This window comes from Streptosporangium sp. NPDC023963 (genome assembly GCF_040639135.1).
Classification (GTDB): Bacteria; Actinomycetota; Actinomycetes; order Streptosporangiales; family Streptosporangiaceae; genus Streptosporangium.
In genome coordinates this window covers 1-57,671 of sequence record NZ_JBEZZK010000014.1, presented here as the reverse complement: position 1 = coordinate 57,671, position 57,671 = coordinate 1, and the positions used below count along the sequence as shown (strand labels likewise).

General features: G+C 71.0%; 45 protein-coding genes. 21 read left to right on the top strand and 24 right to left on the bottom strand.

From position 1 onward, the window contains the following. Positions 1-412: 412 nt before the first annotated feature. A complete protein-coding gene (locus tag AB0F88_RS32525; protein WP_362692855.1) occupies positions 413-1,864 on the top strand; it encodes an LCP family protein in 1,452 nt (483 codons plus the stop codon). Positions 1,865-1,978: 114 nt separating this feature from the next. Here AB0F88_RS32525 and AB0F88_RS32520 read toward each other — a convergent pair whose 3' ends face one another. From AB0F88_RS32520 to AB0F88_RS32510, 3 genes are all read right to left on the bottom strand, one after another. Beyond that, positions 1,979-2,992: an enolase C-terminal domain-like protein gene (locus AB0F88_RS32520; protein WP_362692852.1), complete on the bottom strand. Its 1,014-nt coding sequence runs from the start codon at positions 2,990-2,992 to the stop codon at positions 1,979-1,981. A gap of 269 nt (positions 2,993-3,261) precedes the next feature. Beyond that, on the bottom strand, positions 3,262-4,779 hold the full coding sequence (locus tag AB0F88_RS32515) for an MFS transporter (RefSeq protein ID WP_362692849.1): 1,518 nt from the start codon (positions 4,777-4,779) through the stop codon (positions 3,262-3,264). A 49-nt stretch (positions 4,780-4,828) separates the two neighbouring features. Further along, positions 4,829-5,566 (bottom strand): TetR/AcrR family transcriptional regulator, encoded by a 738-nt coding sequence (locus AB0F88_RS32510; RefSeq protein WP_362692846.1) that lies wholly within the window; start codon positions 5,564-5,566, stop codon positions 4,829-4,831. Between the two features lie 172 nt (positions 5,567-5,738). Between AB0F88_RS32510 and AB0F88_RS32505 the strand changes: the two genes are divergently transcribed. Further along, positions 5,739-7,196 (top strand): MFS transporter, encoded by a 1,458-nt coding sequence (locus AB0F88_RS32505; protein ID WP_362692843.1) that lies wholly within the window; start codon positions 5,739-5,741, stop codon positions 7,194-7,196. 495 nt (positions 7,197-7,691) lie between these two features. On the opposite strand, the gene AB0F88_RS32500 is transcribed toward AB0F88_RS32505, so the two are convergent. Next, positions 7,692-8,993 carry an MFS transporter gene (locus tag AB0F88_RS32500; protein WP_362692840.1) on the bottom strand — a complete coding sequence of 434 codons (1,302 nt, stop codon included), beginning with the start codon at positions 8,991-8,993 and terminating at the stop codon, positions 7,692-7,694. 208 nt (positions 8,994-9,201) lie between these two features. Between AB0F88_RS32500 and AB0F88_RS32495 the strand changes: the two genes are divergently transcribed. Further along, positions 9,202-10,089, top strand: a complete 888-nt coding sequence (locus AB0F88_RS32495; RefSeq protein WP_362692837.1) for a helix-turn-helix transcriptional regulator — start codon at positions 9,202-9,204, stop codon at positions 10,087-10,089. Positions 10,090-10,334: 245 nt separating this feature from the next. On the opposite strand, the gene AB0F88_RS32490 is transcribed toward AB0F88_RS32495, so the two are convergent. The 6 genes from AB0F88_RS32490 to AB0F88_RS32465 all read right to left on the bottom strand — a co-directional run bounded on the left by AB0F88_RS32490 (position 10,335) and on the right by AB0F88_RS32465 (position 19,554). After that, positions 10,335-11,321, bottom strand: coding sequence for an aldo/keto reductase (locus AB0F88_RS32490; RefSeq protein WP_362692835.1), 987 nt, complete (start codon positions 11,319-11,321; stop codon positions 10,335-10,337). A gap of 119 nt (positions 11,322-11,440) precedes the next feature. Continuing rightward, positions 11,441-12,601 carry a VWA domain-containing protein gene (locus tag AB0F88_RS32485; RefSeq protein WP_362692832.1) on the bottom strand — a complete coding sequence of 387 codons (1,161 nt, stop codon included), beginning with the start codon at positions 12,599-12,601 and terminating at the stop codon, positions 11,441-11,443. Next, entirely contained in the window at positions 12,594-15,284 is a 2,691-nt protein-coding gene (locus AB0F88_RS32480) for a DUF5682 family protein (protein WP_362692829.1), read from the bottom strand. Before AB0F88_RS32480 ends, AB0F88_RS32485 begins: the two co-directional genes overlap by 8 nt. Positions 15,285-15,479: 195 nt before the next feature. Then, the gene (locus AB0F88_RS32475; RefSeq protein WP_362692826.1) at positions 15,480-16,547 is read right to left on the bottom strand and encodes an AAA family ATPase; all 1,068 of its coding nucleotides are present in this window, start codon (positions 16,545-16,547) and stop codon (positions 15,480-15,482) included. Further along, positions 16,547-17,965, bottom strand: coding sequence for a DUF5691 domain-containing protein (locus AB0F88_RS32470; protein WP_362692823.1), 1,419 nt, complete (start codon positions 17,963-17,965; stop codon positions 16,547-16,549). Before AB0F88_RS32470 ends, AB0F88_RS32475 begins: the two co-directional genes overlap by 1 nt. After that, on the bottom strand, positions 17,962-19,554 hold the full coding sequence (locus AB0F88_RS32465) for an SWIM zinc finger family protein (RefSeq protein WP_362692820.1): 1,593 nt from the start codon (positions 19,552-19,554) through the stop codon (positions 17,962-17,964). The genes AB0F88_RS32470 and AB0F88_RS32465 overlap by 4 nt, the downstream gene beginning before the upstream one ends. A 97-nt stretch (positions 19,555-19,651) precedes the next feature. On the opposite strand from AB0F88_RS32465, the gene AB0F88_RS32460 reads away from it, so the two are divergent. The 3 genes from AB0F88_RS32460 to AB0F88_RS32450 all read left to right on the top strand — a co-directional run bounded on the left by AB0F88_RS32460 (position 19,652) and on the right by AB0F88_RS32450 (position 22,848). Then, positions 19,652-20,083: a cupin domain-containing protein gene (locus AB0F88_RS32460; protein ID WP_362692817.1), complete on the top strand. Its 432-nt coding sequence runs from the start codon at positions 19,652-19,654 to the stop codon at positions 20,081-20,083. 187 nt (positions 20,084-20,270) lie between these two features. Beyond that, complete coding sequence (locus AB0F88_RS32455; protein ID WP_362692814.1) at positions 20,271-21,806, top strand: aldehyde dehydrogenase family protein; 1,536 nt, start codon at positions 20,271-20,273, stop codon at positions 21,804-21,806. A gap of 232 nt (positions 21,807-22,038) precedes the next feature. Then, positions 22,039-22,848: a methyltransferase domain-containing protein gene (locus AB0F88_RS32450; RefSeq protein ID WP_362692811.1), complete on the top strand. Its 810-nt coding sequence runs from the start codon at positions 22,039-22,041 to the stop codon at positions 22,846-22,848. Between the two features lie 193 nt (positions 22,849-23,041). On the opposite strand, the gene AB0F88_RS32445 is transcribed toward AB0F88_RS32450, so the two are convergent. Further along, positions 23,042-24,871, bottom strand: coding sequence for a M14 family zinc carboxypeptidase (locus AB0F88_RS32445; protein ID WP_362692808.1), 1,830 nt, complete (start codon positions 24,869-24,871; stop codon positions 23,042-23,044). Between the two features lie 153 nt (positions 24,872-25,024). Beyond that, on the bottom strand, positions 25,025-25,432 hold the full coding sequence (locus AB0F88_RS32440; RefSeq protein WP_362692805.1) for an ATP-binding protein: 408 nt from the start codon (positions 25,430-25,432) through the stop codon (positions 25,025-25,027). Between the two features lie 192 nt (positions 25,433-25,624). Here AB0F88_RS32440 and AB0F88_RS32435 point away from each other — a divergent pair, with 192 nt between their 5' ends. Beyond that, entirely contained in the window at positions 25,625-26,449 is an 825-nt protein-coding gene (locus AB0F88_RS32435) for a helix-turn-helix transcriptional regulator (protein ID WP_362692802.1), read from the top strand. A 33-nt stretch (positions 26,450-26,482) separates the two neighbouring features. Further along, positions 26,483-26,713: a DUF397 domain-containing protein gene (locus tag AB0F88_RS32430; protein WP_362693278.1), complete on the top strand. Its 231-nt coding sequence runs from the start codon at positions 26,483-26,485 to the stop codon at positions 26,711-26,713. 218 nt (positions 26,714-26,931) lie between these two features. On the opposite strand, the gene AB0F88_RS32425 is transcribed toward AB0F88_RS32430, so the two are convergent. Both AB0F88_RS32425 and AB0F88_RS32420 read right to left on the bottom strand, forming a co-directional pair. Further along, the gene (locus AB0F88_RS32425) at positions 26,932-29,898 is read right to left on the bottom strand and encodes an AAA family ATPase (protein ID WP_362692799.1); all 2,967 of its coding nucleotides are present in this window, start codon (positions 29,896-29,898) and stop codon (positions 26,932-26,934) included. Between the two features lie 14 nt (positions 29,899-29,912). Then, positions 29,913-30,605, bottom strand: coding sequence for a hypothetical protein (locus AB0F88_RS32420; RefSeq protein WP_362692796.1), 693 nt, complete (start codon positions 30,603-30,605; stop codon positions 29,913-29,915). Positions 30,606-31,655: 1,050 nt separating this feature from the next. On the opposite strand from AB0F88_RS32420, the gene AB0F88_RS32415 reads away from it, so the two are divergent. The 10 genes from AB0F88_RS32415 (at position 31,656) to AB0F88_RS32370 (ending at position 37,636) form a co-directional block, all read left to right on the top strand. Further along, positions 31,656-32,366 carry a hypothetical protein gene (locus AB0F88_RS32415; protein ID WP_362692793.1) on the top strand — a complete coding sequence of 237 codons (711 nt, stop codon included), beginning with the start codon at positions 31,656-31,658 and terminating at the stop codon, positions 32,364-32,366. A gap of 5 nt (positions 32,367-32,371) precedes the next feature. Beyond that, positions 32,372-33,601 (top strand): SRPBCC family protein, encoded by a 1,230-nt coding sequence (locus tag AB0F88_RS32410; RefSeq protein ID WP_362692790.1) that lies wholly within the window; start codon positions 32,372-32,374, stop codon positions 33,599-33,601. Positions 33,602-33,637: 36 nt separating this feature from the next. Next, on the top strand, positions 33,638-34,078 hold the full coding sequence (gene gvpJ / locus AB0F88_RS32405) for a gas vesicle protein GvpJ (protein WP_362692787.1): 441 nt from the start codon (positions 33,638-33,640) through the stop codon (positions 34,076-34,078). Then, on the top strand, positions 34,038-34,967 hold the full coding sequence (locus AB0F88_RS32400) for a GvpL/GvpF family gas vesicle protein (protein WP_362692784.1): 930 nt from the start codon (positions 34,038-34,040) through the stop codon (positions 34,965-34,967). The genes gvpJ and AB0F88_RS32400 overlap by 41 nt, the downstream gene beginning before the upstream one ends. Positions 34,968-34,997: 30 nt before the next feature. Next, complete coding sequence (locus AB0F88_RS32395) at positions 34,998-35,219, top strand: gas vesicle protein GvpG (protein ID WP_362692780.1); 222 nt, start codon at positions 34,998-35,000, stop codon at positions 35,217-35,219. Positions 35,220-35,264: 45 nt separating this feature from the next. Next, complete coding sequence (gene gvpO / locus AB0F88_RS32390) at positions 35,265-35,717, top strand: gas vesicle protein GvpO (protein WP_362692777.1); 453 nt, start codon at positions 35,265-35,267, stop codon at positions 35,715-35,717. Positions 35,718-35,811: 94 nt separating this feature from the next. Further along, the gene (locus AB0F88_RS32385) at positions 35,812-36,153 is read left to right on the top strand and encodes a gas vesicle protein (RefSeq protein WP_362693275.1); all 342 of its coding nucleotides are present in this window, start codon (positions 35,812-35,814) and stop codon (positions 36,151-36,153) included. Beyond that, positions 36,146-36,940 (top strand): GvpL/GvpF family gas vesicle protein, encoded by a 795-nt coding sequence (locus AB0F88_RS32380; RefSeq protein ID WP_362692774.1) that lies wholly within the window; start codon positions 36,146-36,148, stop codon positions 36,938-36,940. Before AB0F88_RS32385 ends, AB0F88_RS32380 begins: the two co-directional genes overlap by 8 nt. After that, positions 36,930-37,205, top strand: a complete 276-nt coding sequence (locus tag AB0F88_RS32375) for a gas vesicle protein (protein ID WP_362692771.1) — start codon at positions 36,930-36,932, stop codon at positions 37,203-37,205. Before AB0F88_RS32380 ends, AB0F88_RS32375 begins: the two co-directional genes overlap by 11 nt. Positions 37,206-37,372: 167 nt before the next feature. Beyond that, on the top strand, positions 37,373-37,636 hold the full coding sequence (locus tag AB0F88_RS32370; RefSeq protein WP_362692768.1) for a gas vesicle protein K: 264 nt from the start codon (positions 37,373-37,375) through the stop codon (positions 37,634-37,636). A 144-nt stretch (positions 37,637-37,780) separates the two neighbouring features. Here the strand turns inward: AB0F88_RS32370 and AB0F88_RS32365 are convergent, their stop codons facing one another. From AB0F88_RS32365 to AB0F88_RS32355, 3 genes are all read right to left on the bottom strand, one after another. Beyond that, the gene (locus tag AB0F88_RS32365) at positions 37,781-40,444 is read right to left on the bottom strand and encodes an exo 1,3/1,4-beta-D-glucan glucohydrolase (RefSeq protein ID WP_362692765.1); all 2,664 of its coding nucleotides are present in this window, start codon (positions 40,442-40,444) and stop codon (positions 37,781-37,783) included. A 367-nt stretch (positions 40,445-40,811) separates the two neighbouring features. After that, positions 40,812-42,356 (bottom strand): MFS transporter, encoded by a 1,545-nt coding sequence (locus AB0F88_RS32360; RefSeq protein ID WP_362692762.1) that lies wholly within the window; start codon positions 42,354-42,356, stop codon positions 40,812-40,814. Between the two features lie 76 nt (positions 42,357-42,432). After that, positions 42,433-45,807 carry a BTAD domain-containing putative transcriptional regulator gene (locus tag AB0F88_RS32355; RefSeq protein WP_362692759.1) on the bottom strand — a complete coding sequence of 1,125 codons (3,375 nt, stop codon included), beginning with the start codon at positions 45,805-45,807 and terminating at the stop codon, positions 42,433-42,435. 236 nt (positions 45,808-46,043) lie between these two features. Here AB0F88_RS32355 and AB0F88_RS32350 point away from each other — a divergent pair, with 236 nt between their 5' ends. Continuing rightward, positions 46,044-46,370 carry a carboxymuconolactone decarboxylase family protein gene (locus AB0F88_RS32350; RefSeq protein ID WP_362692756.1) on the top strand — a complete coding sequence of 109 codons (327 nt, stop codon included), beginning with the start codon at positions 46,044-46,046 and terminating at the stop codon, positions 46,368-46,370. A gap of 139 nt (positions 46,371-46,509) precedes the next feature. Here AB0F88_RS32350 and AB0F88_RS32345 read toward each other — a convergent pair whose 3' ends face one another. After that, positions 46,510-47,769, bottom strand: a complete 1,260-nt coding sequence (locus AB0F88_RS32345) for a nucleotide sugar dehydrogenase (RefSeq protein WP_362692753.1) — start codon at positions 47,767-47,769, stop codon at positions 46,510-46,512. Between the two features lie 647 nt (positions 47,770-48,416). Between AB0F88_RS32345 and AB0F88_RS32340 the strand changes: the two genes are divergently transcribed. Further along, entirely contained in the window at positions 48,417-50,525 is a 2,109-nt protein-coding gene (locus tag AB0F88_RS32340; protein WP_362692750.1) for a DUF4082 domain-containing protein, read from the top strand. Between the two features lie 43 nt (positions 50,526-50,568). Here the strand turns inward: AB0F88_RS32340 and rfbB are convergent, their stop codons facing one another. The 3 genes from rfbB to AB0F88_RS32325 form a co-directional block, all read right to left on the bottom strand. After that, positions 50,569-51,546, bottom strand: a complete 978-nt coding sequence (gene rfbB, locus AB0F88_RS32335; protein WP_362692748.1) for a dTDP-glucose 4,6-dehydratase — start codon at positions 51,544-51,546, stop codon at positions 50,569-50,571. Continuing rightward, positions 51,543-52,610: a glucose-1-phosphate thymidylyltransferase gene (locus AB0F88_RS32330; protein ID WP_362692745.1), complete on the bottom strand. Its 1,068-nt coding sequence runs from the start codon at positions 52,608-52,610 to the stop codon at positions 51,543-51,545. Before AB0F88_RS32330 ends, rfbB begins: the two co-directional genes overlap by 4 nt. Positions 52,611-52,743: 133 nt before the next feature. Then, the gene (locus AB0F88_RS32325; RefSeq protein ID WP_362692742.1) at positions 52,744-53,208 is read right to left on the bottom strand and encodes a GtrA family protein; all 465 of its coding nucleotides are present in this window, start codon (positions 53,206-53,208) and stop codon (positions 52,744-52,746) included. Between the two features lie 35 nt (positions 53,209-53,243). On the opposite strand from AB0F88_RS32325, the gene AB0F88_RS32320 reads away from it, so the two are divergent. After that, positions 53,244-54,293, top strand: a complete 1,050-nt coding sequence (locus AB0F88_RS32320; protein ID WP_362692739.1) for a glycosyltransferase family 2 protein — start codon at positions 53,244-53,246, stop codon at positions 54,291-54,293. Here AB0F88_RS32320 and AB0F88_RS32315 read toward each other — a convergent pair. The 3 genes from AB0F88_RS32315 to AB0F88_RS32305 form a co-directional block, all read right to left on the bottom strand. Next, entirely contained in the window at positions 54,211-55,035 is an 825-nt protein-coding gene (locus AB0F88_RS32315; RefSeq protein ID WP_362692736.1) for a GNAT family N-acetyltransferase, read from the bottom strand. The genes AB0F88_RS32320 and AB0F88_RS32315 overlap by 83 nt on opposite strands. Then, a complete protein-coding gene (gene rffA / locus AB0F88_RS32310; RefSeq protein WP_362692733.1) occupies positions 55,035-56,189 on the bottom strand; it encodes a dTDP-4-amino-4,6-dideoxygalactose transaminase in 1,155 nt (384 codons plus the stop codon). Before rffA ends, AB0F88_RS32315 begins: the two co-directional genes overlap by 1 nt. A gap of 79 nt (positions 56,190-56,268) precedes the next feature. Next, positions 56,269-57,671, bottom strand: a 1,403-nt coding sequence (locus AB0F88_RS32305; RefSeq protein ID WP_362692730.1) for a hypothetical protein, incomplete at its 5' end; no start/stop codon positions are given.

Below are 57,671 nucleotides of genomic sequence, written 5' to 3'. Positions count from 1 at the left end.
ACGAATTGTCCGCTCATCAGGGGGATCGCGCGAGGAGGACCGGAGTACCTGGCGGAGAAGGCCACGGGTGTGTGCCTCCGGAGAGACCGTGACGGCTCCGCCGGGGTCGAGCCGGTGCGGGTGGCCGAGGACCCCGAGGACCCCGAGGAACCCGAGGAACCCGAGGAACCCGAGAATCCCCAAGGACCATGAGGATCCCGGGGACTCCGGGGATCCCGAGGACCCCGAGGATCACCGCGGCGACGCCGTGATTCGATCTCGGCGAAAACCATGATCGATTCTTATTGCTGTAGAAATGACGCGATATAGGAGCATTAGCTTCCCGAGTTGTTCACCGACTTGTCGCCCGCGACCTGGTTTCGCCCCCCTACCATCTCCCTGCGGCGGTCAAGCGCGAGGAAACGGGGAGCAGTTGCGGGACAGATCAAAGCCGCCCGGAGTCGGCGCGGTCATCGGCTGGACGGCACTGGCCGCCATCGTCCCGGGCGCCGCGCACCTGCGCGCCGGATGGCGCAGGACGGGACTGGCGATCCTGTGCACGTACACGGCGCTGCTGCTGGCCCTGCTCTGGGTGGCGCTCACCTCCGACCTCGGCGGGATCGCCGGGCGGCTGGCCGCCTCCTCCGCGCTGACCAACGTCACCGTGGTCGTCTCCCTGGCGCTCGGCGCCGCCTGGTTCGCGCTGGTCGTGCACTCGTTCGTCGTGATGAACCCCGGCACGCTGCCCAGTGTGGGACAGGCGATCGCCGGAGGCGTGGCGGGAACGCTCGCGGTGGCCGTACTCCTGCCGTTCGGCCTGGTCGGGCAGTACACGGCGGTCTCGCAGTCGGCACTGGACGACGTCTTCAACGCCCCGTCCACGCCGCGCCCCGCGAGCGACGGGGGCGGGGGCGACGAGGACGACCCGTGGGCGGGCCGCAACCGGGTGAACATCCTGCTGCTCGGCGGCGACGCCGACACCCACCGGGTGGGCGTGCGGACCGACAGCATCAACGTGGCCAGCGTGGACGTCAAGACCGGCAACACCGTGCTGCTCAGCCTGCCGCGCAACCTGGAGAACGTCCGCTTCGTCCCCGGCTCCCCCATGGCGAAGCGCTTCCCCGAGGGCTTCCGGCTCCCGGCCAACCCCGACGGCTCGCGCGAGGACCTGCTCTTCGCGGTCTGGGAGTACGCCGACTCCCACCCGGAGATCTTCGGGGGCCGCAAGGGCCAGGGCACCAAGACGCTCATCGACACGGTCGGCTACACGCTGGGCCTGAAGATCGACTGGTACGCCCTCGTCAACATGTGGGGCTTCGCCCGGCTGATCGACGCCATCGGCGGCGTGACGCTGACGGTTCCCCAGGACGTGGTCTTCGGCAAGTACAACGAGGGCCTGGTCAAGGCCGGAACCCGCAAGCTGCGCGGCGCCGACGCGATGTGGTTCGCCCGCTCGCGCACCAACAGCGACGACTACACACGGATGGGACGCCAGCGCTGCGTGCTGGGCGCCCTGCTCTCCCAGTCGGACCCGGCGACCGTGCTGTCCCGCTTCAACCAGGTCGCGCTGGCCACCAAGGAACTGCTGCGCACCGACATCCCGCGCCCGATGCTGGAGCACCTGGTCCCGCTGGCGCTGAAGGTCAAGAACGCGAAGGTGACCAGCGTCCAGTTCGTCCCGCCACTGATCAACACCGGCTACCCCGACTGGAGCAAGATCCGCACGGTCACCGCCAAGGCCCTGCGCGCCTCGGCCGTCACCCGGCGCCCCCTCACCGCCACCGCGGCCCCCACCGCCACCCCGAAGAGCACACCGAAGGCCACCGCCGGTCCTCGGCCGCCGGCCCCCGACGCGCCCAAGGGCATCACGGACGGCTGCGGCTGACCCCCGGGGCCGCGCACCCCCGCGGCCCCGCGGCCTCATCGGCCTCAGCGATCTCAGCGGCCGGTGTCCCCCGTACCGTCGCGACCGGATCGGTGAGGGTGCCGAGCGGTCCCGCTAGACCGAGTACGACTCCTTGGACAGGCGGCGGACCCGGTCCTCGTCGATGCGGTGGCCAAGACCCGCCTGGGTGAGCGGCACCGCCACCACGCCGCCCGAGGCGCCGACCGGCGGGTCGACGATCTGCGCGCTGCGCGGCGGCTCGGCCACGTCACAGGGCAGGCCGCAGCCGGGCAGGCTGGCCGCGGCGACGGTGGCCGCGCGGGCCAGCCCGGTGCCCTTGCCCCCGGCGCAGGCGATCTCCCACCCGGCGCGTACCGCGCGGTCGTGCACCCGCCGCACCTCGCGCAGGGAGCCCAGGGTCGCGGGACGGAGCAGCAGCGCCCGGCCCGCCCTCGCGGTGATCGCCTCGTCCAGTTCGGCGGCCGAGGCGACCTCGAGCAGCACCGGGGCGGCGACGCGCTCCTGCAGGTCGGCGTGGTCGCCGAGACTCGCGAGACCGGTGAAGGGGCGTTCGATGACGGAGAGCGTGTAGGCGTCCAGCGCCTCGAGGGCGTCGACGTCGGTGTAGGCGCCGCGGGCGTCCACGCCGATGCCCAGCGCGGGGTACGCCCGGCGGACGGCGCGCAGCGGCTCGATGTCCCAGCCGGGGTGGACGTCCAGGGTGACGTGGGCGTACCCGGCGCAGACGTGCCGGTTCACCCTCGCGACCAGGCTCTCCAGGTTGCGGTCGGCACCGATCCTGACGGTGGCCATGAGGGAGGTGCGGGTGCCGCCGAGCGCGTGGGCCAGCGGCACCCCGCGCATCTTCGTCCACAGGTCCCAGCAGGCCATGTCGGCGGCGGACCCCCCGGGGACGGCTCCCAGTTCGTCGGGATGCTCCCAGTCGACGCCGATCAGCGCCTGGGCGAGCCCCTCCTCCAGCGCGACCCAGGTCTTGGGGTCGGCGTCGACGACCTCTCCCCACCCGGTCATGCCGCCGTAGTCGGTGAGCCGGACGAGGATGCTCTCCGGCCGCCTGCCGTACGGCAGGACCAGCCGGAACACCTCAAGCTCACGGACGCGCGGCATGGACCCCCCTGGACCTCTCCGAGCCCGGACGACTCCGGGCTCCGACGACTTCCCAGGCTCGGAGGACCCGGGCTCTGGAAACGCGAATCCCGCCCGAAGGCGGGACTCCCCCCTCAACACCGCGAAGAACGGTGTTCTTCCCATGGTGCCACGGTGGTCCGGGAACACCTCCGGCGCGGAGGGGGGAATCCGGTCCGGTGCTTCCGCCCTTTCCGGCTCGGAGGGTCCGGGGGCCCGGAGGGCTTGAGGAGTGGAGGGACGGGGGGAACTCAGCTCCGGGGGAGGACGCGTCCGGCGACCAGGGCTCCGGTGGCCGCCATCAGCGCCGTCAGCCCGAAGCAGAGCACGTATACGGCGGCGGAGGCGCCCAGGGCCGCGAGGAGCGCTCCGGTGATCGCTACCGCGACGACCGTGTAGACCGACTCGGCGACACCGAGCGACGCGCTGTTCTCCCCCTCCTCGCCCGGGGGCGACAGCTCCAGGATGAGGACCGACAGGGTCGGGTACACGATGCCCATGCCGAGTCCCAGGGCCATCTCGCCGACGAAGGCGGTGGCCACCGGGACGGCGCCGAAGACCGTCAGGCCCATCAGCGCGAGGCCCACGGCGATCAGCACCGAGCCCGAGCGCAGCACCAGGACCCGGTCGAACCGCCATCGGCCCACCACCCATGAGGCGAACGACCAGCTCAGCGCGCCGCCGGTCAGGGTGAGCCCGGCCATGGTCAGCGACAGGCCGCGCTCCTCGTTGAGCATCAGCGGCAGGAACGCCTCACCGCCGATGGCCGCGCCCGCCGCGATCCCGCGCAGGGAGATCACCGAGGGCAGGCCGCGGGCCGCGCGCAGGGTCCCCGGGGGAAGCAGCCGGGGCAGCGCCGCGACCAGCATGGCCAGACCGGCGGCGAGCAGGACGAACCCCGTGGCGGACGCCATGCCACCCGACGCCATGCCACCTGACGCCATGCCATCCGACGCCGTGCCACCGGAGTGCGTGCCCCCGGACTGCGTGAGCGCCGACGCGCCGTACTGCATGAGCGCCGCCCCGGCCGCGACGAGCAGCGCCCAGCCCAGCCGGCGCGCGATCGAGGAACGGGCGCCGGGCGACCGCTCCGGCCCCTGCACAGGCGTCACCCCCGGAACCGCCCCCGACTCCGACTCAGGCACCGGCTCCGGCTCCGGCTCCGGCTTTGTCATCGGCGCGGAGGCCAGCCCGCGCCAGAGCAGCAGGGCCGCCGGGAGGAGGATCGCCGTCACTCCGATGAAGACCCAGCGCCAGCCCGCGTTCTCCACCACGACGCCGGTGATCGCGGGCCCCACCATGGAGGGCACCACCCAGGCGGTCGCGAAGATCGAGAACACCCGGGGGTGAAGATCCGCCGGGTAGGACCGCGAGACCAGCACGTACATCGAGACCTGCAACATGCCCGCGCCGAAGCCCTGGACGAACCGGCCCGCGACGAACACGTCCATCGTCGGCGCCACCCCGGCGACGACCAGCCCGGCGGCGAAGACCGCCACCCCGGTCCAGAGCGGCGCGACCGGCCCCCCGCGGTCGCCCCACCACCCGCCCAGCACCGTCGCGATCACCCCGGCCGCGAGCGCCCCGCTGAACGCCAGCCCGTACAGCGCGTGACCGTCCAGCTCGTCGGCCACGACCGGCATGGCGGTGGCCACCGCGAGGTACTCGAAGGCGGCCAGGGAGATGAGGGCCACCATCCCGACCGTCAGGGCGCGGTGACTCCGGGCGAATATCCCGGCAGGAGGCTCGTCGGTCATCACGGTAGTCATGAGATCGACGGTACGACCGGCGCGCGGTGGCACGCATCAGGCTTTCGGATCAGCCCTTGGTCGTAGGACCGGCGTCCTGGACGTGGGAGACCAGGCCCCGCAGGAGCAGGTCGAGCCCGAACTCGAACCGCTCGGTGCCGTTGGCGGCCATCAAAGTGTCGACCTGGGCGACGATGTTGGGAAACCGGTCGACGGGCAGGCTGCGGTAGAACGCGGCGATCTGACCGAAGAACTCACCCAGGAAGCTCGCCAGGTCCTTGCCGCTGCCGCGCTGCCGGTTGACGTAGAGCGACCCCTCGTAGGCGTCCGAGCAGACGTACAGACCGAGGCGGTCGATCATCAGGGCGGCGGCCCTGGGCGGCACACCGCCCGCGAGCATGACGGCCAGCTGCCCCTCGGCCACCCGCAGCGCGTTGGGCCCGGTCGGGATGCCGGCCAGGCCGACCCTGGCGATGTCGGCGTGGGCGCTGAACACCCGGAAGGCGTCGAGGACCATCTCCCTGAGCTGCTCCAGCCAGCGCTCCGGCTCCGGCTCGGGCACGTGGATCTCGCCCACGACCTCGTCGTACATCAGGTCGAGCAGCTCATCCTTGTTCGCCACGTGGGCGTAGAGCGAGGCGGGACCGGTGCCGAGCTCCTGGGCGACACGGCGCATGCTCAGCGCCTCCAGCCCTTCGGCGTCGACGACGCGCAGCCCGGTGGCGACGATGAGATCCCTGCTCAGGACGGTTCGCGGAGCGCTCACCTTGCGGGTCTTGCGCCACGGCGGGACGGGGATCTCGGTCACGCGCCGATCCTATACCGCGGCGGATCACGGTCGCGAACACCGTACTTTCTACGAACATCGTTCGTCTATTGCGAACGATGTACTTGACGCAAACGTCGTTCGTTTATAAAACAGTGTTCGCATCCAACGAACACCGTTCATCGGTCATCGAAGTCTCCAGATCGGATCCCCCATGACGCACACGGTCGAGACCGGCTCCTCACCCACCGGCGCGGCGCCGTACCGATGGCGCTGGCCCGCCCTCTTCGTGGTTCTCGCCGCGGAGGTGATGGACCTGATGGACGCCATGATCACGATCATCGCGGCGCCGTCCATCCAGAAGGAGCTGGGCGGCTCGTCGAGCATGATCCAGTGGCTCAGCGCCGGATACACCATGGCGATGGCCGTCGGTCTCGTCACCGGGGGCCGCCTCGGCGACCTCTACGGGCGCAGGCGCATGTTCGTGGCCGGCGCCGTCGGCTTCACCCTGTTCTCGCTGCTGTGCGGCCTGGCCACCTCCCCCGAGATGCTGATCGGCGCGCGGGTGCTGCAGGGCCTGGCCGGGGCGGTGATGGTGCCGCAGGGCCTGGGCATCATCAAGGAGGTCTTCCCGCCCAGGGAGCTGGCCGCCGCGTTCGGCGCGTTCGGACCGGTCATGGCGCTGTCCACGGTGGCGGGCCCCGTCCTCGCGGGCTGGCTCGTCGACGGCGACTTCTTCGGCACCGGATGGCGCATGATCTTCCTGATCAACCTGCCGGTCGGCCTGATCGCCATCCTCGGCGCGCTCCGCTACCTGCCCGCGTCGAGGACCTCGCACGCCTCGCGCCTGGATCTGACCGGCACCGGGCTCATCTCGGCCGCCTCCTTCCTGCTGATCTTCCCCCTGGTCCAGGGCCGCGACCTCGACTGGCCCGCGTGGACCTTCGTCCTGATGGCCGCCTCGATCCCGGTCTTCGCGCTCTTCTGCCTGCACCAGTCCCGCAAGGAGCGCGCGGGCGGCGATCCGCTGGTGGTGATGAGCCTGTTCCGCAAGCGATCCTTCACCGGTGGCCTGCTCACCGGCCTCGTCTTCTTCGCCGGGATGGTCGGGTTCTCCCTGGTGTTCGGGCTCTACACCCAGATCGCCCTGGGCTACGACCCGCTGAAGGCGGGGCTCGCGGGCCTGCCGAACGCCGTCGGCACCCTGGTCGGCTTCGCCCTCGTCAACGCCTCGGGACTGGCACGGAAGGTGGGGCGCAGGCTGATCCACATCGGCGCGGTCGTGATGGCCGGGGGCGTCACGGGGGTCGCCCTCACCCTGAACATCGCCGGCATGGGCGTCACCCCGTGGCAGCTCGCCCCCGCCCTGCTGCTCACCGGCGCCGGGATGAGCCTGATCATGGCGCCGTTCTTCGACATCGTGCTGGCCGGGGTGGAGCCCCACGAGTCCGGTTCGGCCTCCGGCACCCTGACCGCCGTCCAGCAGCTCGGCGGCGCCCTGGGTACGGCGGCGATCGGGACGCTCTTCTTCGGCCTGGTCAAGCAGGGTCGCAGCCTCGAGGACGCGATGCTGCTGACGATCTGGGTCGAGGTGGGCCTGCTCGTCGTCACCTTCGTGACCGCCTTCCTGCTCCCCCGGCGGGCACGGGCCGAGCAGGAGGTCGCGCACTGACACTCACCGCCGAGCGGGCGGGCTCCCGAGAGCCCGCCCGTTCGCGGCGCCCCGAGTACCGCGGCCCCTGAAGGTGACCCGGCCCTCCGGCCCGTAGGAAAAACCGGGGCCCGCGAAAGAACCAGACCGCGCGAGAGAGCAACGTCGCACGAAAGAACCAGTCCGCACGAGAGAACCAGACCCCGCGGAAGACCCGGGTAGCGCGAAAGAACCATGTCGCACGAGAGCCGGGTCGTGCGATGCCCGGGTCGCGCGAGAACAACATTAACGACCGATCGTTCATATTGTTTGCTGGAGTTTCCAGACATGATTGGTTTCCAGACATGATTGACGGACGGCTTGTGGCTCCCGGTGATAACTGTCACCAGCCGCAGGGCCTATGGTGACAACTTGGTGGCGGACAGCACGGATACCCCGGTATCTGGCCAGGGTGCCGCCTCATGCCGGTTGAGTTCCTTACCGGGCCCCGCGCCGGACATCCCCGTCACCGTCCCGTCAGCCACGGCCGCGCGGCAGCGTGAGGGCCGCGGCCGTGGTGGCCACCAGCATCACAGCCGCGACGCACAAGGCGACCCGCAGGCCCACAACGAACTCACCCCGGTCCGCGATCAGGGCTCCTGAGACGGCCACGGCGAGCGCGCCGCCCGTCTGCCGGAAGGAGTTCAGGATCCCGGCGGCCATTCCGGCCCGGTCCGCGGCGATGTCGTTCAGCAGGATGGCGGTCAGGGAAGGTACGGCGAGACCCAGGCCGAGGCCGACCGGGACGAGCATCGCCGCGATCACCGGTCTGCTGGTTGCCTCGTCCATCCAGAGCAGGCCGAACATCGCCAGCGCGAGGATCGCTTGTCCCACGGCGATCGGCATCCGCGGCCCAAAGCGTGCCGCGGCCCTGGCCGAGGCCAGGTTGGCTCCGGCGATCACGGCCATCATCGGCAGGAACATCAGCCCCGCGGCCATGATGGACAGGTTCAGAACGTCCTGGAAGAACAGGCTCAACACGAACACCAGCCCGTAGAACGCGGCATTGACGACGAAGCCGATCACGACCGCGACCGTCACCGTGCGCGAACGGAAGAGGTCGAGCGGGATCATCGGCGCGGCGGTACGTGCCTCGGTCATGACGAACGCGGCCGCCGCCACCGCGGCGAGCCCCAGGCAGCCCAGCACCACGGGCTCGCCGAAGCCGTTCTCCCCTCCGTCGATCACCCCGAAGGTGAGCGCCGCGAGTGCGAAGATCGCCGTGAGCTGGCCGTACGGATCAAGCGGCGCGGCGCGGCGCGGCGAGCGCTCCGCGCGGGTCGACACCGCGAGGGTGGCGATGCCGACGGGCAGGTTGACGACGAAGATCGCCCGCCAGCCCAGGGTGCTGGACAGCACCCCGCCGACCACCGGGCCGGCGGCGATCGCGACGGCTCCGCCGGCGGTCCACAGCGCGATGGCCCGTGCCCGTGCGCCCGCGTCCGGGAAGGCCTGCCGGACGAGGGCCAGCGAGGAGGGCAGCATGATCGCCGCCGCGCTCCCCTGGACCAGGCGGGCGGCGATCAGCTCGCCCATTCCCGGCGCCAGTGCGCAGGCCGCCGAGGCGAGCGTGAAGAGCGCGACGCCGGCACCGAACGCGCGGCTCGCCCCGATGCGATCGGAAAGCGTGCCCGCGGAAAGCAGGAGCGCGGCAAACATCAACGTGTAGGCGTCCACGATCCATTGCAGTCCCGCCGTGCCGCCGCCGAGGGCCCGCCCGATCCCGGGCAGCGCCACGTTCATCGCCATGGCGTCGAGGTTGAGCAGAAAGATGCCCATGAACGTGGCCGCCAGGATCAGTTTCGGTGCGGCCGTGCGTTGCCGGGCATCCTGTGACGCGCGGGATGGCGCAGGAGAGGTCATCCGTCCAGGCTGGTGACGCCCGCGAGGGCGGGGCAGACCGTGATCTTCCGGGGTGCGCCACAGGGGGTGCGACAGGGCCTGGCTCCAGGCCGGACCCGTGACCACCCGCTGACAAAATGATGATATGACCGAGTTCGGGAAGTTTCTGCAGGCTCGCCGTGGCGGCATACGCCCGGCAGACGTCGGGCTGCCCGCCGGAACCGGCACGCGCCGTACGCCGGGTCTGCGCCGGGAGGAGCTGGCGGCGTTGTCCGGCGTGAGCATCGACTACTACATACGGCTGGAACGCGGCAAGGAGACTCATCCGAGCCCCTCCGTTGTCGAGGCGCTGGCCGGCGCGCTCCGCCTCGACGAGGAAGAGCGCGGCTTCCTGCGCGAGCTGGCGGCGCGGGCGGCGCGGCGTGCGCCCGAGCCCCGTCCCCTGCCGTCGCGGCGGGTCCGTCCGACCGTCACGCGGCTTCTGGAGACGCTCCGGCCCAACCCGGCGTACGTCGTGAGCCGTACCAACGACCTGCTGGCGGCCAATCCCGGCGGGCTGCGGCTGCTCCACGGCATCGCCGACTGGCCGGAGCGACAGCGGAACACCGTCCGGTACACCTTCCTGCACCCGGCTGCCCGCGAGCTGTGGGTGGACTGGGAACAGAAGGCCAAGGGATGCGTCGCCCAGTTGCGGGCGATCGCCGGCACCGATCCGGATGCCCCGGATCTCGCCTCACTCGTAGGTGAGCTGATCGTCAAGAGCCCCGACTTCAACCGGCTCTGGGAGCGGTACGAGGTGCACACGATCGGCGACGGCGAGAAGACGCTCCGGCACCCGGAGGTCGGCACGATGACGCTCTCGCACGAGGGGCTGTCCCTGAACCGCGCACAAGGCCAGCGCCTCGTCGTCTACATCGCGCCGCTCGGCAGCCCGGATCACGACGCGATGACGCTTCTCGACCTTGCCGCCTCCGGCTCGTCCGGCGGTTCCGGCGAGACGGCGCCCGTCTCACCTTCCCGGGGGCAGGGCTAGCCGGCCAATCCCATTTCCCGACTCCCATGAGGATCTTGGTGACAGATATCGCCGACAAGTGACGACTATCACTGGGAGTCACACGGCTCCAGCGCGGGGAGCGCACTCGTCAGGCGGTGCTCGACGCCCGACGCCGCTCACGGACTCGGCGTCCGGCATCGGTTGCGGGCTCGACGCCCGACGCCGGTCACGAATTCAGCGTCCGGCATCGGTCGCGGGCTCGACGCCCGACGCCGCTCACGGACTCAGCGTCCGACGAGGTTCATGTGCGCCTCGCCGTACCGGTCACCGGCCACGCCCACCCTGGCGGCCAGGTCGTCCAGGTCTGCCCGCTCGTCCGCGGACAGCCCCACCGCTGTCGCCTCCGCGTTCTCTCGCAGACGTGACAGGCGGCGGGTTCCCGGGATCGGGACGATCCACGGCCGCTGCGCGAGCAGCCATGCCAGGGCGATCTGTCCCGGCGTCGCGCCCTTGGCCTCGGCCAGCAGACGGACATGATCCACCAGAGGCTGGTTGGCGGGCAGGTGCTCAGCGTCGAAGCGCGGGATCGTGGCCCGGATGTCGCCTTCGGAGAAGGACGCCCCGGGGTCCACGGTGCCGGTCAGGAATCCCTTTCCCAACGGGCTGAACGGCACGAACCCAACCCCCAGCTCCGCGCACGCGGGGAGCACCTCGGGCTCGGGGTCACGGGTCCACAGCGAGTACTCCGACTGCACCGCGGTGACCGGATGCGTGGCGTGAGCCTTGCGGAGCGTGGCGGCCCCGACCTCGGACAGGCCGAAGTGCCGGACCTTGCCCGCCCGCACCAGCTCGCCGACCGTACCGGCGACGTCCTCGATCGGCACGTCCGGATCCACCCGGTGCTGGTAGAACAGGTCGATCACCTCCACGCCCAAGCGCCGCAGGGAGGCGTCGGCGACCTTCCTGATCTGCTCGGGCCGGGAGTTCAAACCGACGGACCTGCCGTTCCGGATGTCCCAGCCGAACTTGGTGGCGACCTGCACCTGGTCACGGATCGGGCCGATGGCCTCGCCGACGAGCTCCTCGTTGACGTGGGGGCCGTAGACCTCCGCGGTGTCGAAGAACGTCACCCCGGCGTCCGCGGCAGACCGGATCACCTCGATCATGTCCTCGCGGGTGCCCGGGTTCGGGCCGTAGCTCTGCGACATGCCCATGCAGCCCAGCCCCAGGGCCGACACCCGCATACCCTGTCCCAACGTCCTGATGTGCACCGCCACCTCCGTGACACGCGGCCGATCCCCGACAGTATCGGCGAGCACCCGAGAACGCGATCACCGGCGTCCCGGCGAGGGCAGGCCCCCGTGGCCCTGCCGCCCTCGCCGGGACGGGATCAGGTGACGGCGCGCTCCAGCCGGCGCTCGGCCCACTGGCCGATGTCGCGGCGCTCGATCGCCGCGGCCATCAGGTCGGGGAAGGCGTCGGGAGTGCAGGCGAAGGCGGGCACCCCCATGGCCGCGAGCGCCGCGGCGTTGTCGTGGTCGTAGAAGGGCGCGCCCTCGTCGGAGAGCGCGAGCAGCACGATCACCTGGACACCGGCCGCGGTCATCTGGGCGACCCTGCGGAGCATCTCCTCCCGCACGCCACCCTCGTAGAGGTCGCTGATCAGGATGAAGATCGAGTCGTTGGGGCGGGTGATGAGACCCTGGCCGTAGGCGATGGCCCGGTTGATGTCGGTGCCGCCGCCGAGCTGGGTGCCGAACAGCAGCTCCACCGGGTCGTGGAGCTGGTCGGTGAGATCGACGACCGCCGTGTCGAAGACGACCAGCGAGGTCCTCAGCGAGCTCATCGAGGCGAGCACCGCGCCGAAGACGCTCGAATAGACGACGGAGGCGGCCATCGACCCGCTCTGGTCGATGCAGAGCACGACCTCGCGCTGGACGGCCCGCTGCCGCCTGCCGTATCCGACCAGCCTCGACGGGATCACGGTGTTGCGCTCGGGCAGGTAGTTCTTCAGATTGGCCCGGATCGTACGGTCCCAGTCGATGTCGGCGGCCCGCTTGGGCCGGTGGGTCCTGGCCGAGCGGTCCAGGGCACCGGTCACGGCGGCCTTCGTCTTCTGCACGAGTTTGCGCTCCAGCTCGGAGACGACCTTGCGCACCAGCGCCCTGGCCGACTCGCGTGCCTTCTCGGGCATCACCCGGTTGAGCGACAAAAGCGTGCCGACCATGTGGACGTCCGGCTCGACCGCGTCCAGCATCTCCGGCTCCATCAGCAACCGGGTCAGGTTCAGCCGGTCGACGGCGTCCTTCTGCATGACCTGGACGACGGTCGAGGGGAAATAGGAGCGGATGTCGCCCAGCCAGCGCGCCACCCTGGGCGCGGAGGCGCCCAGGCCCCCGCTCCGCTCGGCTGAGCCCTCGCCGCCCTCGCCGCCGTTGTACAGCGCGGCCAGCGCGGCGTCCATCTGGGCGTCGGTCCCGGACAGCGAGCACCCGGTGCCGTCGGCGTCCCCGCCCAGGACCATCCGCCATCGGCGGAGCCTCTCATCCATCGGCGCTGCCCGTCCTTCCCGCAATCGCCGGGCCCGCGGTCGCCGGTCCCAGAATCGTCAGCACGGTCCGCACGGCCGCCGCCGCGCGCTCCTCGTCGAAGTCCTCCGCGTCCGGCGCCGGGCCGCCGGCGCCCGCCTCCAGGGAACGGACGCGCGAGCCGATCGAGCGCCGCTCCGGGGCGGCGAAGGCTCCGAACGTCCTGCGGAGCAGGGGCAGCACGTCGACGAAGGTCTCCGGGGCGAGCCCGGTGAGCCACTCGTCGACCAGCCCGAGCAACCGGGAGTCGTGTACGAGCAGCAGCCCGCCCCCGGACAGGAACCCCTCGATCCAGGCGGCCGCCCTGGCCGGTGGGTGTCCTGCCGACATCGCCCGCGACATCCGCCGTCCCACCTCGTCCGTGTCGAGGTCGGCGGCGTCCAGCAGGATCCTGGTGAGCCGTCCCTCGATGAGCCCGTGCAGGTCGGCGCGGCCGGAGGCACCGCGCAGCGCCACCAGCCACCGGTCCTGCGGCGTCTCCTCCCCGGAACCGGCCGGACCTCCCGGGACTCGCGAGCCGCCCGCGCCCGCTCCCTCGGACACGTCCCCTTCCCCGGAACCGTCGATTTCCCCGGGACCACCGAGGGCACGGGAACCGGCCGGGCGGGCGGGTCCGGTGTCGAGGAGGGCGACGGCGGCGTGGACGGCGTCGATGTGGCGGATCAGGTCGCGGGCGGCGTCGTCGTCGAGACCGGTGACGGCCCCGCCGAGGCCGACGCAGATCCTGGTGAGCATGGCCTCGACGATGGTGACCAGGCCGGTGGCGGGGGTGCCGCGCACGTCGCCGTAGCGCTGGGCGCGGACCATCGCGGGGAGCGCGGCCATCAGGTGCGTGACGTCACCGTCGAGCGCGGCCCGCGCCGACAGTGCGTCGAGCACGTGCGGCAGCGCCTCCGGCAGGTCGGCGAGCAGGCAGCGCTCCACCAGGCCGGTGAGCCCGGCCAGCGTGGCGCCGCCGGACGTGCCGCCGGGCCCTCCACGTCCGGCCGGCCCGCTCCCTCCAGGACCGCTCCCTCCAGGACCGGCCGCCCCCGGACCGCCTCCTCCCGGACCGGACGTCCCGCCGGGCGCCCGGCTCCGGGTGGCCGGGCCGGACGTCCCTCCCCCGTCGGCGAGGTCGCGGACGCGGGCGGCGGCCGCGGCGGGGACGGTCGTGCCCCAGGCGCCCGCCTCGATCAGGTCGATGTCGAACTCGGGCCGCCAGGCGAGCGACCACGACTCACGGAAGGTGCCCTTGCTCCTGCTCTCGCGGGGCGTGCCCCAGTCGACGCCGAGCAGGCGCAGCCGGTGCAGCAGCCTGCTGCGCTCCAGGTCGAGAGGTTTGCGCAGGTCGAGGTCGTACTCCCGGTCGAGCGCCTCGGGTTTGAGTTTCACCCGCCGCTGCTCCTCGCGCAGGTGGCGCTGGAGAGGGACCATCGGGGTGGCGTCGGGCACCTGGCCGAGCCGCTCCCCCACCACCATGCGCCGCTGGATCAGCTCCACCGGCAGGTCGTCGCCCTCGCACAGCACCGCCCTGACCGCCTCGGTGACCTCCGCCAGCCCGGCCAGCGGCCGCCCCCTGAGCACGGCCAGGCTCTCCGCGAGCCGTACCGCCTCGATGACGTGCGCGGAGGAGACCGGCAGGTCCTCCTCGCGGAGCACCCCGGCCGCCCCGGTCAGCCACCGCTCGACCGGCCGGTCGGGGGAGGCGAACAGGTGGTGGTACCAGCCCGGGGAGGTCACCCCCGCGCCGTACCCGCTCCAGGCGGCCAGCCGCCCGTACGTCCACGGCACCCAGGTCATCTCGGCCCTGACCTTGGGCAGACCCCTGAGCAGCGCGTCGTCGGCCTTCACGGTGGGCAGCCCGGCCCCCCACGGCGCGCCCTCACGCGCCGTGCCGGCCAGCGCGGGGACGTGCCAGGCCCCGCAGACCACGACGATCCGCTCGAACCCGTCCTTGACCGCCCTGCGGATCGTGCGACGCATGAAGGCCTCGCGCCGCGCCTCGTACTCGTCGGCGACGTGCCCCTCGCGGACGGCCTCCATGGCCTGGGCGATCATGTGGAACGGGGTGTCGCCACGGTGCTCGACCGCGTCCTCCCACCACCGCTCCGGGTCGTCGTACCCGGCGGCGCGGGCGAGGGCCCCGATCGGGTCGATCCGTACGGCCTCCGGGGCGGCGTCGTCCGTGTCGCCCTCTTTCTCACCATCGGTGGCCTCATCCTGAGAGCCGGGGGCCTTCGCGTCCGGTCCCCGCTCCCCGGCACCCTCCGGCGCCTCCCCCTCGGGGTGCGCCGCAGGTCCGTCGTTCGTCTCTCCCGGCTCGGGGTGACCGCTCGCGCCGGGACGGGAGGCGAGGCTGTGCACGGCCGGCAGGTCGCAGAACCGGACCGGGACGCCCGCCGCGACGGCGTGACGGATCGCCTGCCACTCGGGCGAGAACACCGCGAACGGCCAGAACGCGGCCGTGGACGGCTCCCCCGGCACGTGGGCGAGCAACGCGACCGGCGGCTGGAGGTCGGGGTCATGAGCCAGCGCGACCAGCTCGTCGGCCTCGGGCGGGCCCTCGATGAGCACGACGTCCGGCTTGAGACGTTCGAGCTCGTCGCGCAGGGACCTCGCCGACCCCGGGCCGTGGTGCCGGATGCCCAGCACGGAGACGCTCATCCGCGTCCCCCTCCCGCCCGGGGAACCATCGTCACCGGCGGCACCGGCGACACCGGCGCCGAGAACGTGGACGCCGAGATCGCGGGGATCGGGAAAGCGGGGGCCGAAATTGCAAGGGCCGGAAACACAGAGGCCGGAAACACAGAGGCCGGGAGCGCAGGGACCGGGAGCGCGCCCGTCCCGGGGGCCGCCGCCTCAGCCCGCGTCACGGCAGGCCCGGTAGAAGTCGCGCCAGTCCTGGCGCTCGCGCACCACGGTCTCCAGGTATTCGCGCCAGACGACGCGGTCGGAGACCGGGTCCTGGATCACGGCGCCGACGATGCCGGCCGCCACGTCGGAGGGGCGGAGCACCCCGTCCCCGAAGTGCGCGGCCAGGGCGATGCCGTTGGTGAGGACGGAGATGGCCTCGGCGGTGCTGAGCGTCCCGCTGGGGGACTTGACCTTGGTACGGCCGTCCTCGGTGACGCCGGTGCGCAGTTCCCTGAAGACCGTGACGACGCGGCGGATCTCCTCCAGGCCGGTGAGGGTCTCGGGCAGCTCCAGGGAGCGGCCGAGCTGGCCGACCCGCCGGGAGACGATGTCCACCTCCTCCTCCGCGGTGGCGGGAACCGGCAGTACGACGGTGTTGAACCGGCGGCGCAGCGCGCTCGACAGGTCGTTGACGCCGCGATCCCGGTCGTTGGCGGTGGCGATGATGTTGAAACCGCGTGAGGCCTGGACCTCCCGGTTGAGCTCGGGGATCGGCAGCGTCTTCTCCGACAGCACGGTGATCAGCGCGTCCTGGACGTCGGAGGGCATGCGGGTCAGCTCCTCCACGCGGGCGAGCCGCCCCTCGGCCATCGCCCGCATCACCGGGCTCGGCGTGAGCGCCTCCATGGACGGGCCCTCGGCCAGCAGCCTGGCGTAGTTCCAGCCGTAGCGGACGGCCTCCTCCGCGGTGCCCGCCGTGCCCTGCACCAGGAGGGTGGAGTCACCGCTGATCGCGGCGGCCAGGTGCTCGGACAACCAGGTCTTGGCGGTGCCGGGCACGCCGAGCAGCAGCAGCGCGCGGTCGGTGGCGAGCGTCGCCACGGCCACCTCGACGATGCGCCGCGGCCCGATGTACTTGGGGGTGATCTGGTCCCCGTCGCCGAGGACGTAGGCGGTCACCGCCCAGGGAGACAGCTTCCACCCGGGCGGGCGGGGGCGATCGTCGCCCTTGGCCAGGATCGCCAGCTCCTCGGCGTACTGGTCTTCGGCATGGGCCCGCAGAACCGTTGTCACTACGTGAGCTCCTTCAGCATGTCGTCACGGAAACGCAGGAGGGCGGCGACCTCCTGGATGGGCGGCTCCGGCGAGAGCCGTCCGGCCAGGCCGTGCAGGGTGGGGTCGATGCGTTCGCCGGCGAGCTTGACCAGCTCCCCGAGGTTCCACGGCTGGGTGCCGGAGACATCGATGATCTTCTGGAGGACGGCCCTGGCCAGGGTGGGCCCCCACGGGGCCGCGGCCCCGCCGAGAACCATGATCAGCTGACCGTCCAGGCCGTGCCACCGGACGAAGTCGGCGGCGACGACCTCCTGCTTTTCGGGGGGCAGCGCGGCCAGCAGGTCGGCGAGCGGATCCCAGGTGAAGAGCTCCAGCGCCCACTCAGGATCGCCCTGGAGGACCGAGGCCCTGACCCAGCCGGCCATGACCTCGCGACCCCAGTCGACGATCTTCAATCGGACGAGCTCGCCGGGCGGCCGTCCGAGCAGCGAGGGCCAGACCCCGAGCGGGGTGCGGGCCACGGTCTGCTGCAGCCACCAGCTCCGTTCGCCGATCCCCCGGGGCGCCTTGGCCCGGACGCCGTCGCGCTCCAGGGCGCTGTCGCAGGCCACCGGCGGGTCGACGTGGATCTCGTCGCCGACGACGGTGACGTACCGGGCGGCCCGCTCGGCCATCCGCAGGGCCAGGCATGATCCGGGCAGCCGGGTGAGCAGGTCGGCGGCCCGGTGGCGGACCTCGCGGCGGCGGTCGTCGAGGGCGGCCTCCAGGAACGGCTCGTCGTCGGGTGAGAGCCCGGTGACGAGGACCTCCAGGAACGCCGCCCGGTCGTCGGGTGTCTCCTTCTCCCAGGTGGCGGCGAGCAGCTCCCTGGCCCCGGCCGGGTCGGCCGCCCGCAGCGCTCCCAGGTGGACGCGGCGGTCACCGGAGGTGCCGAACTCCCAGACCTGGGAGGCCCCGCCGGAGCCGGAGCCGGTGCCGGCGACCCCGGTGACCTCCTCCAGCAGGAAGCCCCACGCCGGGTTCAGTCCCGCCAGCCAGCGTCCCCGGTTTCCGGCCAGGACCCCGAGGTGCGGGCGGATCGACCGGTCCTTGGCCGCGTGGTCGAGGAGCTCGGGCAGCAGGTGCGGCGAGAGGCGGTAGCCGCGCGCGGCCGCGGTCTCCAGCCACTCGGTGAGCAGCCTCGGCTGCTCACCGCCGAGGATGCGGGCGAGCCGGTCGCCCGCGGCGCGTGAGACCGCGGGCTGCTCCTCGGGGGCCGCGACGGCGGGCGGCTCGGCCGGGACGACCGGCCTCCGCCCGGCGCGCGTCCGCAGCGTGTGCACGGCCGCGCGCCCGAGCAGCTCGACCTCGCTCGCCCCCTGACCGGGCAGGGGGCGCCGGTCGGTCCCGACGAGCGCGGCGGACACCAGGTCCTCCCATTCGGCGGAGGTGCTCACAGGACGATCACCCGGCCTTCCTCGTCCCAGGTCGTGAGGGGACGCAGTCCCCTCGGGGTCCATTCGACGGCGACGGTCAGCGGGTGACCGCCGGAGGTGGCGACCAGCCGCCACGGGGTGCCCGCGGACGGGTGGATCGGCAGCCCGCCGGAGGGTCCGGCCAGGAGCCGCGAACCGCTCCCCGCGGGAGTCACCCCCGCCAGCACGAGCGGCCAGGAGTCGAGCCAGGGGTCACCGGCCAGGGCCTCGGCCACCTCGTCGAGGGCCTGCTCGACGGTCGAGCCGGGCGGCGGCCCGGCCGGGGCGCCGTGGTGGCGGTCGTCATGGTGGCGGTCGTCATGATGGCGGTCGTCATGATGGCGGTCGTCATGATGGCGGTCGTCATGGTGGCGGTCGTCATGGTGGCGGGGGGCGCCATCGCCTGCGGGTTCATCCCGGACGGCGTCGTCGCCGAGGTGTTCGTCCCCGGCGGGATCGTCCAGGACGGGGTCATGATGAGCGGCACCGTGCCGGACGGCGTCACGGCGAGCGGAATCGTGACGGGCGGCGACCACCGCGCGCAGCGGGGCCGAACCGGGATAGAACGCCAGGTCGGCGTCGATGGTCGTGCCGGTGACGAGCGAGGCGTCGAGAGCCTGCCCGACCGGGGCGAAGGAGAGCACCAGGGCCGCCCGGCCCGTCGCGCGCCCGCGAAGCCAGACCCGGCGCGCGATCAGCCGATCGTGCTCCTCGTCGCGCCGTCCCAGCACGTCCCACCGGTCGCGGACGGCACCGCGGGCCAGCACCTCCTCCTTCGTCACCGGGAAGCCGATCCGGTCGCGCACCCTTTCGAGAAGCCCGGCGGGAGCCGTTTCCAGGTCCACCCCCTGAGAACGGTCTCCCCCCTGAGAACCGGCCCCGTCGCCGTCCGGGAGGGAGAGCCGGCGGTGGGCCACGCAGAGCAGGTGCAGCAGCGCGTACTCGCCGAGCAGGCGAGCGGGCCAGTCGTCGCCGTCCAGCACGGTGCCAAGGCGGGACAGCGAGCCCGCGACGGCGGGCGCCTGGGCGTCGACCAGGCGCTTGACCAGGTCGTCCCACAGGTCGTGGCGCCGTGACCCGGCGATGCCCTGCCTGATCTGATCGGCGAGCCAGCGCTCCAGATCCGACAGCCCCGCGGTCACCCGCTGCTCGCGCTGCGCGGCCCGGCGGCCGTCGGCGGGACCGGGCTCGGCGGCCCTGGCGGCGCGGGCCGTCCCCGCCTCCGCGGCCCTGGCCGCGCGGCCGCGCCGCCCGTCGAGCCACTCGCCCACCCAGTCGGCGGGCTCCCCGGCCGCGGGGACACCGTCGGCCGACCACAGGAGCAGCAGGCCGAGAGCGTGCTTGCACGGGAACTTCCTGCTGGGGCAGCTGCACCGGTAGGCGGGCTCGGACAGGTCGACACACGTCCGGTAGGGCTTGGAGCCGCTGCCCGCGCACTCGCCCCACACCGCGTCGGCGGTGGCTCCTGACCCCGACCACTTGCCGGGGGCGGAGATTCCGCGGGCCGCTTTCTGGGACGAGGCGTCGGGGGCGAGCGCCAGCACCTGATCCCGGTTCCACCGTTCGATCACGGACCGAACCTAGCCAACCCCGCCGACAAATCCGGGCCCGTCCTCAACAGCCGCCCCACGGTACGCCCTCCGGAACCGGGTCCCTAGAATCGGTGCGATGACGACCCCTTCGCGTCCTCCGCTCGCCGAGGCCCTTGACCTGCTGCCGCACCCCGAGGGCGGCTGGTTCCGCGAGACCTGGAAGACCTCCGTCGACCTCACCCCGCCCGGGTACGCCGGCACACGGGCCACCGCCACCGGGATCTACTTCCTGCTGGAGCCGGGCGAGGAGTCGCGCCCGCACGTGGTCGCCTCCGACGAGGTGTGGTTCTGGCACCGGGGCGGCCCGCTGACGCTGATCCTCGGCGGTCACGAGGGCCAGCCCTCCGGCACCGTGACCCTGGGGCCGCTGGTGGAGGAGGGGCAGGTCCTCCAGGCCGTGGTGCCCGGCGGCACCTGGCAGGCCGCCCGCCCGGCCGGGGCCGAGGGCGTGCTGGTGAGCTGCGTCGTGTCCCCCGGTTTCGACTTCGCCGACTTCCGGATGGTCTGACGGACGGCGTACGGATGACGTGACGGACGACTCGCTGGACGACACGCGGACGACTCGCTGGACACCGTGACGTCCGGCGTGACGGCCGGGCCGTCGGGGGAAACGACGCGAACGCCCCCCGGCCGATGTGACGGCCTCCCCCTGCGCGGGGAGAATGCGGTCACAGGTCCACACCGGGAGGTCGAAGGTGACCAGCGAGATCGTCTCCGTCATCGGCGGAAAAGAAACGTCCAGCGGCACTGCGTACGAGTCGGTCAACCCGGCTCGCGTGGACGAGGTGGTGGCGCGGGTCCGGCTGGCGGACGCGAGCACGTTCTCCTCCGCGTGCCGCACGGCCGCCACCGCGCAGCGGGAGTGGGCGCGGGTCCCCGCGCCCGTCCGGGGACGGGTGATCGCCTCGATCGGACGCCTGGTGGAGGCCAACGCGGAAGAGCTGGCCCGCCTGGTCACCCGCGAGATCGGCAAGCCGTACGCCGAGGCGCTGGGCGAGGTACGCGAGATCGTCGACACGTGCGACTTCTTCCTCGGCGAGGGCAGGCGGCTGTACGGGCAGACGGTTCCCTCGGAGATGCCGGACAAGAACCTGTTCACCTTCCGGGTTCCCGTGGGGACGGCCGCGGTGATCACCGCGGGCAACTTCCCGGTCGCGGTGCCGTCGTGGTACCTCGTCCCGGCGCTGTTGTGCGGCAACGCGGTGGTGTGGAAGCCCGCCGAGTACGCGGCGGCCTCCGCGCACGCGCTCTACCGGCTGTTCACCGCGGCCGGTCTGCCCGACGGCGTGCTGAACCTGGTCCTCGCCGACGGTGCCGCGACGTTCGAGGGCCTGGAGGCGGCGCTGGCCGAGGGCACGGTGCACAAGGTCGGGTTCACCGGCTCCACCGAGGTGGGCCGCCGCGTCGGCGAGCTGTGCGGGCGCCACCTGCAGTCCCCCTGCCTGGAGTTGGGCGGCAAGAACCCGATGGTGGTCATGCCCGACGCCGACCTCGACCTCGCCGTGGAGGGTGCCCTGTTCGCCGGCTTCGGCACCGCCGGGCAGCGTTGCACGTCGCTCGGCACGGTGATCGTGCACGAGAGCGTCCACGACGAGTTCCTCCGCCGGTACGCACACGCCGTGGCCGGGGCCGCGGTCGGCGACCCCGCGGGGGACGTGCTGTGCGGGCCGCTGCTCGACCGGAAATTCGCCTCGCGTTACGAGGAGTATCTGGGCTGGATCCAGCCGCACCACACGGTCGTCTCCGGTCCCGTCGGCCGCATCACCCCGGACAACCCGCGCGGTGACTTCACCGGCGAGGGCGGCCTCTACTACCACCCGGTGGTCGTGGACGGCGTCCGTCCCGGCGACCGGCTCTTCCTGGAGGAGACCTTCGGTCCCATCGTCGGCGTGACGCCCTTCGGCACGCTGGACGAGGCCGTCGACCTGGCCAACCTTCCCGGTTACGGGCTCTCCTCGTCCATCTACACCACCGACCCGGCGTCGGCCTTCCGCTTCCGCGAGGGCATCGGCGCGGGCATGGTCAGCGTCAACAACTCCACCTCCGGCGCGGAGGCCCACCTGCCCTTCGGCGGCAACGGCAAGTCGGGCAACGGCAGCCGCCAGTCGGGAATGTGGGTCCTCGACCAGTTCACCCGATGGCAGGCGATGAACTGGGACCATTCGGGCAGGCTCCAGAAGGCTCAGATGGACGTCGCCGAGATCGTCCCCGACCTGGACTTCCGCCTCTGAAGTCTCCGACGTCTCCGACGCCTTCGACACCCCTGGCGACGCCGGCGTTCCTGACGTTCCCGACATCGCCTGGAACCGGTCGCACATGCCGCCATCGGCCCGCCGTACGCCCCTGGCGCTCCTCGCCGGCGGTTCCCGCCACATCAATATCGACCATATGTTGAGACAATTTTTCTTGATATATGAGACTCATGTTATGGTCCGACCAGCGTGACGAGAAGGGGAGGACTCCATGACCGGCAAAGACGCCGTCTACACGCACGGGCACCACGAGTCCGTGCTCAAATCCCACAGGTGGCGTACGGCGGAGAACTCGGCGGCCCATCTCCTGCCGCACCTGAGGCCGGGCATGACGCTGCTGGACGTGGGCTGCGGGCCGGGCACCATCACCGTCGACCTGGCGGAGCGGATCGCGCCCGGCGCGGTCACCGCGGTCGACATCACCGAGGCGGCACTCGGGCCGGCCCGCGCGGAGGCGGCGCGGCGCGGGCGCTCCGACATCACGTTCGCCGTGGCGGACACGCACGCGCTGGAGTTTCCCGACGACACCTTCGACGTCGTCCATGCCCACCAGGTGCTGCAGCACGTCGGCGACCCGGTCCGGGCGTTGCGCGAGATGCGGCGGGTCTGCAGGGCGGGCGGGATCGTCGCGGTGCGCGACAGCGACTACGCCGCGTTCGCCTGGTTCCCCGAGACACCCGAGCTGGACGAGTGGATGGACCTGTACCAGAGGGTGGCAAGGGCCAACGGCGGCGAACCCGACGCGGCACGGCGACTGCTGTCGTGGGCGCACGCGGCCGGGTTCACCGACGTCTCGGCCACCTCCTCGACCTGGTGCTTCGCCACTCCCGACGACCGCGCGTGGTGGGGCGGCATGTGGGCCGAGCGGATCCTGGAGTCCGACATGGCCGGCCAGGCGCTCGCCTCGGGCGCCGCAGCCCAGGAGGACCTGCGCCGTATCTCGGAGGGCTGGCGGGCCTGGGCCGGGGAGCCGGACGGCTGGCTGTCGCTGCTCCACGGCGAGCTGATCTGCCGCGTCTGAACCCCTGAGCCGCCGCGCCTGAACCCCGGGGCCTCGCGGGCCCCGCCACCACGGTTCCTCCAGGCTCCCCCGCTCCCCCGGACTCCTGCGCGACCCGGGATCTCCGGAGTTCCCGGGGCTCTCGGGGTTCCGGTGAGAGGGAGGGGTGGCGGGTGGCTCGGGGCGCCCCCGGTGGAGACGCCCCGAGGGAGGATCAGGGCTGCTGGGTGATCTTGACGTTGTCGACCCCGGCCTCGACCAGGGAGGCGCCGGAGGCGTCACCGGCCTCGATCAGGATCCGGACGCTCTGTCCCGCGAAGGCGGAGAGGTCGGCCGTGGCCACGGCCCAGGCGCCGTTGCGGTTGGAGGCCGCGCCGAGCTGCTGGAACACCTGGGTGGTGGTGGAGCCGACGACCTTCACCCGGAAGAAGTCGGCGCTGGAGGCGTTGGAACCGTGCGCCAGATACCACGACAGCGACAGGTTCAGCGTCCCGGTCGACGGCAGGGTGATGGCCGGTGACCGGATGCTGGTGATGCCTCCGTCGATGTCGTGGTCGCCCGCCGCGGAGCCCGCGAGCCTGCCGGTGACCAGGTCGTTGGTGCCGCTGACGGTGGTGCCGAGCTGCTTGGCGCCGCTGGAGGTGGTGGCCGCCGGGTCGCCGCGCTCCCACAGGCCGGAGGTGGCGGTGTCGGTGCCGGACGGGTTGGTCGTCCAGCCGGTCGCCGTCTCGAACTCGTCGGAGTAGACGGTCACCGGCGGGGTGCCGGTGCCGCAGTACTGCGACTCCTTGCCGATGATCCGGTAGACGCAGTCGGCGTATTCCAGGAAGCGCAGCGTGGCCTCCCGGTTGCGGGTGGTCTGCGGGACGATCTGCTCGTCAGGGGGGTAGAAGCCCGGCGAGGAGCTGACCGGGTACATCTCGAAGGTGTAGCTGAAGATCTTGTAGACGCCCCACAGCCAGTCGTCGATCGTGCCGTCGGTGATGTAGAGGTCGCTGGCCTGCTGGGGGGTGTAGTTGTTGGTGGAGGCCATGTTCTGGCCCAGGGCCGCGTGGGCGTCGCGGTCGTCCTGGGTCAGGCCGGGGCCGGTGTCGTTGAAGGTGTAGCCGTACGGCCACAGGATCAGCTCGCTGTAGGTGTGCCAGTCGATGTGCGCCTTGATCTGCTGCACGCCGCCGACGACCCGGCTGCGCACCCAGTTGGCCACCGCCCTGACCTCGGGGGCCGACTCGGCCGCCGAGCCCCGGTAGGTGTCGCTGGAGGCGGAGCCGGAGGAGCCGCCGCAGCAGCCCCAGTTGTAGCCCCAGTTGCGGTTCATGTCGGTGCCCACGGCCGAGGAGCCGGAGTTGGGCTGGCGGTTCTTGCGCCAGGAGCGGTAGGAGCCCGTGGCGATGTCGTACTCGCCGCCGTCGGGGTTGAGGTCCGGCATGATCCAGATCTCGCGGCCGTTGACCAGGTTGGCGATGCGGCTGTCGGTGGCGTACCCGTCGGTGAACAGGTTGAGTAGGTAGATCGCCATCTCGACGGTCAGGTGCTCGCGGGCGTGCTGGTGGTGGGTGAACAGCACCTCGGGTTCGTTCTCGTCCGTGGCGACGTTGTCGCTGATCTTGACGGCGATCAGGTCGCGTCCCTCGTACGAGGTGCCGTAGCTGATCTTGCGGGCGATCGTCGGGTGGTCGGCGACGATCTGGTTCACCGCGGCGGTCATCTCGGCGTAGTTGTGGTAGCCGGAATCCGCCGACGGGAAGTCGGAGCGCCGCTCCGGCCCGGTCGGGGATAACGACCTGGGGATCCTCGTGACGGTGTAGCCGAGCTTCTTGATCGCGGCGACTTCGTCCTCGTTGGCGGTGATCACGACCGAGTCGGGGTCGACCTGGTCGATCGCGGCGCCGGTGGCGGCCACCGCGCTTCGCTGCTGGGCGGTGCTCGGCCCCTGGACCTTGTACTGGCTGTTCGGTTGTGGCTCGGCCGAGGCTCCCGCCCCGGTCACACCGAGGCACAACAGCGCCAGGGCGGCGAACACCACGATCAGACGGCGTCTCACCTGCGTCCTCCTCAGGCACGCACTCTAGGGTTTTGTCGCGCGCCTCCACCGAGAGTCAGACAGCGGCGTTGATTAGCAAAGGCCCAAATTTTGGGAGCGGCGGGAATGCGACTTCGCGCCCGAGCAGAAGGCCGGTCGGAAACAAGGCCGGATTCAGAAACCGACCTCGAACCAGAGCGTCCTGGATCCCTCGGGGGCGCCGTCCTGAATGCCCCAGCTGTCGGCGAGCAGATCCACCAGGAACATGCCCCGCCCGCCCTCCGCCTCCGGGTCGTTGCGCACGTGCGGCGCCGACGCCCCGGACCCTGCGTCGCAGACCTCGACCAGCACCGCGGCCGATCCCACCGCCACCGTCATCGCGACCTCGCCGCCCCCTCCGGAACCGGAGTGGAGCACCGAGTTCGTCACCACCTCGCTCACCAGGAGGACGACGTCGTCGGACGCGGGGTGCCCCTCACCGAGGAGCTCCCTGACCCGGCTCCGCGCCACCGACACCGACTCCGGAACCCCTTTGAGGGTGACCGTTGATCGAGGTGAGACGGCCCGCCGTCCGGTCGTCATGATTGACCTCACTCCCTGACACGCATATTCCATGCACATCGCCCTGTGAGATGGCACACTCACTCACGGTGAACTGTTCTATCAAGGACTGCAATACCTCATGTTGGGATTCCGCAGATTTGCTATCAAAGGACGGAGGGAGGTAGATGCGTGGCTTCTCGACGCAGCCCCACGGCCCGTCATCGCCGTCTGATGGCTGAGCTGAGCCGTCTGCGAAAGGACAGCGGGCTGACGCGGGTGGAGGTGGCCGAGCGGATCGGCTCCACCGACACCACCGTCTGGAGGTACGAGACGGGCCTGTCCCGGCCTCGCCCCTCGGACGTGTCGGCCCTCACCGAGGTGTACGGCGTGACCGGGGAGGCTCGAGACTCCCTGATCCAGATGGCCGTCGAAGCCAGGAGGCGGGGCTGGTGGCACCCCCACCGCGAGACCCTGAAACCCGGTTTCGACTCCTACATCGGGCTCGAGGCGGAGGCGTCGCTCGTGCGCTCGTACGAGCCGCTCGTCGTCCCCGGCCTGATGCAGACCGAACCGTACGCACGCGCTGTGACCGAGGCGACCTCAGTAGTGCAGACCCCCTCCAAGGTCGAGGAGACGGTCTCCGTGCGCATCTCGCGTCAGCGGTTGCTGCACGGACCCGGTGACCCGATCCACCTCGTCGCCGTGCTCGACGAAGCGGTGATCCGGCGTCGGATCGGCGGACGCGACATCATGTCGGAGCAGCTGGAGCACCTCGTCCACCTCGGCGGACTGCCCAACGTGGAGATACGGGTCGTCCCGTTCTCCGCGGGGGCCCATCCCGCGATGGACGGCCAGTTCTGCCTGCTCAGCTTCCCCGAACCCGAGGCTCCCGACCTGCTCTACCTGGAGCAGGCCGCGAGCGGGAGCGTGCCGGACGACCCCGAGCAAGTCCGCCGATACGCCTCCATGTTCGAGAGCCTCTGCGCCATGGCTCTCAGTCAGGAGGCCTCGGCAGCCTTCATCGCCCAGATGGCGAGAAGGTTTTCCTCCCCCTAGCCGTAGAAGGAAGAAAAAGTGCGAGGGTCCACGATGGATCTGTCCGGCGCCCAGTGGCGCAAGAGCGGCCGCAGCACCAACGGAGGCAACTGCGTGGAGGTGGCGGTCGTCCCCGGTGACCCTGTGGTCGCCAGGCACAAGGCGGACGCCGACCAGCTGTATCTCGTCCGCGACTCCAAGGATCCGGGCGGCCCGGCGCTGGCGTTCACCCGGAGCGAGTGGGACGCCTTCGTCGGCGGTGTGAAGGACGGCGAGTTCGACTGACGGACCTCCGGGGAGACCAGCCTCACGGTCTCCCCGGAACCTCCGGCCACAGCCCGCCCGCGGCCCCGGCCCGGCGGGCTGTGCTCGTCATCCGTCCGTCACTCGTCGTCCGTCCGTCACTCGTCGTCCGTCAACCGTCGTCCGTCCGTCATCCGTCACCCGTCGTCCGTTGTTCGTCGCCCTCTCGTTTCCCGGCGCCTCTCGCCCGTCGGGAAACCTCAACGCGGGGGCCGTTCGTCGTTGCCGTTGTAGCCGAGGATCCGCATGGCGATCTCGGGGTCCATCGCCGCGGCGAGCAGCTGGGCCCGTTCCACGGCGCTGTCCCGCTGGGCCTCGGCCCTGACCCTGGCCGCCTGCGCCCCCCGGGTGACCGCCGCCACGATCGCCGCCCCCACGATCGCCGCCAGCACGGCGGCGAACACCACCATGAGCGTGCCGGAATCCGGCGAGCCCGTCCGGCCCGGCGCGACCGTCCCGCCGTTGAGCACGTAGGTGCCCAGTGCCGTGAAGGCCGCCAGCGCGGCCAGGCTGGCCGCGATCACGAGAACCGTCCGCAGTTTCCCGCCGCGCGTCGCGGGGGCGGCGGGCGGCGGCGCGGGCGGCGGCTGCGGCGACGGGCGGCGCACCGGGGCGTCGTCGCCCCAGGGCACGAAGTCGGGTTCGGCCGGGGACGCCGGGGACGCCGGGGACGCCGGGGACGCCGGGGACACAGCGGGCGACACCGTGCCCGGCATCGTGTTCCGCACCGTGCTCGACACCGTGGAACCGTGACCGTTGCCCGTGAGCACCGCGCCGTGGATGACCGCGGCGGGTTCGAGCCGGGGCAGGGCCGGCGGGACGGGCAGGGCGCGCGCCACGTGGCTGTGCTCGCGGTGCGCCCGCGCCGCCTCCAGGTGATACTCCTCGATCTCGGCGTAGAAGTCGTCCGAGGCGTAGACGGAGCCGTCGAGCAACGGCCCCCGCCCGCGTTCCAGGATCGCGACCACGTCGTCGCCGTTGAGCGTCTTGTGCGCCTCCAGCGCGTGCGCCAGGCACAGGACGTCCCGCCGGTGCTCGCGCAGCAGCTCCTCGGTCCGCTCCAGCAGGCCCACCAGGTTGAACTCGATGCGCTCGCCCAGCACGTCGGGGGCGAGCGGCTGGCCGCCGCCCGGCGCCTTGGTGAAGCCGATGCCCCCGCCGCCGGGCTTGGGCATCGACTTGCCGCCCATGATCTCCAGCTCCTGCAGCGCGGGCACCGAGGTCACCCCGCGGCCCATGCCCCAGTGCGCCTCCATCAGCGCGGTGAGGTACGTCGCGGAGAACAGGTCGCCGGAGACACCGGAGGAGTTGTCCTCGCCGAAGAACATCCGCTCCCCCGCCAGGGAGGCGAGCGAGACCATGATGTCGGCCTCGTGCTCGGACTTCCAGCGGGTGAACTGGTCCTCGGGCTTGATGCTCGCGACCATGCCGAGGTAGTCGGCGCCCTTCTCGATCGTGGCGATGTCGATCTCGAGGTGGTAGCGGGTGCGGTACGCCGCCACGGCGTGGCAGGCCTCGTGCACGGCCACGGCGTGCCGCTCGCGCTCGATGTACTCCACGTCCTCGGGCGGCCCGAGCTGCTTGAGCCGCTTGGCGCGGGTCACGTCCGACCAGGTGATGGTCTCCCGGCCGTCGCGGATCGCGGTGATCAGCGACTCGTTCACCAGGTCCTTGATCGTGGCACCGGTGGCGTAGGGCGTGATCGTCGCCAGCTTGTCCAGCTGTGCCTCGGTCAGCTCGTGGTCGACCTTGTCGAAGTAGCCGCGGTAGGTGCGGACCCGGCCCGCCTTCGACGGGTAGCCCACCTTGTAGATGCGGTCGATGCGGCCCGGCCGCAGCAGCGCCTCGTCCAGCGAGTTGGGCATGTTGGTGGCCATCATGACCAGGATCCGGTACTTCGGCGGCGGCTTGGGCCGCATGCCGAAGAGCCTTCGCACGTGCCGGTTGACGATGCCCCTCGGCTTCTTCAGGCCGGACAGCTCGGTGAGCAGCGCCTGCAGCGTGCCCGGGTCGCCGCCGCCCCCGCCCATGCCGCCCATCATGAAGCGGCTGCGGCCGGTGTCGGGTTCCTTCGGCTCGGCCGCCCCCTGGCGGGTCAGCAGCCACCGGGTGTCCTCGCTGAGGTAGCCGAAGCCGTGGCATCCGGTGGTGTGCGGCGAGAACCCGGGACCGCCCCTGGGCCCCTGCTGCGCCAGCGAGCCGCGCTTGCCGAGGGAGTCGGCCTCGTCGAAGAAGACGATCACGCCGCCGTACCGCAGCGAGAGCTTGCGCAGCTTCCTGAACAGCGACTTCACCTTCAGGATGCCGATGCCCATGAACATGTTGACGAACGCGCCGGGGTCGACGAACACGTACGGCTTGCCGGTCTCCCCGGCCACGGCCTCGGCCATCAGGGTCTTGCCGGTGCCCGGCGGGCCCCACAGCAGCAGGCCGCTGGGCACGTAACCGCCGCGCTCCTCGATCGCGTCCGGCCTCTCCAGGAAGACGATGTTCTCCTTGACCCGCTCGACGACGTGGTCCTGGCCCCAGACGTCGGTGAAGCGGGTCTTGATGTCGTCGGGGAAGTACGTCTCCACGCCGCCCCGCGACAGCAGCCAGAACAGGCCGATGAACTGGAAGGCGATGAAGAAGAACGCGAAGGCGAGCTGCGCCACGTACGGCAGCGCCTGCCAGAGCAGCGCCGGCGCCTGGAACAGCGCGAGCGCCGGGGAGGTGTCCAGCACCTCGCCGAGGATGAGGGCGAGCACCGCGATCCAGAACACCCACTTGATGGCACGTGCCATCCTGAAGCGGTTCCAGTCGGAGAAGCGGCGGTGGGTCCAGCGCTCGAAGCCGCCGAAAACGCTTCGCGTCCAGAACCGGTTGTATCCGGCGGACCGCTCGCTGACGAAGAAGTGGAGTTGCCGCAGGAACTCGGCCCCGAGGAGCCAGAAGATCCACGGCGCCGCGATCGCGGTGTTGATCATCGCATCCCGGAACGTGATGATGCCCTCGTACGAGGCCATCTCACTCCACACCAGAATGAAATAGATGATCGTAAGAATGAGCAGGAATTTGATCCGGTCCCAGAACGGCATCTTCTTGCGCTTGTCGGGATGCGGATCCGTCGGACCGGAACCGGGGGCCCGGAGTCCTTCGAAGTTGGGAGGCGGTGGAGGTGACTTCATGGACGGGCTTCTCCTCACCCGGCGAGCCGCTTGACCTTGAAAGATTGCGCGATCTTCTCGAACTCCCCGGCGCGCTTCCGGTAGCAGGCGGCCGAGCAGCGGATCAGCAGGGTGGAGACCTGCTTGCCGTCCTGGGCCAGGTAGGAGGTGAGGTCGAAGGTCTCGGTCCCGGCCCCCTGGATCGCGTAGTTGAACCGCACGTGCACCCCGCGCAGGCCGTCTCCCGGCTGGAGCACCTCGTCGGCGAGCAGCTCGAAGTCCCGCAACGGATAACCGGGGATCTGCGCGTACTCCTTGCGCACCGTCTCGGTGACGGGCAGGACGGAGTTGCGCATGGTGTTCAGGGACAGCGAGTCCTGCTCCTCGGGGAGGAGCTTGGCGATCCGGGCGAAGACGAACGGCTCGTCTCCGGTGCCGTAGCCGAGAAGGTGGTCGGCGGACGGCTCGGCGTGGGCGTCGTAGGCGGCCGACCAGATGAGCTGCTTGCGCAGCCGCGCGGTGGCCGATTCCGGATCGGCCCCGATGGTCGCCTTGTCCAGCGCCGCCTGGTCGACCTTCCGCCAGGTCGCCGGAACCTTGAAGTACGTCTGCCCGTCGTCGTGGCGGACGTAGGTGAACTCGGCACGTGCGCATCCCGTGAGCCCGCCGACCATGGCGGAGACGACCGCCACAGCCACCACGGCGAACCCGGCCCTTGATCTTTTCACCAGGGCTATACCTCCGCTTTACGGGTTAACGAGGTGGTTGTGCCCGTTTTTCAGGCGACTCTCTCCTCTTTCGACTCCCTCAATCTGCGAAAAATTGACCAAATCTTTCCGGGAACCCGGCTTCGCTTGTTACACAGTGCCGTTGTTGGATTCCCGACATCATTGAACCCTCAACCTCCGCCTCGGAACAGAGGCCGGGCGGGCCTTCTCTCCGCCTTTTCTCCGGGCCGGACGACTTCCGGACCGCACCGCGCGCCGAACCGTGTCGTGAGCGGGCCGGCACCGGCGCGGGGCCACCGGCCACGCCCTCGCGACACTCCCGAGCGGCCCCGGGCCGGGCTCCGGCCGTCCCCGCCCGGAAGGGGACCGGACACCGGTAGCGGCCGGAGCGGAAAGGGACCGGACTCCGGTCGCGGCGGGGCGAGGAGAAAAGGGGACCGGGGCCGAGGCCGGAAGGGAGATGACCCAGGGCGGGAGCGGGGCGGGGAAGGCCCGGATCCAGGACCGGTGAGGAACGGCGGGATCTCCTGGCGGCGCGAACGCGGAGGACACCGCCTCGCCAACACATAAATCAGCGAATAACTCGCTTACCCATTCCCTTCTGCGTTAATGGTAACGATGAATAATGTTCAGCAGTAAAATCACACAAGCCGACCGCGAGTCGTGACCGCCGGTCGAGACCACGACCGCCAGTGATCGACGGCCTCCCTGCGGGGTCGCGGACCCTCGGCGACCGGGCCGCCGAGCTCGGGCGGCCATTCCCTCCACCCGCCCCACGCCGGCGCGCCCACCCTGACAGGGGACGTGAAAGAACTCGCGGACATCCCCTACCAGAGCAATGCCCCTTTTGTTACTTTTTTACCTATATATACCTTTATTCAGCTTCTTCGGGGTATGGGGGTATGCAGCCTAGAAAATATAATGACTTTTGATGCCCTTAAAAGAAAGGGCATCAAAAATCATCACTGCCGCCTTCCTCAGCGATGTGCCGGTGAAAACCCCTCAGGGAGGTGGAGCGCACGACAAGACAGTCGACAAGGAGTGATGATCGTGAACAATGAAGTACGAATAGCCCTCGCCGTAGCCGGCGGCTACCTCCTGGGGCGGCGCCAGAAGCTACGGCTGGCGATGGCACTGGCCGCCGCCGGAGCGACCGGCCGGTTGAGCGCCGGCCAGGGCGACCTTCTCCAGCAGGGACTGAAGGTGCTCAGCTCCTCCCCCGAACTGGCGAAGATCACCGAAAGCGTCCGGGGCGATCTCGTGGACGCGAGCAAGGCCGCAGCCAAGGCCGCGGTGAGCAGGCAGATCGACTCGCTGAGCACCAGGCTTCACGACCGGGCGGAGTCCCTGCGCAACCCGCTGGAGGACCTGGGAGAGGAGCCCGAGGAGGGCGAGGAAGGCGAGGAGCCCAAGGGGCGCCGCGGGCGCATAAAGGGCATCCTGTCCCGCAGGAAGGCCCGGCGGGAGGAAGAGGAAGAGGACGAATACGAGCCGGAGACGGACGAGGAGGAGCAGGAGGACGAGGAAGAGGACGAGGAGGAAGCCCCGCCGGTCCGCAGACGTCCCGCCTCCTCCGGGCGCCGTAGCGCGGCCAAGCCCACCCGGAAGGCACCGCAGGCCTCTGGCGACGAGGAGGACGAAGCAGAGGAAGAGGACGAAGAGGACGAAGAGCCGCGGCCCAGGGCCAAGCGCCGGCCCCCCTCTCGGAGGGCATCGACCTCTTCCCGCACCAAGCCGACGCCCGCCAGGGCACGGGGGTGACCTTGATGGCCGAGACCTCGAAGAAGCGTCCCGACCGTAAGGGCGGCGACGAGCCACCCGCCAACCGGATCAGCCAGGAGTTTCAGAACCTCATGGGAGCCCTCGGGGAGCGGGCTCTGTCGTCGGTGAGCGGAAAGGTCGAAGGGGTGACAAGCCGGCTGACCGACTACGCCGGAAGCGGCGGGTCCAGTCTGATCAGCGCGCTGACCGGCTCCAAACACCCCAAGACGGCGATCGCCGGAGGCATGGTGAAGGGGCTGGGAAAGATGGCGGTCGGCGGCCTGGCCAAGAAGCTCACGGGGGGCGGAAAGGGCGGCCAGAGCGGGAAGCTGAAGATGATCAACATCATCGAGACGATCGACGTCGGCGCCCCCCTACGTGTCGTCTACGACCAGTGGACCCAGTTCGGCGACTTCTCGAGCTTCATGAAGAAGGTCGAGGGCGTCGAGCAGAAGTCCGACGAGAAACTGGAGTGGACGGCGAAGGTCTTCTGGTCCCGCCGGGTCTGGGAGTCGACGATCCTCGAACAGCTGCCGGACAAGCGGATCATCTGGCGGTCGAAGGGGCAGAAGGGCCACGTCGACGGCGCCGTGACCTTCCACGAGATCGCCCCCGAGCTCACCCGGATCCTGCTCGTCCTGGAGTACTACCCGCAGGGCCTCTTCGAGCGCACCGGCAACCTGTGGCGCGCCCAGGGCAGGCGCGCGCGCCTCGAACTCAAGCACTTCCGGCGGCACGTCATGAGCCGGGTGCTCCTGCATCCCGACGAGCTGGAGGGGTGGCGCGGCGAGATCCGCGACAGCGAGGTCGTCAAGGACCAGGAGACGGCACTCCGCGAGGAGGAGGAAAGGGAGAAGGCCGAGAAGGACTCCGAGGAGGAGACCGGACGCCCCGAGAACGGCGAGGCCGAAGACGAGGAGCCCGAGGAGGAGGAGCCCGAGGAGGAGGAGCCCGAGGAGGAGGAGCCCGAGGAGGAGGACGAATTCGAGGAGGAGGAAGAGGAGGAAGAGGAGCCCGAAGCGGAACGCGCGGCCGACGAGGACGAGGAAGAAGACGAGGACGAGATGGAGGAAGAGGAGCCCGAAGGAGAACGCGCGGCCGACGAGGAGGAGGAAGAGGAGGAGGAGAAGCCGCCCAGGCGCCCGTCACAGCGCCGCAGCGCCGTAGGTCCCAAGAACGCGAAGGAGGCGGCGCCCAAGCGCCCCGCCCGCCGCAAGGCGGCAAGTCGTACGTGACCGGGGAGGTCACGGGGACATCAGGGAGGAGACGCCATGACCATCGTCCAACCTTCGGGCGGCGGGGCCGGCGGCCACGGGTCCTCATCGGGACTGGTCGACGTCATCGACACGATCCTCGACAAGGGACTCGTGATCGACGCCTACGTCAGGGTCTCCCTGGTCGGGATCGAGCTGCTGACGGTCGACGCGCGCGTCGTGGTGGCCAGCGTCGACACCTATCTGCGCTTCGCCGAGGCCGTCAACCGCCTCGACCTCACCCAGACCGGCAACCAGAAGGGGCTGCCGGAGCTGGTGGAGGACATGACGGAGAGCGGTAGCAGGAAAAAGGTCAAGGGCGCGACGCAGGGGCTGCTGGACACGGCAGAGGAGAAGATCCGCGGCCTGACGAGCGGCGAGTCCGGTGAGGACGAGTTCGAGGAGGCCGACGAGGAGCATGAGCCGGCGCCCCGCCGCAGACGGCGCAGGGAGGAGTGAGATGCGCGGTTCCAGTGGAAAGCAGAGGACGGTCCGATCCGGCAGGCCCAGGACCGACGTCCCCGAGACGGCTGGACGGCACGACACCGCTCGGGCCGCCCGGGCTGACCGGGCCGCCACGGCCCGGTCAGGACGACCCGGCGCCCCCGGGCGCGCGACCGGTACCTACGTGTACGGGATCATTCCGTCAGACGTGGAGCTGACCCCGGGCACCCGCGGGGTGGGAGACCCGCCGAACACGGTCGAGCTGGTGCCCCATGGAGAGATCGCCGCCCTGGTGAGCGACGTCTCCACCGAACGCCCTCTCGGCAGGCCGGACGATCTCATGGCCCACGAGCGGCTGCTGGACGCCACAGCGGCGGAGGTGCCGGTACTCCCCCTGCGTTTCGGGGCGGTGGTGACGGACACCCGGGCGGTCGTCGACGAGCTGCTCGCCCCCCACCACGACGAGTTCCTCGCCACGCTGAACGAACTGGAAGGACGCGCGGAGTACGTCGTGAAGGGACGCTATGTCGAGCAGGCCGTCCTGCGGGAGGTCCTCGACGAGGATCCGGAGATCGCGCGGCTGCGCGACGCGATCCGCGGGCAGCCCGAGGAGGTGACGTGGGACGCGAGGATGCGGCTCGGAGAGCTGGTCAACATGTCGATCGCGGCCAGGCGCGAGGCCGACACCGGTGCGCTGGTCGACGCCTTCGACCCGCTCTGTGTCTCCATCGTCGTGCGCGAGCCCACCCACGAGCAGGACGCCGCCCACGTGGCCCTGCTCGCGGACACCGACCGGCGGCCGGAGATCGAGGAGGCCCTCGACGAGTTCCGGACCCGGTGGGCCGGCCGTGTCGAGCTGCGCCTGCTCGGCCCGCTGGCACCGTACGACTTCGTCAGGACATAGAGGTCAGGACATGAAGGGAGGTGATCGGTCGTGGAACCGCTGGGGCTGATCCTCGGCCTGCCGCTCGCGCCGCTGCGCGGACTGATCCGGCTCGCGGAGCTGCTTCAGGAGCAGGCCGAACAGGAGATCCGGGGCCCCGCGGCGGTCAGGCGCCGTCTGGAGGAACTGGCGGAGGCCAGGGCCTCCGGCGAGATCTCCGAGGAGGAGGAGGCCGCGGCGGCCGAACGGATTCTCGCAGAGATGATCGATTAGCCGGTACGACCGCACCGGTACGGAGACGACGAGGGGAGTGATCGCGTGCCTGTCAGGCGCAGAACCCGTGAGGAACGCTCCGCCGACGATTCCTACAGGACCGCCGGTGACGAGGCCTTCGAGGACGAGGAACCGTACGAGGAGGACCTGGACGAGGAGGACCTCGACGAAGACGAGGCCGATGACGAGGACGAGGACGAGCCCGCGAAGGAGACGCGGCGGCGTCCCCCCGCCCTGTCGGCGGCGACCGCCGGAGCGGCCGGGCTGCGGCACATCGTCGGCCTGACCGCGAAGGACACGGAGGGGGTGACGCTGGTGCGACGGACCGAGGACGGCTGGCTGGTCGAGGTCGAGGTCGTCGAGGACCGTCACGTCCCCTCGTCGGGCGACATGCTGTCGCTCTACCAGGTCGAGATGGACCCCGCCGGCGACCTGTTGTCGTACCGCAGGGCGAGGCGTTACAGGCGCGGCCGGGCGGACAGCGGCGAGGCGGGCTGACGTGGCCGACGTGACACGCCCCGGCGGCGCCTTCCCCCGGTCCTACGGCGGGGGGACGCCCGGCGGGCGGGAGTCGTCCGCCAACCTCGCCGACATCCTGGAGCGGGTGCTCGACAGGGGTGTGGTGATCGTGGGCGACATCCGGGTGAACCTGCTGGACATCGAGCTGCTCACCATCAAGCTGCGCCTGCTCATCGCCTCGGTCGACACGGCGCGGGAGCTGGGGATCGACTGGTGGGAACACGATCCGTGGCTCACCTCCCGCGATCGCGACCTGGTCGAGGAGAACCGCGTCCTGCGCGAGCGGCTGGCCACCGTGGAGGACGGCCAGGTCACCCGGCGCCGTTCCCTCGGCAGGGGCGAAGGCACCCGTCCGCCCGACGACGCCCGGGAGCCGAGAAGGGCCGTGAGGCCGAGGGAGGAGCGCGATGCCTGAGGCGGGCACGTATCTCTACGCGATCGCCCGGGACGTGGGCCGCGCCCTCCCGGAGCACGTGGTGGGCGTGGCCGGAGCGCCGGTGCGCGCGATCACCCACCAGGGCCTGGTCGCGTACGTGAGCCCGGTGCCTTTGGAGGAGTTCGGCGAGGAGCCGCTGCGGCGTTCCCTGGAGGACCTGGACTGGGTCGGGGGGACGGCCCGCGCCCACAACCGCGTCGTGGAGGCCGTGGCGGAGGGGGCTCCCACGGCCCCGGTCCGGCTGGTGACGGTCTACAGCACCGAGGACCAGGTCCACGACCTGCTCCGGCGCAGGCACGACGACTTCACCGAGGTGCTCGCCCACGTCACCGGGTGCAGGGAGTGGGGGGTGAAGGCGTACGCCGAACCGGGCACGGACGCCCCTCGTGCCGAGGAGGCGCCCGCGGAGACCGGCAGCCCGGGAAGGGCGTACCTGGAGCGCCGCCGGGCGAGCCTGCGCGGCCGGGAGGCCGCCTGGCGCCAGGCGGCGCGGCGTGCCGAGGACATCCACGCCGCCCTGGTGTCCGTCTCGGTCGCCGGCCACCGCCACCGGCCGCAGGACCCGCAACTGTCCGGCCGCGAGGAGATGATGCTGCTCAACGGCGCCTACCTCGTCGCCGAGGACCGCCGCGAGGAGTTCACCTCGGCCGTCGACTCGCTGCGGAGCCAGGGAATCGAGATGGAGCTCACCGGCCCCTGGGCACCGTACTCCTTCACCTCGATGGACCTCGGCCCGGCCCGCGCGGAGACGTCCGATGACCCGTGACCACCACCCGCGAGGCGCCGAGCTCGCCGCCCAGGGACGCGTTCCCCCCGAGCGCGTGGCACTCGTGGACCTGCTCGACCGGCTGCTGGCCGGCGGGGTGGTCGTGAGCGGGGACCTCGTGCTGTCCATCGCCGACATCGACCTCGTCCGCATCTCCCTGCGCGCTCTGATCACCTCCGTACGGGCCTCCGACCCGATCCCGTCCGCCCGGCCGCCCGGTGCGGTCACCCTCCTCGGGGCCTCCGAGGAAGGGGGCCCGCCGTGAACCGCCTTCCCGGCGCCCCCCTCGCGGAGGACCTCCGCGGCACGGGGGACCCTCGCGTCCCCCGGGGGCGGCCGCGCCCCACCGCGAGAAGGTTCAAGGTCACGCGAACCGCACCCGCGGGCGCGGCAGGGAACGCGCGAGGACCGGCGCGGGCCGTCCGGTGGCGGGTGAACACCGACCCGGAGGCCGTCGAACGGGACCTGACCCGCCTCGTGCTCACCCTCGTCGAGCTGATACGGCAGCTGGTGGAACGCCAGTGCGTGCGCAGGATGGACCAGGGGGACCTGTCGGACGAGCAGGTGGAGGTGCTGGGCGTGACTCTGATGCGCCTCGAGGAGGCCATGACCGAGCTGTGCGAGCGCTTCGGGCTCTCGCCGTCCGACCTCAACCTCGACCTCGGGCCGCTGGGGACCCTCCTGCCCACCGACTGACACCCACCGCGTCTCCCGGAACCTCCGCCGGGAGTTCCGGAGTTCTCCGGACGCGCGACGTGGCCGGGCCGGACGCGCGACGTGGCCGGAGGGGCGAGCCCCTCCGGCCACGTCGCCTTCGAATTCCCAGGTCGGGTCCTCTGCCTAGGTCAGGTCCTCACACTTCTTCGCGTCGGGGTCGTCGGCCGCCTGCGGCACCCAGCGGACGTTGGCGAACGAGGCGGAGAAGGCCCCCTCGGTGTAGACGAGGAACGGAGTGTTGACCACTTCCAGATCGAGGCCGCCCGCGGCGAAGCAGGCGATGGGGATCTTGACGGTCGACTTCGTACCGATCGGAAGCCCCTGGAAGAGGGAGGTCGCCACCACCTCGGAGAAACACGGGTAGACGCAGTGGACGCTGAGCACGGTCCTGGCGGCCGGGGGCTGGTGGACGATCGTGTCGAAGACCAGCGCCCCCTTCGCGTTGAGGTAGCCCCGCAGGTCCGTACCGCCCGCCGGGTTCTGCATGTAGAGCTGGGCGGGACCGGTGCCGGTCCAGGTCGCCTTCAGGCCGTCCTGTTGCACGTTGACGTCCGACTGCACCACGCCGATCTCGGCGTGCGCCGCCTGGCCGTCGGCGCCGATCTCGGTGCCGCCCCAGTTCTCGGGGGAGCCGATGAAGCCCTTGTACGGCGCGATGTCGGTCCGGTTGAAGATCTCCAGCTCCTCGCTCGCCTCGCCGCCACCGCCCTGCTCGCCACAGCCGAACGGGGGCGCGGTCTCGTCGAGCGTCCCGACCGACCCGCTCTGGCCGTCGCGCAGGCCGTAACCGAGCGGGAACAGCGGGTCGTAGCCCTCGGCACCCGGGTTCAGCGGCGACTGGCAGGCGCCCTTCGGCCACGAGTACGGCAGCCTGCCGGTGAAGCCGTCACGATGCTTGCCCCGGACGAGCACGTCGGCGACGCCGCCGCCCTCGGTGCCGGGCAGCCACGCGGCGACGAAGGCGTCGGAGCGGTTGAGCTCCTTGTTCATCCACAGCGGCCGGCCGCCGACGTAGACGGTGACGACGGGCGCGCCCTTGCCGGTGACCTTGTCGAGCACCGCGAGGTCGGCGGGGTAGATCTTGGCGGCCTCCAGCGTGCGCCGCGCGAGGTCGCCGACGCCCTCGGCGTACGGCGTCTCGCCGATCACCGCGATGACCGCGTCGTACGCCGAGGGGTCGACGCCGTCGCCGGTCTCGCTGAAGGTGACGTCGGCCTCGCCGAGCGTCTCGCGCAGGCCGCCGAGGATCGTCGTGCCGTTGGGGAAGTCGGCGTTGACGTTGCCGGTGCCCTGCCAGGTGAGCGTCCAGCCGCCGGTCTGGTTCTGCAGGCTGTCGGCGCTCTTGCCGACCACCAGGACCTTGGAGTCGGCGGCCAGCGGCAGCACCCTGCCGTTGTTCTTGAGCAGGACCTGCGACCTGCGCACGGCCTCCCTGGCGAGCCTCTTCGACTCCAGAGCCTCGGCAGACCCTGCGAAGGCGCGCCTGGACGGCTTGGGACCGTCGAGCACCCCGGCGCGCAGCTTCACCCGCAGGATGCGCGTCACCGCGTCGTCGATGCGCGCCACCGGGATCGCGCCGCTCTCGACCTGGGCGATCGTGTTGGTGATGAACGCCTTCCAGTCGTTGGGCACCATCACCACGTCGATACCCGCGTTGATCGCCTGGGGGCAGCTCGCGTTGGTGCACCCGGCGACCTGGCCGATGCCGTTCCAGTCGGAGACGACGACGCCGTCGAAGCCCATCTTCTGCTTGAGGATGTCGTTGACGGCGCGCTTGCTGCCGTGCAGCTTGCCCTCGTCGATACCGAGCTCGGCGTTCGTCCAGCTGTTGAACGAGACCATCACGCTCTGGGCCCCGGCCGCCAGGGCGCCGTAGTAGCCCTGGCCGTGCAGGTTGATCATCTCGGCCTCGGACGCGGGGTTGACGCCCTGGTCCACGCCCTTGAGGGTGCCGCCGTCCCCGATGAAGTGCTTGGCGGTGGCGATGACGCCGTCCTGGCCGATGCCGCGCGGGTGCCTGCCCTGCAGACCCTTGACGGCCTCGTACCCGTACGCCCGGGTGATCCGGGGGTCCTCGGAGAAGCCCTCGTACGTGCGGCCCCACCGGTCGTCTTGGGGAACGGAGACGCTGGGCGCGAACGCCCAGTCCTGGCCGGTGGCACGCATCTGCCGGGCGGTCGCCGCCCCGATGTCGCGCACGAGGCACGGGTCCTGGGCTGCGCCCAGCCCGATGTTGTGCGGGAAGACCGTGGTGCCGTAGACGTTGTTGTTTCCGTGGACGGCGTCGATGCCCCAGATGACGGGGATCTTCGCGCGGGTGGAGACGGAGGCGTTCCAGTACGCGTCGGCGAGGTCGAGCCAGGCCTTCTGCGTGGCGTGCTTGTCCCGGCCCGGCCAGGAGCCGCCGCCGTTGAGCACCGAGCCGATGAAGTACCGCCCGACCTCGTCGGGAGTGATCGCGGCGATCTCCGGCTGGGTCATCTGGCCGACCTTCTCGGCGAGCGTCATGCCCGCGAGGATCTTCGCCACCCGCTTCTCGTCGGACCGGTTCCGCCCGATCCTGCTTTCGACCTTGGGCCACTCGGAGAGGGTGGGGAGTTTCTTCTCGATGCGGGCGCAGCCGCGCCAGTCCAGGGCGGGCTTGCCGATCACCGGCTGCCGGCCGCCCGTCGCGGTCTCGGCTCCCGCGCTCGGAATCCCGGTGGCACCCGCTGACAGGACGGCGAGACTCGCCAGCACCGCGAGTCCGCTCCGGCGGGCGCCCGATCGGGCGAAGGGTCTGATCATCGAGGATCCGTTCTTCAGGCACTGCGATGGGCGTGGCGAATCCCCCGAGTCCGCACTGCGCAGATCCTGACGCTGTGACACAGCCGAGTCAATACCCTCGCGAGAGCGCTCTCTCAACCCCGCACGCGAGCCACGGGCGTTTCATCGCTCGCGAACCGCTTCTACCAGGCGCATCGCCGCGCCCGCACCAGCGGGCGCGACATCCACATGAGAGCGCTCTCAGAAAACCGGGCTCCCCCGCGACGAGGCTTCGCCGGACGGCCGGCGGCCAGGACACGGTGTCGCCGCCGTTGAGGGCGGACGCCCCGGCGCGGGACGTCCTCACCGAAGCGTCCACGCCCGCACATCCGCACGGCGCTCGTACGAGTCACCGACGCGGCTCGGGAAGAAGCTCCTCGGGGATCACGTCGGGGACGCCGCGCAGGCTGACGAGCGAGACCGCCGCGAGGACGGCGATCGTCACCGCGGCGGCGATCGCTGTCACGTGGACCCCGGTGACGAAGGCCAGCCTGGCGGCCTCGGCGACGGCCCCGCCCAGCCGGGCGGGCAGTGTCGCGGCCGCCTCCAGGGCGGTGGGCAGCGACTCCCTGACGGGGCCCACCACCTCGCCCGGCACCCCCGCCGGAAGCCTGAGCTCGCCCCGGTAGACGCCGGTGAGGACGCTGCCCAGGACGGCGATGCCCAGCGCGCCGCCCAGCTCGAAGGAGGTCTCGGAGATCGCCGCCGCGGCGCCGGCCCGCTCCCGGGGCACGCTCGCGAGCACGGTGTCGTTGGTGACGGCGAACGTCAGCCCGATGCCCACCCCGCAAACGATCATCGGGGCGAGGAAGTAGAGGTAGGGGGTGTCGAGAGCGGTCTGGCTGTAGCAGGCGAAGCCCGCGGCGGTCATCGCCAGGCCGAGCGCCACCACCCTGGCCCTGCCCCAGCGGGTGATCAGTCCCGCCGCCAGGACCCCGCCGACCGCCGCCGACATGCCCCCGGGCAGTCCCGCGAGACCGGCCTGCAGGGGCGACCAGCCCAGCACGAGCTGGAAGTACCAGGCGAAGATCAGCGACAGCGCGGACATGCCGAAGATGGCCACGAGGTTGGCGCCGACCGAGGCGGTGAAGGCCCGGCGCCGGAAGAGGCGGACGTCGATCAGCGGCTCGGCGAGCCTCGTCTGCCGCCGGGCGAACAGTGCCAGGGCGGCGATCCCGACGGCTCCCGGCACCAGGACACCGGCGTCGGCGAGGCCGTGCACGGCGGCCTCCTTCACGGCGTAGATCACGCCGACCACCCCGGCCATGGACAGCGGCACGCTCACGAGGTCCACCCGCCCCGCGGCGGGGTTGCTCGACTCCGGGAGCACGACGAGGCCGGCGAGCAGGATGAGCAGCATCACCGGCAGGTTGATCAGGAAGACCGAGCCCCACCAGAAGTGGTCGAGCAGCAGGCCGCCGACGACCGGCCCCAGGGCGAACCCGGCCGCGCCCATCCCGCTCCACAGGCCGACCGCCGTGGTCCGCTCCTTCGGGTCGGTGAAGACGTTGCGGATGATCGACAACGTCGAGGGCATGATCGTGGCGCCCGCCACCCCGAGCAGGACGCGGGCGGCGATGAGCAGCTCGGGAGTGGGGGCGTAGGCGGTCACCGCCGAAGCCACGCCGAAGGCCGCGGCGCCGATGAGGAGCAGCCGCTTGCGGCCGATCCGGTCGCCGACGTTACCCATCGTGATCAGCAACCCGGCGAGCGCGAAGCCGTACGCGTCGCCGATCCACAGGATCTGGGTCGACGAGGGCCGCAGGTCCGCGACCAGCTGGGGAAGGGCCAGATGCAGGACGGTGACGTCGACGGACAGGAGCAGCGCCGCCAGGCAGGCGACGGCGAGGGTCGCCCACCTGCGGCGGCCCGTGGTCGGAGAGTGATCGTTCATGTCTGTCATCGTGACCGGCGGCGCTGACGGCCCGCGCACCTCCCGCTGACGCCCGCCGCACCGAGGGCGTGCGGGGTCACGGGGCGAGCATCGCGAGCATCCCGCTCCGCGGCGTCCGGGTTCCCGCGCGCCACTCCTTCTCGTACGCGGCGTCGCCCATCCGGGCGCGGACGGCCGCCGTGACACCGGCACCGGGGTCCGCCGCGGCGGTGCCGCCGAGGGCCGCGGCCGCGCCCAGCAGCCGGGCCGCGCCCTTGGCGTCCCCCTCCAGCAACGCGACCTCCGCCAGCCCCTCGATCGCCGAGCCCGCCAGCAGGGGGTAACGCTGCAGCGCCGGTTCCAGCGCCCTGCGGTACCAGGTCCTCGCCGCGGCGCCGTCTCCGCCCGACGCGGTGATCCGGCCCAGTTCGACGATGATGCGCAACCGGACCTCCTCGGTGCTGTACCACTCCTGCGTGCACAGCTCCAGGGCTCTGAGGCAGAGGTCGAGCGCCTCGTCCAGGTTCCCGCGAAGCCTGGCGATCTCGGCGAGACCGTGGTGGACCTTGGCCATCACGTCGGGGGCGCTCGCCCGGCGGGCGTGGTCGATCGCGCGGAGATACTCGGCGTGGGCGGTCGCGAGGTCGCCGTCGCGTACGGTCCCCGCGGCCCCGCGGCAGACGAGCTCCGCGATGTCCTCGTCCGACCCGAGCTCCTCCGCCAGGCGAAGCGCCTCCCCGCCCAGCGCGCGCGACGCGTCCCTGTCCTGCCGCAGGTCGGCGAGCCCGGACAGCTCGGCCAGCGTGAGCGCGCTCCCCCAGCGCTCCCCGATGGACCGGAACAGCTCCAGCGCCTCCCCGAAGGAGCGCTCGGCGCTTTCGGCGTCGCCGCCGTACCGGTAGAAGTAGCCGTAGCCGAAGTGGGACAGCGCCCGCAGCCACGGGTCGGCGATGGCGAAGACCTTCGGCTCTTCCGGCAGGAAGTCGGGCGGGCCGGTGAACATCGGCCACAACATGCCCAGGAACGGCCACCGGTACGGCAGGTCGATCGGCGGGATGATCTGGACGATCGTCTCCAGAAGGGCGAAATGCCTGGGCGACCGTGTCTCGCCGGAGGAGGCCACGAGGGCGCACAGGGCGTACTCCTCCTCCATCCCCTCGACCGGGGCCGCCGCCGTCGCGCTCCCCGCCGGAGCGGATCCCGTCACATCCCCGAGCGGCGCGAGCCCGATCGCGCGCTCCGCCGGTGCGGCCCCGGCCGCTCCCCCGGCCGGGGCGCGCCCGATCGCGCGCTCCGCCGGTGCGGTTCCGGCAGCTCCCCCGGCCGGGGCGGGTCCGGTCGCGCCCTCGGCGGGGACCGGCCCGATCGCGACGAGCAGGTCGGCGGCGAGGGCCGCGCCCTCCGAGCGGCGGCCCCGCAGCCACCAGTACATGGCGAGCCCGGCGAGCAGGCGCAGCCCCAGCCCGGTCCTGCCGGTGTCGACGGCCCAGCGCAGCGCGGCGTGCAGGTCGTCGTGCTCCTCGTCCAGCCGCCGCAGCCACTCCAGCTGCCCGGCGTCGCGCAGGTGGGAGTCCGCCGTGGCCACCAGGTCCGCGTAGTACGCGGCGTGCGCCTCGCGGCGCGCCTCGGTCTCGCCGGTCTCGGCCAGCCGTTCCGCGCAGTACGCGCGGATGGTCTCCAGCATCCGGTAGCGCCCGCCCACCCGCTCGACGAGCGACTTCTCCGCGAGGGAGCTCAGCAGGTCGACGGTCTCGTCCTCGCGCAGCCCGCACACCCGCCCGGCGGCCTCCAGCGTCGCGCCGCCCACGAAGACGGTGAGCCGCCCGGCCAGCGACCGCTCGTCGTCGTCGAGCAGGTCCCAGCTCCAGGCGACCACGGCGCGCAGCGTCTGGTGCCGGGGCAGCGCGGTGCGGCTGCCGCGCGACAGCAGCCGGAACCGGTCGTCCAGCCGGGAGGCCACCTCGGCCACCGGCAGGGAACGCAGGCGCGCCGCGGCCAGCTCCAGCGCGAGCGGCAGCCCGTCCAGAGCCCGGCAGATGCCCAGCACCTGCTCGACATTGGCGTCGTCGACGCGGAAGCCGGGGAGCACGGCCGCCGCCCTGTCGGCGAAGAGCCGCACGGCCGGGTAGGCCAGGGCCTCTCCCGCGGCGGTGCCCGTCCTCGGCACCGGCAGCGGCGCGACCGGGTGGATCACCTCCCCGGTGATGCCGAGCGCCTCCCTGCTGGTGACCAGGACGCGCAGCCCCGGGCAGGCGGCGAGCAGGCGGTCGGCGAGCTCGGCGACCTCCGCGACCAGGTGCTCGCAGTTGTCCAGGACGAGCAGCAGGGGACGGTCGGCCAGCACCGCGACCAGCCTGGCCAGGGGAGCGGGCATCGGGCGGGCGGAGCCGGGGAACAGGCCGGCGTCGCGGACGCCCAGCGCGCCGAGGACGGCCTGGGCCGCCTCCCCCTCGCCGAGGACGGGGGCCAGTTCCACGAAGCACACGTCGCCCCGCTCCCCCGCGGCGACCTCACCGGCCAGCCGGGTCTTGCCCGCGCCGCCGGGACCGACCAGGGTGACCAGTCTCGCCTCGCCGAGCAGCGCGTGGAGCCTGGACATCTCGTCCTCCCGGCCGACGAAACTGGTCAGCGGGGCCCGCAGACCCGATCGGACGGGCGCGGCACCGCCGGCCGCGACGCCGTCCGCAGCGCCGTCCGCAGTGCCGTCCGCGACGTCGCCGCAGGCGCCGGTCAGGGCGGGATCGGCCCTGAGCACCGCCAGGTGCACGGCGGCCAGTTCCGCCGACGGGTCCACGCCGAACTCCTCACCGAGGATCCGCCTGGCCCTCTCGTACACCTCCAGGGCCTCGGCCTGCCTGCCCGCGTTGTACAGGGCACGCATCAGCTGCCCGTACAGCCGCTCCCTGAAGGGGTGGGCCGCGGTCAGTTCCTGCAGTTCGGCGACGAGCTCGCGGTGGCGGCCGAGCTCCAGCTCCGCCTGGACGCGGTCCTCCACGCAGTCGAGCCTGAGCCTCTCCAGCCTGGCCGAGGACGCCTGGGCGAACGGCGACTCCGCCACGTCGGCGAGGGCGGGCCCGCGCCACAGGGAGAGGGCCTCGCCCAGCAGGCCGGCGGCCCTGCCGTGCTCGCCGGAGGCCAGGGCCCGGCGGCCCTCGGCGGCGAGCCGTTCGAAGCGGTGGGCGTCGACGGCGTCGGCACCGGCCGCGAGCCGGTACCCCGCCGGGTGGAACTCGACCATCTCCTGGACGCCGAGCGTCCTGCGCAGCCGCGAGACCTGGGACTGCAGGGCGTTGGCGGCGCTCGCGGGCGGATCGTCGCCGTACAGGCCACCGATCAGCCGCTCGGTGGTCACCACCCTCCCCGCGTCGAGGAGGAGCATCACGAGCAGCGCGCGCATCCCCTGCCCGCCCACGGAGACCACGCGCCCGCCGTCGAGCCGGATCCGGGTGGGACCGAGGATGTCGAACCGCATAGCCCGATTATCGTGGCTTCTCCCTTTCTCGCTTCCCCTTCCACTCGCCACCGCCGATCGGGGTCCGCGCGTGTAATGCCGGATGATCTCTGATACGACATATATCTACATGTCAGAACTGTAGGGAAAAAAGATCTTTCATTGGCGCCGGAAGGGGCGGGGCAGGCGGGGTAGGGACCCCACTGGCCGTCCCCGCCAGGGAACGGCTGCCGGGGGGCTCCACACGGAGGTGTTCGATGGAACAGGTCTACGGCTGGGAGCACGGCGAGAACGAGCCCGGCGACCTCTTCGGGGCGACCGCCGAGAACCTGTTCGCCGAGGTGTGGTCCAGGGAGGGGATCTCGAACCGCGACCGGCGCATGCTGCTGGTCGGCCTGCTCGTCGGCCAGGGCATGGGCGAGGACGTCGACGTCCAGCTCGACGCGGCGCTGCGGACCGGCGACCTCACCCCCGACGAGCTCCGCGAGGTCGTCGTCTTCCTCACCCACTACGCCGGATGGCCCCGGGGCGCCAGGCTCAACGGCCAGGTCGAGGAACTGATCGCCCGCGTCATGAGGTCCTGACGCCCGGCACGATCGACCGGCCACCCACGTCATGAGGTCCTGACGCCCCGCGCGACCGTCCGGCCACCCGCCTCCCGGGATGGCGGCCGCACGGCGCGGGTCCTCCCGGCGGAACCGGCCGGTCGCCCGCGACGCGAGGTCAGAGTCTCTCGACGTTGGGTCCCCGGCAGCGGTTCCTGGTGTCGAAGACGAGGGCGCTCGCCCTCTGGACGAGCCCGTAGTCGAAGCAGTCGTGGTCGGTGAGGACCACCACCGCGTCCGCCTCCGCCAGTTCCCGTTCCGAGAACGCGACGATCTCGATGCCCTGCGGCAGCAGGAAGCAGTCCACGTGCGGGTCGGCGGCCCGCACGTCCGCGCCCAGCTTGCGAAGGCCCCTGACCACGTCGATCGCGGGTGACTCGCGGCAGTCTCCGGCGTTCTTCTTGTACGCGAGGCCGAGCGCGAGCACCCGGCTGCCGTTGACCGGCTTGCGCACCCGGTTCAGCGCGAGACCGACCCGGCGCACGACGTGGTCCGGCATGTGGGCGTTGATGTCGTTGGCCAGCTCCACGAACTGGAAGTTGTGTCCCAGGCTGCGCTTGACCTTCCACGACAGGTACGACGGGTCGATCGGCAGGCAGTGCCCGCCGACGCCGGGCCCCGGGGTGAAGCGCATGTAGCCGAACGGCTTGGTGGAGGCGGCGTCGACGGCCTCCCAGACGTCGATGCCGAGCTGCTGCGCGAAGATCGACAGCTCGTTCACCAGGGCGATGTTGACGTGCCTGAAGGTGTTCTCCAGCAGCTTGCACAGTTCGGCCACCCGCGTCGAGGAGACCGGCACGACCTCGTCCACGATCCGCGAGTAGAACGCCCGGATCCGCTCCAGGGACGTCCCGTCGACACCGGAGACCACCTTGGGGGTGTTCTCCAGGCGCCAGCGCTCGTTGCCCGGGTCGATTCGCTCGGGGCTGTAGCCCAGATGGAAGTCCTGCGGTGCCCGCAGTCCCGAGCCCTCCTCCAGCAGCGGCAGCAGATACTCCTCGGTGGTCCCCGGATAGGTGGTGGACTCCAGGACCACCGTGACGCCCCGCCGCAGCAGCGGGGCGATCGACTCCCCCGCCGCGCCGATGTGGCGCAGGTCGGGAACGCCCTCGCGCAACGGCGTCGGCACGGTTATCACGCAGAGGTCGAACCCCTCGGCGGTGGCGTAGTCGGCGCTGGCCAGGTATCGGCCGGACCGGTGGGCCAGGGACAGCGTCTCGTCGCCGACGTCCTCGACGTAGGACTCGGCGGCGTTGAGGCGCTTGACCCGCCACTCGTCCAGATCGACTCCCACGACGTCGAAGCCTGCCGTGACGGCCCCCATCGCAAGTGGCAGGCCGACGTACCCCTGGCCGATCACAACCAGTTTCTCTCCCACGGCAGAACCCCCGTCGATTTGGGACAAGACCCGACCTCGACTGTAGGAGTCCCGCTTTCCCACACCACCGATCCAGCCGCCGTCCGGGCGTGTCGCCCGGACTCCAGGACTGCTCAAGCACGGCGCACGGGACCGGACCGGCCCTCGATAACAGCATCAAAACCTTGAAACATCTACTAATAATTTTAAATATGCATTTATGCTTTTTATGCACATATTGTGGGCGACCAGCAAGTGGGCCGGCGAGCGCGTGGACGAAATCCGACCACCTTCCCCCCATACCTGGACACCCCTCCGAACAGGATCGATACCACTTTAACGCCGAAAATTAAGTAATATACGGAAGAATTATCGAGTAAATTTTCCATCAGCCGCATACCAACATGCGCTCTTCCTGGCCGCACGCGAGCCCGCGCACGCCACCCTCCACGGCAGAGTCGTCAGCGTGTCACGTGACGCCTTTTCAGCGACGTGACGACATTCCGATTATTTCTCTCACCATCCACCTTTAGCCTCCTCTATGTGATTAATACGATAAATCACATAGAGGCCAGACAAAGACCTTGAGCTTTATTCATGACAGATCACAGGCGACGGACCGCACCGGACGTCTGACGCATCACGAGATCAGTGAGGAGTTGTGTCGCATGTCCAAAACCGTTCGCGACGCGCTCGACCAGACGGCCGGCACGGCCGTAACCATGATCGACACCGGGGGTTCCCGGAGCCGGCCGCTCTTGCGGTTCCGCCCGCCCCGCCCGCGAGGTGCCGTCGGCCGCGTCCTGCTGAAGGCGGCCGTGGCGACCGCCCTCGCGATGGGCGCGGTCGCCGGAACCCCGGCCGGGGCGAGCGCGGCCGATCCGGTGGACATCGGCGACGCCGCGCCGTTCGGGGTGCTGGCGGCCGCGGTCACCAACGTGAACTCCACGACGGTCACCGGCGACCTGGGGGTGAGCCCGGGAACCACGGTGACCGGCTTCCCGCCAGGCACGGTCTCGGGGACCAAGCAGATAGGAAACGCCGTCGCGGCGCAGGCCAAGGCCGACGCGGCCGGCGCCTACGCCGACGCCGCCGGACGCACGCCCAACGCCACGGTGGCCGCCCAGCTGGGCGGGACGACCAAGGGACCGGGCGTCTACGCCTCCGTCAGCGGCAGCTTCTCGATCAACGGGACCCTCGCCCTCGACGCGCAGGGCGACCCGGACGCCGTCTTCATCTTCCAGGCGTCCACCCTCAGCACGGCGAACGTCAGCAACATCAGCCTCCTGCGCGGCGCCCAGGCCGACAACCTCTTCTGGCAGATCGACGGCCCGGCGTCGCTGGGCACGTACTGCACCTTCCGCGGCAACATCCTGGCGCAGGACTCAGTCATGATCAGCAGCGGGGCCAACATCAACGGCCGCGTCTTCTCGTTCGACGGCACGGTCGTCATCCAGGGCACCGGCAGCCTGCCGCACACCCGCGTCACCGTGCCGAACGACCCGCCGACCACCACGACCCTGACCTCCTCCACCGACCCCGCGTGGAGAGGGGAGCCCGTCACCCTGACGGCGACGGTGGAGGCGGTCAGCGGCACGGTCGTACCCGCCGGCGAGGTGGTCTTCAAGGACGGCTCGACCGTCCTCGGCTCGGCCTTTCACGACAGTTCGGCCCCCGCCCGGATCACGGTCTCCGACCTCTCCGGTGGAGAGCACGAGATCATCGCCGTCTATCTCGGAGGGGACACCTTCGACAACGAGGCCCTGATCCACTTCGCGCCGAGCACGTCACCGCCCGTCACCCAGAGCGTGTCGGACAGCCTGTGGAACAGCGCGGCGGTGCCCGGAATCCCAGCGCAGTGGGACACGCAGGCGGTCACCCTCGGCGTCAAGTTCAGGGCGGCGACGAGCGGCACCGCGATCGGCATCCGGTTCTACAAGGGTGCGCAGAACACCGGCACCCACGTCGGCAGCCTGTGGACGAGTGGCGGCGCCCTCCTGGCCAGCGCCACCTTCACCGACGAGACCGCCACCGGCTGGCAGCAGGTCAGCTTCTCGACACCGGTGCCGATCACCGCCGACACCACCTACATCGCCTCGTACCACGCTCCGGCCGGCCGCTACGCGATGACCCGTCCCTACTTCGTCTCCCAGTACGTCAACAGCCCTCTCACCGCCCTCGCCAACGGCGCCGGAGGCGGCAACGGCGTCTACACCTACGGGGCGGCGAACGCCTTCCCCACGAGCAGCTACCAGTCGACGAACTACTGGGTCGACATCGTGTTCGTCCCGACGAACAGCCTGTGGAACAGGGTGGCGGTGCCCGCCGTCCCGTCGCAGTCCGACTCGCAGGGGATCTCCGTCGGCGTCAAGTTCAAGCCGGCGACGAACGGAAAGGTGAGCGGAATCCGGTTCTACAAGGGCCCGCAGAACACCGGGGTCCACACCGCCAGCCTGTGGGCGAGCAACGGCGAACTCCTGGCCAGCATCCCCTTCACCGAAGAGACCGCCACCGGCTGGCAGCAGGTCAACTTCCCGCAACCCGTCGACGTCACCGGCGGCACCACCTATGTCGCCTCGTACCACACCACATCCGGCTACTACTCGATGAACCGCCCCTATTTCACCTCCCAGTACGTCAACGGCCCCCTGACCGCCCTCGCCAACGGCGCCGAAGGCGGCAACGGCGTCTACACCTACAACGCGAACAACATCTTCCCGACGAGCAGCTACCAGGCGACGAACTACTGGGTCGACCCGATCTTCCACGCCGACTGACGCGACGCTTGCGTGACCGGTGCCCCGCGGCACGGGTGCGGTGTCAGGGCGTCCGCTCCTTGAGCGGGCGCCACCACCGCGGGTTGTCCCGATACCACCGGATCACCTCGGCCAGGCCGTCGCCGAAGTCCTTGCGGGGCTCGTAGCCGATGGCCCGGATCTTCGTCCAGTCGACGGAGTAGCGGCGGTCGTGCCCGAGCCGGTCGGCCACGGGCTCGACCGCCTCCCATCCCGCGCCGAGCGCGGCCAGCAGCCGCCCGGTCAGCTCCCGGTTGGTCAGCTCGACGCCGCCGCCGATGTTGTAGACCTCACCGGGCGTCCCCTTCCTCAGCACCGTCTGGATGCCCCTGCAGTGGTCGTCGACGTGCAGCCAGTCGCGCACGTTGAGCCCGTCGCCGTAGAGCGGGACCTTCTCACCGTCGAGGAGGTTGGTGACGAAGAGCGGGATCAGCTTCTCGGGATGCTGGTAGGGGCCGTAGTTGTTGGAACAGCGGGTCACCCGGACGTCGAGCCCGTGGGTGCGGTGGTAGGCGCGGCAGAGCATGTCACCACCCGCCTTGGCCGCCGAGTAGGGCGAGTTCGGCAGCAGCGGTTCGCTCTCGCTCCAGGACCCCTCCTCGATCGAGCCGTACACCTCGTCGGTGGAGACCTGCAGGACCGTGCGGACTCCGCCTTCCAGCGCGGCCTGGAGAAGTCTCTGGGTCCCCAGCACGTTCGTCGTCACGAAATCGCCCGCGCCCGCGATGGACCGGTCGACGTGGCTCTCCGCCGCGAAGTTCACGACCACGTCGTGGCCGGGGACGACGTCCGCGAGGAGCCGCGCGTCGGTGATGTCGCCCCGCACGAACGCGTAACCGGGGTGTCCGTCGAGGGGGGCGAGGTTGGCGAGGTTGCCCGCGTAGGTGAGCTTGTCCAGGACGGTGACCCGCGTGTCCTCGCAGCCGGGCCAGGAGCCGAGCAGCAGGGACCTGGCGTAGTGGGACCCGATGAACCCGGCTCCGCCGGTGACGAGGACTCTCATGCGCGCACCTGGATCCTGCTGTGGTCGCCCACCATGAGCTCGTGGGTGTTGGACACGCCGGCCGCGCGGCTGACCTCGACGTTGCGCCCGATCAGGGAGTGCGCGATGCGCGAGACGCCCTGCACGGAGGAGCCGTCGAGCACGATGGAGTATTCGATCTCGGCGCCGCCGACCAGGCAGCCGGAGCCGATCGAGGTGAAGGGGCCGATGTAGGAGGAGAGAATCTTGGTGTCCGCGCCGATCACGATCGGACCGCGGAGGATCGAGTTCTCCACCACCGCGCCCGCCTCGAGGACGACCCGCCCGGTGATCTCACTCAGGTCGTCCACGGTGCCCCGGATGTCGGGCTCGACACGTTCGAGGACGATGCGGTTGCACTCCAGCATGTCCTGGAGGCGCCCGGTGTCCTTCCAGTAGCCGCTGACGAGATGCGAGTGGACGCGGAAGCCGTTGCCGAGGAGCCACGCGACGGCGTCCGTGATCTCCAGCTCGCCGCGCGCCGACGGGGTGATCGCCCGGACCGCCTCGTGGACGGCCGGGGAGAAGATGTAGACCCCGACGATCGCGAGGTCGCTGCGCGGGTGCTCGGGCTTCTCCTCCAGCCCGAGGATCTCCCCTCCCGGCCCGATCTCGGCCACTCCGTAGAACTGCGGTTCGGCGACCCTGGTGAGCAGGATCTGCGCGTCGTGGTCGGCCAGGCGGAAGGCGTCCACCAGCTCGGTGATGCCGTCCACCAGGAAGTTGTCCCCCAGGTACATCACGAACGGTTCGTCGGCGAGGAACTCCCTGGCGATCAGGACGCAGTGCGCCAGCCCGAGGGGAGCCTCCTGGGGGATGTACGTGACGTCCAGCCCGAACCGCGAACCGTCGCCCACGGCGTCCCGGATCTCGTGGCCCGTGTCGCCGACGACGATGCCCACGTCGGTGATGCCGGCCCGCCGGATCGCCTCAAGCCCGTAATAGAGCACCGGCTTGTTGGCGACCGGGACCAGTTGTTTCGCCGAGGTATGGGTCAGCGGGCGCAGCCTCGTTCCCTTGCCGCCCGCCAGAACGAGTGCCTTCAACGCTCTCTGAGTCCTTCCGCGAAGAACGCATGGCCGTGCGACCACATGTCCGCCCGATTTTACAGGGATCCGGAATCGATACCTCTTCACCGGCTCGCGCCTTTACTGAGGAGCGTACGGGGTGTTGCCGTTTTCACACTTTTCCTCGGTCACGGAACACCCACGCCCGGTTTATCGCATAACTCAGCGGCGGGCTCATCACTATCACCACCCCCTGGGCCACCATGATCGAGATCCCGGTGTGCTCCACCAGAAGCGGGACCCCGATGACGGATGCCGCGAGGAAGCTCAGCCCGACCGCATAGAACCGCAGGTAGCCCACCGGCCAGGAATGCCCGGAGTCGCGGAAGACCACCAGCCTGTACCAGGGGTAGACGATCACCACGGTCATCAAGTGGCCGGCCACGGCCAGGAAAAGATAAGGGACGCGATCTTCAAGGGCCAGTAATCCTAGGCCGAGGAGAGCGTAATAGACCATGGCCGTCATGGCGCCGGCGAGCAGATATGTGATGCGGTGGCCAGCAAAAGCCGAGATCACAGCCGGCCGCCCAAAATGCGAATTATCGTCACGGGCGGCCTCACCTTTGACTTCAACCATGCGACGGTCGCTCCGGATCGTGATCTGACATTGGGATGAAACAGGATTGTAGTAGGCGACGGGAAATAACCGGGGGATCAATGTCGGTGTCGGTGGTTATTCCGTGTTACCGCTCAGCGCGGACCCTTCCGGCGCTGGTGGACAGGCTCATGCCGGTCCTTCACGGGCTGTCCGTCCGGCACGAGGTGATCCTCGTCGTCGACGGGAGCCCGGACGACACGTGGGAGACCGCCGCCGAGCTGGCCCGCCGGGTCGACGCGGTCCGGGCGATCCGCCTGTCCCGGAACTACGGGCAGCACAACGCGCTGGTCGCCGGCATCAGGGAGGCGGCGTTCGAAGTCGTCGTCACCATGGACGACGACCTGCAACATCCCCCCGAGCAGATCCCTCTCCTCCTGGCCGCCCTCGAAGGCGACCGCCTCGACCTGGTGTACGGCGTCCCGCACGAGGAGGAGCACGGGTTCCTGCGGAGTCTCGCGTCCCGGTCGGTCAAGGCCGCCATGGCCGGCGCGCTGGGCATCCGCACCGCGCGTACGATCAGCGCCTTCCGGGCCTTGCGCACGCACCTGCGCGACGGGTTCGAGGACCTGTCCGGCCCGCACGCGTCGATCGACGTGGCCCTGTCATGGGCCACCACGCAGGTGGGCTCCGTCGGCGTGCGCATGAACGAGCGCGACCACGGGCGGTCGAACTACACGCCGCGCCTGCTGGTCGGGCACGCGATGAACATGCTCCTCGGTTACAGCACCGCTCCGCTCCGCGCGGCGAGCTACCTCGGATTCCTCGTCGGTCTGATCGGCCTGCTGCTGGGGGGCGCCGTCCTGTGGCGTTTCGCCGCGGGCGACACCACGGTGGCCGGGTTCACCACCATCGCCTCGATGGTCGCGCTCTTCTCCTCCGCCCAACTGGTGTCCATCGGAGTCCTCGGTGAGTACATCGGCCGCATTCACGGAAACGGCATGGGCCGCCCGACGTACGTGGTGCGCGAGCGCGTCGGGTCGTCTACCGCCGATCTTCCCCAGCGGCCCGGCGGCCCTGGTGTTCCCGCACACGCAGGAGCCGGCTCCGGACCAGATGAACGGTGAGGAAGGTCTGGACGGGCTCGAATCCGTACCTCGCCCATGCCCTCTGCACCCGCGTGTTGTGCCCCTGGGTGGAGATGACGACCTCTGCCGCGCCACGCGCCAGCGCGCGGTCCTCGACGGCCCTGAGCAGGTGGGCGTAGAGACCACGCCCCTGCGAGCCGGGGGTCACTCCGGCCAGGAGGATCTCCGTCCGGGGGCCGTCCTCCTCCAGCGTGGCCAGCCCGAGCAGGCGGGGCCCCTCCGCTCCCGCGCCTCGCTCCTCCAGCGCCAGGCACTCCCCCTCCGCGGACGACCTCAGCGCCCATTCCCGGTAGCCCGCCAGGGCCTTGGCGGCGTCGAACAGCGGATTGGCCAGGTAGTGGTTCCCGTACGCGCCGAAGATGTCGGAGACCAGTGCCTCCACCGCGGCGGGACCGACCGGCTCCGACGTCCGCAGATCGGACGACGGAGCGGACCCGCGCCCCTGCCCCGCGCGCAGGCGCCAGTACACGAGGGAGTCCGCGAACACGGCGGTCCGGCCGAGCGCGGTCAGCTTCGCGAACCAGCCGACGTGTTCGGCCGGATACCGGAGCACGACGACGTCCGCGACCGACCCCAGGAGCGCCTCGCGGACCGCGGAGAACGGCGCCCCGGACCCGGCGGAGACGGTGAGGCGCTCCACGGAACATCCGAACCGGGCCGATTCCAGCGGCGACTCCACGGCCCGTACGGCCCGCGCCTCGATCACGTCGCGCCAGGCCATCAGCTCACCTCGTAGGACCGGACGGCGTCGACCACTCGCGCCACGGCGGTCTCGTCCAGGTCGGCGAAGAGCGGCAGCCGTACGAGGCGGTCGGCGACCCTCTCCGTGACCGGGCAACCGCCCGGGGCCACGCGGCCGAACCTCGCCCCCGCGGGCGCGGCGTGCAGGGGCTGGTAGTGGAACGTCGCCTGCACGCCTCGCCTCCGGAGATGGCCGATGAAGGCCTGGCGATTCTCCAGGTCCGGGAGCAGCAGGTAGTACAGGTGCGCCGGATGGGTGCAACCGTCCGGGATCGCCGGCTGGGAGATCCCATTCCCGGTCGCCCAGTCCGCCAGGTCCTCGTGGTACCGGTACCAGATGGCGTGGCGCCGGGACTGGATCTCGTGGAACGACTCCAGCTGCGAGGTCAGCTGCGAGGCCAGGACGTCGGACAGCAGGTAGCTGGAGCCGATGTCGACCCACCGGTACTTGTCGACCTGGCCGCGGAAGAACCGGCTGCGGTCGGTGCCCTTCTCCCGGATGACCTCGGCGCGAGCGACGAGACCGGCGTCGTTCAGAAGTAGCGCGCCGCCCTCCCCGCACTGCACGTTCTTCGTCTCGTGGAAGCTCTGCGCGGCCATGCTGCCGAACGATCCGAGCGGCCGGCCCCGGTAGGATCCGCCCAGGCCGTGGGCGTTGTCCTCGATGAGGGTGAGGCCGTGCCGGTCGCAGAGTTCGGCGATCTCCTCCATCGCGCACGCGATGCCCGCGTAGTGGACGACCACGACGGCCCGCGTGCGATCGGTGATCGCCGCCTCGATCAGCCGCTCGTCCACGTTGAGGGTGTCGGGCCTGCAGTCGACGAAGACCGGGACCGCCCCGCGCAGCGCGTAGGCGTTGGCCGTCGACATGAAGGTGAACGACGGCATGATCACCTCGTCGTCGGCCTGGAGGTCCAGGAGGATCGCCGACATCTCCAGCGCGTGCGTGCAGGAGGTGGTCAGCAGCACCTGGCCCGCCCCGGTGATCTTTCCGAGGATCCCGGCGGCCCGCCGGGTGAACGGCCCGTCCCCGCAGGTGGATCGCAGGCGCACGGCCTCCCCCAGGTAATCCAGCTCGTTCACCGAGATGTGCGTCCGGTTGAAGGGGATCGTTTTCAGGTCGGTTGCGTTCACGGCCGAAGTGAACAACGAAAGGACCGGCCGGCACGTGTTGCGCCGTCGTTCCTTGGCGATCCATTACGCAAGCCTTAGGTCACGCCGATCCGTCCGGAATCCGGTAGACGGCGTAGTCGCCGGAACGGAAGCGGAGTTCGGCGAAGTCCCCGATGTCCCCGATCCCCGGTGCCCGGCCGGTGCGGCGCTCGTCGGCGAGGAGCCAGCGCACCCCGTAGCGCTCGCGCAGCCGCCCGATCACGGCCGCCGAGGGTGCCTGGAAGGCGGCGTCGTTCAGCCGGATCCGCTCGCCGTCCCAGAACGGCAGATGCTCCGGCAGGGACCCCGGACGCCAGCGGCTCATGTTCGCGGAGGTGTAGGTCCAACCCTCGACCAGCACGCGCCGTTCGGACAGGGCGGCCACCCAGAACTGGCGGCTGTCGCACGGGTCCTCGTACCCCCAGCGGCAGTGCGCGTTGGTGGCGACCAGGTCGTCCGGATCCGAGTGGGCGCGCAGCCAGCGGCCGGCCTCCAGGGCGCCCGGGGGAACCGCCTGAACCGCCACCGGCGGGACCTCCCCGAACGTCCGGGCCGCCGGGACGCTCTCCGCGCCCGGGAGAACGCGCGTGAACCAGGCGGCGGGCGGCCCGACCGCCGCGAACGCGACGAGCGCGAAGGCCCAGGCCCGGAGGCCGCCGCGCCCGGTCGTCACCAGGGCGGCGGTCACTAGCACGGCGACGGCCAGCAGCGCGGCGTAGGGCAGGTACAGCAGGGTGTCCGGCCGGCCCGGGGGCAGGGGGGTCCTGACATCGCACAGCATGCGGATCAGGTAGGCCGTCGTCACACCGGTGCCGACCGCGTACGCGATCGTCCTGAGCGGCATCCGTGCCCGCTGCACGACGACGGAGAGCCCGTAGGCCGCGACGATCATCAGGTAGGGATAGCCGGCCCCGAAGAAGTAGAGCTGGCCGAGGTGGGGGTGCCCGAGCAGGAACACGGCGGCGACACACGCGGCGCCCATCCCGAGCAGCAGGACCACCGCCGGTCGCAGGAGCAGTCGCGGCCTGCACAGCAGCCCGAGGATCCCGCACCACGCGACGGCCAGGCACAGCGCGTACAGCATCGTGACACCGAGCACCGAGAGCGTCGGCGGCTCGACCGCGCCGGCGTGGCCGGTCAGCTCTCCCCAGGCCCGGCGCAGCAGGGAGAGGGGGTCGACCGTCATCCCCTGTCTCGCACCGCCGAACAGCACTGCCTGCGCGAAGAGGAAGCAGGCCACCGTCATCCCGAGCGCGGCGAGCGCGGCCCGGGGCGCCCGGCGCCGCCTGACCACCTCGACCCCGACGACGGCGGCCAGTCCTGCGGCGAGCGGGGGAAGATGGGTGGCCTTGGCTCCCATGACCGCCAGGATGAACACGCCGAGCAGGAGCCATCTGCCGACGTCACGTCTCCGCCGTTCGAGAAGGTCGGCGAGCAGCAGGACGACCGGGGCGAACAGGAGGG

What these genes read in the sequence shown, in the direction of transcription:
- AB0F88_RS32430 (WP_362693278.1), top strand. Translation starts at nt 26,483, where the DNA reads ATGGATCTGTCCGGCGCCCAGTGGCGCAAGAGCGGCCGCAGCACCAAC.
- AB0F88_RS32480 (WP_362692829.1), bottom strand. Translation starts at nt 15,284, where the DNA reads ATGAGCGTCTCCGTGCTGGGCATCCGGCACCACGGCCCGGGGTCGGCG.
- AB0F88_RS32500 (WP_362692840.1), bottom strand. Translation starts at nt 8,993, where the DNA reads ATGGGCATCTTTCTGCTCAACCTCGACGCCATGGCGATGAACGTGGCG.
- AB0F88_RS32355 (WP_362692759.1), bottom strand. Translation starts at nt 45,807, where the DNA reads ATGCGGTTCGACATCCTCGGTCCCACCCGGATCCGGCTCGACGGCGGG.
- AB0F88_RS32400 (WP_362692784.1), top strand. Translation starts at nt 34,038, where the DNA reads ATGAGCCGGCGCCCCGCCGCAGACGGCGCAGGGAGGAGTGAGATGCGC.
- AB0F88_RS32450 (WP_362692811.1), top strand. Translation starts at nt 22,039, where the DNA reads ATGACCGGCAAAGACGCCGTCTACACGCACGGGCACCACGAGTCCGTG.
- AB0F88_RS32425 (WP_362692799.1), bottom strand. Translation starts at nt 29,898, where the DNA reads ATGAAGTCACCTCCACCGCCTCCCAACTTCGAAGGACTCCGGGCCCCC.
- AB0F88_RS32380 (WP_362692774.1), top strand. Translation starts at nt 36,146, where the DNA reads ATGCCTGAGGCGGGCACGTATCTCTACGCGATCGCCCGGGACGTGGGC.
- AB0F88_RS32505 (WP_362692843.1), top strand. Translation starts at nt 5,739, where the DNA reads ATGACGCACACGGTCGAGACCGGCTCCTCACCCACCGGCGCGGCGCCG.
- AB0F88_RS32440 (WP_362692805.1), bottom strand. Translation starts at nt 25,432, where the DNA reads ATGACGACCGGACGGCGGGCCGTCTCACCTCGATCAACGGTCACCCTC.
- AB0F88_RS32485 (WP_362692832.1), bottom strand. Translation starts at nt 12,601, where the DNA reads ATGGATGAGAGGCTCCGCCGATGGCGGATGGTCCTGGGCGGGGACGCC.
- AB0F88_RS32435 (WP_362692802.1), top strand. Translation starts at nt 25,625, where the DNA reads ATGGCTGAGCTGAGCCGTCTGCGAAAGGACAGCGGGCTGACGCGGGTG.
- AB0F88_RS32325 (WP_362692742.1), bottom strand. Translation starts at nt 53,208, where the DNA reads ATGGTTGAAGTCAAAGGTGAGGCCGCCCGTGACGATAATTCGCATTTT.
- AB0F88_RS32340 (WP_362692750.1), top strand. Translation starts at nt 48,417, where the DNA reads ATGTCCAAAACCGTTCGCGACGCGCTCGACCAGACGGCCGGCACGGCC.
- AB0F88_RS32495 (WP_362692837.1), top strand. Translation starts at nt 9,202, where the DNA reads ATGACCGAGTTCGGGAAGTTTCTGCAGGCTCGCCGTGGCGGCATACGC.
- AB0F88_RS32365 (WP_362692765.1), bottom strand. Translation starts at nt 40,444, where the DNA reads ATGATCAGACCCTTCGCCCGATCGGGCGCCCGCCGGAGCGGACTCGCG.
- AB0F88_RS32315 (WP_362692736.1), bottom strand. Translation starts at nt 55,035, where the DNA reads ATGGCCTGGCGCGACGTGATCGAGGCGCGGGCCGTACGGGCCGTGGAG.
- rfbB (WP_362692748.1), bottom strand. Translation starts at nt 51,546, where the DNA reads ATGAGAGTCCTCGTCACCGGCGGAGCCGGGTTCATCGGGTCCCACTAC.
- AB0F88_RS32375 (WP_362692771.1), top strand. Translation starts at nt 36,930, where the DNA reads ATGACCCGTGACCACCACCCGCGAGGCGCCGAGCTCGCCGCCCAGGGA.
- AB0F88_RS32410 (WP_362692790.1), top strand. Translation starts at nt 32,372, where the DNA reads ATGGCCGAGACCTCGAAGAAGCGTCCCGACCGTAAGGGCGGCGACGAG.
- AB0F88_RS32520 (WP_362692852.1), bottom strand. Translation starts at nt 2,992, where the DNA reads ATGCCGCGCGTCCGTGAGCTTGAGGTGTTCCGGCTGGTCCTGCCGTAC.
- gvpJ (WP_362692787.1), top strand. Translation starts at nt 33,638, where the DNA reads ATGACCATCGTCCAACCTTCGGGCGGCGGGGCCGGCGGCCACGGGTCC.
- AB0F88_RS32350 (WP_362692756.1), top strand. Translation starts at nt 46,044, where the DNA reads ATGGAACAGGTCTACGGCTGGGAGCACGGCGAGAACGAGCCCGGCGAC.
- AB0F88_RS32320 (WP_362692739.1), top strand. Translation starts at nt 53,244, where the DNA reads ATGAAACAGGATTGTAGTAGGCGACGGGAAATAACCGGGGGATCAATG.
- AB0F88_RS32460 (WP_362692817.1), top strand. Translation starts at nt 19,652, where the DNA reads ATGACGACCCCTTCGCGTCCTCCGCTCGCCGAGGCCCTTGACCTGCTG.
- AB0F88_RS32360 (WP_362692762.1), bottom strand. Translation starts at nt 42,356, where the DNA reads ATGAACGATCACTCTCCGACCACGGGCCGCCGCAGGTGGGCGACCCTC.
- AB0F88_RS32515 (WP_362692849.1), bottom strand. Translation starts at nt 4,779, where the DNA reads ATGACTACCGTGATGACCGACGAGCCTCCTGCCGGGATATTCGCCCGG.